This is a genomic window from Actinomadura geliboluensis (genome assembly GCF_043197915.1).
Lineage (GTDB): Bacteria > Actinomycetota > Actinomycetes > Streptosporangiales > Streptosporangiaceae > Spirillospora > Spirillospora geliboluensis.
Map to the genome: position 1 here is coordinate 326,709 of NZ_JBICUA010000007.1, position 54,265 is coordinate 380,973.

60 protein-coding genes (1 of these 60 running past the window's edge) are annotated in these 54,265 nt (G+C 71.6%); 30 read left to right on the forward strand and 30 right to left on the reverse strand.

Translation table 11 applies throughout. The annotated features are described in order from the left end of the window. Positions 1 to 116: 116 nt before the first annotated feature. The 5 genes from ACGFI1_RS23855 to ACGFI1_RS23875 all read right to left on the reverse strand — a co-directional run bounded on the left by ACGFI1_RS23855 (position 117) and on the right by ACGFI1_RS23875 (position 1,902). The gene (locus tag ACGFI1_RS23855; protein WP_138640305.1) at positions 117 to 506 is read right to left on the reverse strand and encodes a VOC family protein; all 390 of its coding nucleotides are present in this window, start codon (positions 504 to 506) and stop codon (positions 117 to 119) included. Then, entirely contained in the window at positions 503 to 856 is a 354-nt protein-coding gene (locus tag ACGFI1_RS23860; RefSeq protein ID WP_364554416.1) for an ArsR/SmtB family transcription factor, read from the reverse strand. Before ACGFI1_RS23860 ends, ACGFI1_RS23855 begins: the two co-directional genes overlap by 4 nt. Further along, positions 843 to 1,277, reverse strand: coding sequence for an SRPBCC domain-containing protein (locus ACGFI1_RS23865; protein ID WP_364554415.1), 435 nt, complete (start codon positions 1,275 to 1,277; stop codon positions 843 to 845). The genes ACGFI1_RS23860 and ACGFI1_RS23865 overlap by 14 nt, the downstream gene beginning before the upstream one ends. Positions 1,278 to 1,405: 128 nt before the next feature. After that, complete coding sequence (locus ACGFI1_RS23870) at positions 1,406 to 1,690, reverse strand: MGMT family protein (protein ID WP_387078729.1); 285 nt, start codon at positions 1,688 to 1,690, stop codon at positions 1,406 to 1,408. Between the two features lie 5 nt (positions 1,691 to 1,695). Further along, a complete protein-coding gene (locus ACGFI1_RS23875; protein ID WP_138640309.1) occupies positions 1,696 to 1,902 on the reverse strand; it encodes a hypervirulence associated TUDOR domain-containing protein in 207 nt (68 codons plus the stop codon). 228 nt (positions 1,903 to 2,130) lie between these two features. Between ACGFI1_RS23875 and ACGFI1_RS23880 the strand changes: the two genes are divergently transcribed. The 3 genes from ACGFI1_RS23880 to ACGFI1_RS23890 all read left to right on the forward strand — a co-directional run bounded on the left by ACGFI1_RS23880 (position 2,131) and on the right by ACGFI1_RS23890 (position 4,511). Beyond that, entirely contained in the window at positions 2,131 to 2,481 is a 351-nt protein-coding gene (locus ACGFI1_RS23880) for an STAS domain-containing protein (RefSeq protein ID WP_392787952.1), read from the forward strand. Positions 2,482 to 2,659: 178 nt separating this feature from the next. After that, the gene (locus tag ACGFI1_RS23885) at positions 2,660 to 4,024 is read left to right on the forward strand and encodes a wax ester/triacylglycerol synthase family O-acyltransferase (protein ID WP_392787955.1); all 1,365 of its coding nucleotides are present in this window, start codon (positions 2,660 to 2,662) and stop codon (positions 4,022 to 4,024) included. Positions 4,025 to 4,040: 16 nt separating this feature from the next. After that, positions 4,041 to 4,511: a proteasome activator gene (locus ACGFI1_RS23890; RefSeq protein WP_386873289.1), complete on the forward strand. Its 471-nt coding sequence runs from the start codon at positions 4,041 to 4,043 to the stop codon at positions 4,509 to 4,511. Positions 4,512 to 4,543: 32 nt separating this feature from the next. On the opposite strand, the gene ACGFI1_RS23895 is transcribed toward ACGFI1_RS23890, so the two are convergent. The 4 genes from ACGFI1_RS23895 to ACGFI1_RS23910 form a co-directional block, all read right to left on the reverse strand. After that, positions 4,544 to 7,186 carry a bifunctional acetate--CoA ligase family protein/GNAT family N-acetyltransferase gene (locus ACGFI1_RS23895; RefSeq protein ID WP_392787957.1) on the reverse strand — a complete coding sequence of 881 codons (2,643 nt, stop codon included), beginning with the start codon at positions 7,184 to 7,186 and terminating at the stop codon, positions 4,544 to 4,546. Positions 7,187 to 7,273: 87 nt separating this feature from the next. Continuing rightward, positions 7,274 to 8,314, reverse strand: coding sequence for an Acg family FMN-binding oxidoreductase (locus ACGFI1_RS23900; RefSeq protein ID WP_392787960.1), 1,041 nt, complete (start codon positions 8,312 to 8,314; stop codon positions 7,274 to 7,276). Positions 8,315 to 8,416: 102 nt separating this feature from the next. Further along, on the reverse strand, positions 8,417 to 9,220 hold the full coding sequence (gene ppk2, locus ACGFI1_RS23905; protein ID WP_386873283.1) for a polyphosphate kinase 2: 804 nt from the start codon (positions 9,218 to 9,220) through the stop codon (positions 8,417 to 8,419). A gap of 128 nt (positions 9,221 to 9,348) precedes the next feature. Next, positions 9,349 to 10,212: a universal stress protein gene (locus ACGFI1_RS23910; protein WP_392787962.1), complete on the reverse strand. Its 864-nt coding sequence runs from the start codon at positions 10,210 to 10,212 to the stop codon at positions 9,349 to 9,351. A gap of 233 nt (positions 10,213 to 10,445) precedes the next feature. Here ACGFI1_RS23910 and ACGFI1_RS23915 point away from each other — a divergent pair, with 233 nt between their 5' ends. Further along, on the forward strand, positions 10,446 to 10,817 hold the full coding sequence (locus ACGFI1_RS23915) for a hypothetical protein (protein WP_387078715.1): 372 nt from the start codon (positions 10,446 to 10,448) through the stop codon (positions 10,815 to 10,817). 64 nt (positions 10,818 to 10,881) lie between these two features. Here ACGFI1_RS23915 and ACGFI1_RS23920 read toward each other — a convergent pair whose 3' ends face one another. After that, complete coding sequence (locus ACGFI1_RS23920) at positions 10,882 to 11,406, reverse strand: Crp/Fnr family transcriptional regulator (protein WP_392787966.1); 525 nt, start codon at positions 11,404 to 11,406, stop codon at positions 10,882 to 10,884. A 48-nt stretch (positions 11,407 to 11,454) separates the two neighbouring features. Then, positions 11,455 to 12,321 carry a universal stress protein gene (locus ACGFI1_RS23925; protein ID WP_392787969.1) on the reverse strand — a complete coding sequence of 289 codons (867 nt, stop codon included), beginning with the start codon at positions 12,319 to 12,321 and terminating at the stop codon, positions 11,455 to 11,457. Between the two features lie 203 nt (positions 12,322 to 12,524). Between ACGFI1_RS23925 and ACGFI1_RS23930 the strand changes: the two genes are divergently transcribed. Together ACGFI1_RS23930 and ACGFI1_RS23935 are read left to right on the forward strand one after the other, a co-directional pair. Then, entirely contained in the window at positions 12,525 to 12,965 is a 441-nt protein-coding gene (locus ACGFI1_RS23930; protein ID WP_392787971.1) for a universal stress protein, read from the forward strand. 16 nt (positions 12,966 to 12,981) lie between these two features. Continuing rightward, positions 12,982 to 13,668 carry a CBS domain-containing protein gene (locus ACGFI1_RS23935; protein ID WP_392787973.1) on the forward strand — a complete coding sequence of 229 codons (687 nt, stop codon included), beginning with the start codon at positions 12,982 to 12,984 and terminating at the stop codon, positions 13,666 to 13,668. 275 nt (positions 13,669 to 13,943) lie between these two features. Here the strand turns inward: ACGFI1_RS23935 and ACGFI1_RS23940 are convergent, their stop codons facing one another. Continuing rightward, positions 13,944 to 14,507: a hypothetical protein gene (locus ACGFI1_RS23940; protein WP_392787975.1), complete on the reverse strand. Its 564-nt coding sequence runs from the start codon at positions 14,505 to 14,507 to the stop codon at positions 13,944 to 13,946. Positions 14,508 to 14,732: 225 nt separating this feature from the next. Here ACGFI1_RS23940 and ACGFI1_RS23945 point away from each other — a divergent pair, with 225 nt between their 5' ends. Next, entirely contained in the window at positions 14,733 to 15,311 is a 579-nt protein-coding gene (locus ACGFI1_RS23945) for an Rv1733c family protein (RefSeq protein WP_392787977.1), read from the forward strand. 175 nt (positions 15,312 to 15,486) lie between these two features. Beyond that, positions 15,487 to 16,167, forward strand: a complete 681-nt coding sequence (locus tag ACGFI1_RS23950) for a response regulator transcription factor (RefSeq protein ID WP_301177570.1) — start codon at positions 15,487 to 15,489, stop codon at positions 16,165 to 16,167. A 5-nt stretch (positions 16,168 to 16,172) separates the two neighbouring features. Here ACGFI1_RS23950 and ACGFI1_RS23955 read toward each other — a convergent pair whose 3' ends face one another. From ACGFI1_RS23955 to ACGFI1_RS23965, 3 genes are read right to left on the reverse strand one after another with little or no spacing between them, the layout of a single operon-like run. After that, positions 16,173 to 17,039, reverse strand: a complete 867-nt coding sequence (locus ACGFI1_RS23955; RefSeq protein ID WP_392787981.1) for a universal stress protein — start codon at positions 17,037 to 17,039, stop codon at positions 16,173 to 16,175. Further along, positions 17,036 to 17,533 (reverse strand): flavodoxin domain-containing protein, encoded by a 498-nt coding sequence (locus ACGFI1_RS23960; protein ID WP_392736242.1) that lies wholly within the window; start codon positions 17,531 to 17,533, stop codon positions 17,036 to 17,038. Before ACGFI1_RS23960 ends, ACGFI1_RS23955 begins: the two co-directional genes overlap by 4 nt. Further along, the gene (locus ACGFI1_RS23965; RefSeq protein WP_392787985.1) at positions 17,530 to 18,411 is read right to left on the reverse strand and encodes a universal stress protein; all 882 of its coding nucleotides are present in this window, start codon (positions 18,409 to 18,411) and stop codon (positions 17,530 to 17,532) included. Before ACGFI1_RS23965 ends, ACGFI1_RS23960 begins: the two co-directional genes overlap by 4 nt. Before the next feature lie 140 nt (positions 18,412 to 18,551). On the opposite strand from ACGFI1_RS23965, the gene ACGFI1_RS23970 reads away from it, so the two are divergent. Together ACGFI1_RS23970 and ACGFI1_RS23975 are read left to right on the forward strand one after the other, a co-directional pair. Then, positions 18,552 to 18,866 carry an SHOCT domain-containing protein gene (locus ACGFI1_RS23970; RefSeq protein ID WP_387078701.1) on the forward strand — a complete coding sequence of 105 codons (315 nt, stop codon included), beginning with the start codon at positions 18,552 to 18,554 and terminating at the stop codon, positions 18,864 to 18,866. 33 nt (positions 18,867 to 18,899) lie between these two features. After that, complete coding sequence (locus tag ACGFI1_RS23975) at positions 18,900 to 19,421, forward strand: CBS domain-containing protein (protein WP_392787988.1); 522 nt, start codon at positions 18,900 to 18,902, stop codon at positions 19,419 to 19,421. A gap of 44 nt (positions 19,422 to 19,465) precedes the next feature. Here ACGFI1_RS23975 and ACGFI1_RS23980 read toward each other — a convergent pair whose 3' ends face one another. Further along, positions 19,466 to 20,341 carry a universal stress protein gene (locus tag ACGFI1_RS23980; RefSeq protein ID WP_387078699.1) on the reverse strand — a complete coding sequence of 292 codons (876 nt, stop codon included), beginning with the start codon at positions 20,339 to 20,341 and terminating at the stop codon, positions 19,466 to 19,468. Between the two features lie 188 nt (positions 20,342 to 20,529). Between ACGFI1_RS23980 and ACGFI1_RS23985 the strand changes: the two genes are divergently transcribed. Beyond that, positions 20,530 to 22,962, forward strand: coding sequence for a glycoside hydrolase family 65 protein (locus ACGFI1_RS23985; RefSeq protein WP_392787992.1), 2,433 nt, complete (start codon positions 20,530 to 20,532; stop codon positions 22,960 to 22,962). Between the two features lie 70 nt (positions 22,963 to 23,032). Here the strand turns inward: ACGFI1_RS23985 and ACGFI1_RS23990 are convergent, their stop codons facing one another. From ACGFI1_RS23990 to ACGFI1_RS24025, 8 genes are all read right to left on the reverse strand, one after another. After that, a complete protein-coding gene (locus tag ACGFI1_RS23990; protein WP_392787995.1) occupies positions 23,033 to 24,634 on the reverse strand; it encodes a serine/threonine-protein kinase in 1,602 nt (533 codons plus the stop codon). A 106-nt stretch (positions 24,635 to 24,740) separates the two neighbouring features. Then, entirely contained in the window at positions 24,741 to 25,127 is a 387-nt protein-coding gene (locus tag ACGFI1_RS23995) for a VOC family protein (RefSeq protein WP_392736251.1), read from the reverse strand. 141 nt (positions 25,128 to 25,268) lie between these two features. Further along, positions 25,269 to 26,450, reverse strand: coding sequence for an SMI1/KNR4 family protein (locus ACGFI1_RS24000; RefSeq protein ID WP_392787998.1), 1,182 nt, complete (start codon positions 26,448 to 26,450; stop codon positions 25,269 to 25,271). Positions 26,451 to 26,662: 212 nt separating this feature from the next. Continuing rightward, positions 26,663 to 27,826: a hypothetical protein gene (locus ACGFI1_RS24005; RefSeq protein WP_392788001.1), complete on the reverse strand. Its 1,164-nt coding sequence runs from the start codon at positions 27,824 to 27,826 to the stop codon at positions 26,663 to 26,665. Between the two features lie 41 nt (positions 27,827 to 27,867). Then, positions 27,868 to 28,890: an LLM class flavin-dependent oxidoreductase gene (locus tag ACGFI1_RS24010; protein WP_392788004.1), complete on the reverse strand. Its 1,023-nt coding sequence runs from the start codon at positions 28,888 to 28,890 to the stop codon at positions 27,868 to 27,870. Between the two features lie 119 nt (positions 28,891 to 29,009). Further along, positions 29,010 to 29,432 carry a DUF4307 domain-containing protein gene (locus ACGFI1_RS24015; RefSeq protein ID WP_392788007.1) on the reverse strand — a complete coding sequence of 141 codons (423 nt, stop codon included), beginning with the start codon at positions 29,430 to 29,432 and terminating at the stop codon, positions 29,010 to 29,012. Between the two features lie 134 nt (positions 29,433 to 29,566). Next, positions 29,567 to 30,466: a crotonase/enoyl-CoA hydratase family protein gene (locus ACGFI1_RS24020; protein WP_392788008.1), complete on the reverse strand. Its 900-nt coding sequence runs from the start codon at positions 30,464 to 30,466 to the stop codon at positions 29,567 to 29,569. Continuing rightward, entirely contained in the window at positions 30,463 to 31,077 is a 615-nt protein-coding gene (locus tag ACGFI1_RS24025) for a TetR/AcrR family transcriptional regulator (RefSeq protein WP_392788011.1), read from the reverse strand. Before ACGFI1_RS24025 ends, ACGFI1_RS24020 begins: the two co-directional genes overlap by 4 nt. Before the next feature lie 296 nt (positions 31,078 to 31,373). On the opposite strand from ACGFI1_RS24025, the gene ACGFI1_RS24030 reads away from it, so the two are divergent. After that, complete coding sequence (locus ACGFI1_RS24030; RefSeq protein WP_386873237.1) at positions 31,374 to 32,252, forward strand: hypothetical protein; 879 nt, start codon at positions 31,374 to 31,376, stop codon at positions 32,250 to 32,252. Between the two features lie 461 nt (positions 32,253 to 32,713). Here ACGFI1_RS24030 and ACGFI1_RS24035 read toward each other — a convergent pair whose 3' ends face one another. The 4 genes from ACGFI1_RS24035 to ACGFI1_RS24050 form a co-directional block, all read right to left on the reverse strand. After that, positions 32,714 to 33,547, reverse strand: coding sequence for a tyrosine-protein phosphatase (locus ACGFI1_RS24035; protein WP_392788013.1), 834 nt, complete (start codon positions 33,545 to 33,547; stop codon positions 32,714 to 32,716). A gap of 395 nt (positions 33,548 to 33,942) precedes the next feature. Further along, positions 33,943 to 34,386, reverse strand: coding sequence for a DUF5360 family protein (locus ACGFI1_RS24040; RefSeq protein ID WP_392788016.1), 444 nt, complete (start codon positions 34,384 to 34,386; stop codon positions 33,943 to 33,945). A gap of 80 nt (positions 34,387 to 34,466) precedes the next feature. After that, positions 34,467 to 34,997, reverse strand: a complete 531-nt coding sequence (locus ACGFI1_RS24045) for a TetR/AcrR family transcriptional regulator (protein ID WP_392788018.1) — start codon at positions 34,995 to 34,997, stop codon at positions 34,467 to 34,469. Between the two features lie 351 nt (positions 34,998 to 35,348). Next, the gene (locus ACGFI1_RS24050; RefSeq protein WP_386873230.1) at positions 35,349 to 35,540 is read right to left on the reverse strand and encodes a winged helix-turn-helix transcriptional regulator; all 192 of its coding nucleotides are present in this window, start codon (positions 35,538 to 35,540) and stop codon (positions 35,349 to 35,351) included. A gap of 24 nt (positions 35,541 to 35,564) precedes the next feature. Here ACGFI1_RS24050 and ACGFI1_RS24055 point away from each other — a divergent pair, with 24 nt between their 5' ends. From ACGFI1_RS24055 to ACGFI1_RS24065, 3 genes are read left to right on the forward strand one after another with little or no spacing between them, the layout of a single operon-like run. Beyond that, a complete protein-coding gene (locus ACGFI1_RS24055; protein WP_386873228.1) occupies positions 35,565 to 36,008 on the forward strand; it encodes a hypothetical protein in 444 nt (147 codons plus the stop codon). Further along, the gene (locus ACGFI1_RS24060) at positions 36,008 to 37,276 is read left to right on the forward strand and encodes a quinone oxidoreductase family protein (protein WP_392788021.1); all 1,269 of its coding nucleotides are present in this window, start codon (positions 36,008 to 36,010) and stop codon (positions 37,274 to 37,276) included. Before ACGFI1_RS24055 ends, ACGFI1_RS24060 begins: the two co-directional genes overlap by 1 nt. 16 nt (positions 37,277 to 37,292) lie before the next feature. Continuing rightward, on the forward strand, positions 37,293 to 37,895 hold the full coding sequence (locus ACGFI1_RS24065; protein ID WP_392788023.1) for a restriction endonuclease: 603 nt from the start codon (positions 37,293 to 37,295) through the stop codon (positions 37,893 to 37,895). 125 nt (positions 37,896 to 38,020) lie between these two features. On the opposite strand, the gene ACGFI1_RS24070 is transcribed toward ACGFI1_RS24065, so the two are convergent. Further along, a complete protein-coding gene (locus ACGFI1_RS24070; protein ID WP_392788025.1) occupies positions 38,021 to 38,473 on the reverse strand; it encodes a hypothetical protein in 453 nt (150 codons plus the stop codon). A 227-nt stretch (positions 38,474 to 38,700) separates the two neighbouring features. Here ACGFI1_RS24070 and ACGFI1_RS24075 point away from each other — a divergent pair, with 227 nt between their 5' ends. Next, a complete protein-coding gene (locus ACGFI1_RS24075; RefSeq protein ID WP_386873218.1) occupies positions 38,701 to 39,027 on the forward strand; it encodes a hypothetical protein in 327 nt (108 codons plus the stop codon). Positions 39,028 to 39,083: 56 nt separating this feature from the next. Here the strand turns inward: ACGFI1_RS24075 and ACGFI1_RS24080 are convergent, their stop codons facing one another. Beyond that, the gene (locus ACGFI1_RS24080; protein ID WP_392788028.1) at positions 39,084 to 40,418 is read right to left on the reverse strand and encodes an aspartate aminotransferase family protein; all 1,335 of its coding nucleotides are present in this window, start codon (positions 40,416 to 40,418) and stop codon (positions 39,084 to 39,086) included. 177 nt (positions 40,419 to 40,595) lie between these two features. Here ACGFI1_RS24080 and ACGFI1_RS24085 point away from each other — a divergent pair, with 177 nt between their 5' ends. From ACGFI1_RS24085 to ACGFI1_RS24150, 14 genes are all read left to right on the forward strand, one after another. Next, positions 40,596 to 41,618: a Gfo/Idh/MocA family protein gene (locus ACGFI1_RS24085; RefSeq protein WP_387077641.1), complete on the forward strand. Its 1,023-nt coding sequence runs from the start codon at positions 40,596 to 40,598 to the stop codon at positions 41,616 to 41,618. Then, a complete protein-coding gene (locus ACGFI1_RS24090; protein WP_364553292.1) occupies positions 41,618 to 42,541 on the forward strand; it encodes a Gfo/Idh/MocA family protein in 924 nt (307 codons plus the stop codon). Before ACGFI1_RS24085 ends, ACGFI1_RS24090 begins: the two co-directional genes overlap by 1 nt. 3 nt (positions 42,542 to 42,544) lie before the next feature. Beyond that, on the forward strand, positions 42,545 to 43,396 hold the full coding sequence (locus ACGFI1_RS24095) for a fumarylacetoacetate hydrolase family protein (protein ID WP_138631943.1): 852 nt from the start codon (positions 42,545 to 42,547) through the stop codon (positions 43,394 to 43,396). A gap of 51 nt (positions 43,397 to 43,447) precedes the next feature. Continuing rightward, complete coding sequence (locus ACGFI1_RS24100; protein ID WP_392788033.1) at positions 43,448 to 45,088, forward strand: ABC transporter substrate-binding protein; 1,641 nt, start codon at positions 43,448 to 43,450, stop codon at positions 45,086 to 45,088. Between the two features lie 62 nt (positions 45,089 to 45,150). Next, the gene (locus tag ACGFI1_RS24105; RefSeq protein WP_138631949.1) at positions 45,151 to 46,110 is read left to right on the forward strand and encodes an ABC transporter permease; all 960 of its coding nucleotides are present in this window, start codon (positions 45,151 to 45,153) and stop codon (positions 46,108 to 46,110) included. After that, a complete protein-coding gene (locus ACGFI1_RS24110; RefSeq protein ID WP_138631952.1) occupies positions 46,107 to 47,021 on the forward strand; it encodes an ABC transporter permease in 915 nt (304 codons plus the stop codon). Before ACGFI1_RS24105 ends, ACGFI1_RS24110 begins: the two co-directional genes overlap by 4 nt. Then, positions 47,018 to 48,040 (forward strand): ABC transporter ATP-binding protein, encoded by a 1,023-nt coding sequence (locus ACGFI1_RS24115; RefSeq protein WP_386873206.1) that lies wholly within the window; start codon positions 47,018 to 47,020, stop codon positions 48,038 to 48,040. Before ACGFI1_RS24110 ends, ACGFI1_RS24115 begins: the two co-directional genes overlap by 4 nt. Beyond that, entirely contained in the window at positions 48,027 to 49,061 is a 1,035-nt protein-coding gene (locus ACGFI1_RS24120) for an ABC transporter ATP-binding protein (RefSeq protein ID WP_364549786.1), read from the forward strand. The genes ACGFI1_RS24115 and ACGFI1_RS24120 overlap by 14 nt, the downstream gene beginning before the upstream one ends. Before the next feature lie 15 nt (positions 49,062 to 49,076). Next, positions 49,077 to 49,544, forward strand: a complete 468-nt coding sequence (locus ACGFI1_RS24125; RefSeq protein WP_392788036.1) for a RidA family protein — start codon at positions 49,077 to 49,079, stop codon at positions 49,542 to 49,544. Further along, a complete protein-coding gene (locus ACGFI1_RS24130) occupies positions 49,541 to 51,085 on the forward strand; it encodes an N-acyl-D-amino-acid deacylase family protein (protein ID WP_392788038.1) in 1,545 nt (514 codons plus the stop codon). The genes ACGFI1_RS24125 and ACGFI1_RS24130 overlap by 4 nt, the downstream gene beginning before the upstream one ends. 48 nt (positions 51,086 to 51,133) lie before the next feature. Further along, a complete protein-coding gene (locus tag ACGFI1_RS24135; protein WP_392736296.1) occupies positions 51,134 to 52,033 on the forward strand; it encodes an IclR family transcriptional regulator in 900 nt (299 codons plus the stop codon). Next, complete coding sequence (locus tag ACGFI1_RS24140) at positions 52,030 to 52,857, forward strand: amidohydrolase family protein (RefSeq protein ID WP_386873198.1); 828 nt, start codon at positions 52,030 to 52,032, stop codon at positions 52,855 to 52,857. The genes ACGFI1_RS24135 and ACGFI1_RS24140 overlap by 4 nt, the downstream gene beginning before the upstream one ends. Then, positions 52,854 to 53,957 carry an alanine racemase gene (locus tag ACGFI1_RS24145; protein WP_392788041.1) on the forward strand — a complete coding sequence of 368 codons (1,104 nt, stop codon included), beginning with the start codon at positions 52,854 to 52,856 and terminating at the stop codon, positions 53,955 to 53,957. Before ACGFI1_RS24140 ends, ACGFI1_RS24145 begins: the two co-directional genes overlap by 4 nt. Before the next feature lie 118 nt (positions 53,958 to 54,075). Next, on the forward strand, positions 54,076 to 54,265 hold the beginning of the coding sequence (locus ACGFI1_RS24150; protein WP_392788043.1) for a sialidase family protein. 1,340 nt of this gene lie beyond the right edge of the window; only the first 190 of its 1,530 coding nucleotides appear in the window; its start codon is at positions 54,076 to 54,078; its stop codon lies beyond the right edge, outside the window.

The following is a 54,265-nucleotide window of genomic DNA, read 5'->3' on the forward strand; positions in this document are numbered from 1 at the left end:
TTTTGGGGGCGGGCGCCGGCCCCCCCGCCCCCCCGGGGGGGCCCCCGCCCCCCGGGGGGCGCGCCCCACGGCCGCCGTTCACGTCGACGTGCCGATGACGTCGCCGGGCCCGCCGGTCAGGAGGGACTCTGGTCCTCGTCGGCGAGGCGGACGATGTGCGGGATGCCGACCGGGTTGCTGATCCAGTGGGCGTCCAAGCCGGCGGGGAACGGCTCCAGCTCGTCCTGGACGGGGACACCGTGCGCGGCCAGATGCCTGGTCGCGGCGTCGACGTCATCGGTGAACAGCTCAAGCCACAGGTCGGCCCGCGCGTAGTTGTCGACGCGGTCGAACCACAGCTTCACCGGGCCGAGCTGCACCGAGGCGCACTGGTCCACGGCGCTCTGCCCGCTCTCGTCGGTGACCTCCATGCCCAGCACGTCGCGGTAGAAGGCGACGGTGCGGTCGAACTGCGCCTTGGGCAGCTTCATGGCGATGTTGTGGCCGCCGCGGAATGTCGGACTCATGGTTCGCTCCCCGTGTTGTGTTCGAGATGGTCGCGCAGTGCGCTCAGGTGGCCGTCCCAGTCGCGCGCCAGCGCGGCGAGGAACGACTGGGCCACGGCCACCGGTCCCGTCTGGAGCCGGTAGCGGATCCGGCGCCGCTCTCCGGCCTCCGCCCGGACCAGCCCGGCTTCGGACAGCAGGCCGAGGTGCTTGGCGATCGCCTGGCGGGAGATGGGGAGCCGGGCGGCCAGGTCGGTCGCGGTCGCGGGGCCGCGCGCGGCGAGCTCGGCGAGGATGCCGCGCCGGGTCGGGTCGGCCAGTGCGGTGAAGACCGCCTGGGCGACGGACTCGGCCTGGTCAGGCTGCGGCATCGAGGTACCCGGCCAGCTCGGCCAGCTCCGTCCGCCACCCGTGGACGTTGCTCTCGTAGGCGCCGCCCAGGTGGTCCGGCAGCTGGGCGAAGCCGCTCTCCACGACCGTCACCCGGGTGCCCGTGCCGGACGGCTCCAACGTGAACTCCACGTAGGTGCGCCGCGGATCGTCCGCCGGAAGCCCTTCGATCGCCCACGTGTAGGCGAACCGGCGGGGCGGCTCCACGACCTGGATCCAGAGGGTGAACTCGCCCTGCCCGTCCCACCGCACCCGGGCCTCACCGCCGGGACGCAGGTCGTCGACCTCCGCATGGGAGCCGAACCAGCCGCCGAGCCCTTCGGCGGTGGTCAGCGCCGCCCACACCCGCGCGGGCGGGTGGGCGAGGTCGAGCGTCCGCTCGATGCGATCCGGAACGGGCACGGCTACCCCCATGGCAACTCATCGGTTGCCATGGACGCTATCACAACCAACCGGTTGCGATACTTTCCCGCTCCCCGCCGTGGCGGTGACCATCGATCTCGGCCGCGGCGCCGGCCAATGAGCAATGCCTAAGAGGTCCACCGGTGGCGGGCGCGGTCCAGGTCCACGCGGGTGCCGAGCATCGGCGTTCCTTCGTCGTGGAGCATTCCTCGGGCCGACCCGCCGTGGCACGTGGCGGGTCTTCCGTCGGCATACACGACACGCCACCACGGGACGTCGTCGCCCAGCAGGCTCATGGCCCGCCCCACCTGCCGCGGCCCCGCGCCGATCCTTTTGCCGATGTCGCCGTAGGAGGCGACGGTACCGGCAGGGATCGCGATGACCGCCTCACGCACTTCCTCGACGATGCTCATGGCGGCTACAGCTTCGTCAGTGCCTGCCCTTTGTGCATGGCAATATGGTCGGTCTTGTCGCTCTGAATCTCGTACTGCGGATCGTCCTTGCTGCAGCGGCGCATGTGGCCTTTATATTCCACGTCCTCCGTGTGCTTTTTGATGATCACTCCTTCCACGTATCCCGCTTCGGAGTTCCATCGCACGTGATCACCCACCGAGAACTGCTGCATCGTTCCCCCTTCTTCTCGCGCTGGCGGCTCGCCCTGGCCTCTGAGGCTACCCACGCATACGTCCCTGCATTCGTTTCCACATTCGCTTCACACCGGAGGACACCCGCCCTGGGGCCGTCGGGACGTTGGTCCCTTGCAGCGCGGTGGACGGCAACGGAGCCTGGAGTGACGACAGGGATCCACGGAAGGATCAGCATGGATGTGAACGCCATCTCGCGGAGAGCGTCCGTGCAACTCACGAGGTTGGCCGACTACGAAACCGGTGTGGCGCGGGTGGCGGCCGCCGGTGAATTGGACATCGCCACCGCCGGCCGCTTCGGGACCGAACTGGCCCGAGTGATCGACGAGCACGGCCCGGACGTCCTGATCGACGCGTCCGCCCTGACCTTCTGCGACGCCCGGGGACTGGCGGCGATCGTGTCCGCCGACCGACTGGCGAGGCGCCGCGGCGGCGCCGTCACGCTCACCGGTGTCCGACCGCAGATGGCGCGGATTCTGCGCATCACCCGGCTCGACAAGAAGTTCATGCGTCCCCGCACGGCCGCCTTCGGCTGGGAGAACACGGTCACGTTCGTCTGACAGCGGATCGGTGCGGTCCCGGCCGAGGCGACCGGCGAGTCGATGTGCCGCAGATCAGTACCAGCACAGGCGGCAGGGACCTTCGGCCCGTCCGCGGGGGACGAACGCCGGATGGGGCGGGGGCTCGCCCGGAGGTTGGCTCGAAGGAGACCTCACAGGGCGGTGAACGATGCAACGGATGAACGCGCTGGACGCCGGAATGTTCTTCGCCGAGAACGACACGAGCCCGCTGCAGATAGGGACCGTGACCGTGTTCGAAGGTCCGGCGCCCGACTACCCGGACCTCGTGCGGCAGGTGTTCGCGAGGCTGCGGCTCGCGCCGCGCTGCCTGCAGCGGGTCCGGACCGTCCCGTTCAACCTGGCCCACCCGGTCTGGGTGGACGACGAGCGCTTCTCGATCGGCGACCACATCCTGCGCGCGACCGCGTCCGAACCCGGCGGCCCGGAGGAACTGCACGAGCTGGCCGGCCGCCTCCTGGCGCCGCCGCTGGACCTCACCCGATCACCGTGGCAGGTGTGGCTGGTCGACGGGCTCGCGGACGGCCGCTGGGCGCTGATCTGCAAGGTGCACCACTGCATGGTGGACGGGATAGCCGGCATCGACCTGCTGGCGGTGCTGCTGGACACCGACCCGAACTGGACGCCCGCGACACCCCGAGCCTGGACACCCAAGCCGGAGCCGTCCGCCATGGCCGTGCTGCGCGACGGAGTCATGGACGGGCTGAAGGACTTCGGACGGCAGGCCGGACGGCTGTTCCTGCCTGTCCTGCGCGACGCGTTCGCGGTCGCGGGCTCGGTGCCCGGTTACGCGACGCGGCTCATGGGGTCCGGCGCGTCGGCGCTCAACGGGCCGACCGGGCCGCGCCGGCGCTGGACTCGGACCCACGCGGGGATGGACGAGGTCGACCGGATCCGGCGCACGTTCGGCGGGTCGGTCAACGACGTGGCCCTGGCCGCGACCGCCCGCGGTTTCCGCGACCTCCTGGAGGCGCGGGGCCTCCTCACCGGGGAGTCGATCGTCCGGGCCATGGTGCCGGTGTCGGTCCGTTCGGCGGACGAGCGCGGCGTCCCGTCGAACCGGGTGTCCGCGGTGCCGGTGGACCTGCCGTGCGGGGAGCCCGACCCGCTGCGGCGCCTGCACCTCGTCAGGGAGCAGATGGACGGGCTGAAGAGCCGCGACCAGGCCGCCGGCCTCGACGCCTTCGTCCAGCTCTTCGGCAACGCCCCGAGCCTGCTGGCCGCGGCCGCCCACACGGCGCTGCGGCTGCGCCAGCCGCTGATCCACACGATCGTGACCAACGTCCCGGGCCCGGCCGTCCCGCTGTACGCGATGGGCCGGCGGATGCTGGAGATCGACCCCTACATCCCGATCACGGCCGGTCTGCGCACCGCCGTCGGCATCGTCTCCTACGACGGCGCCCTGTCGTTCGGGATCACCGGGGACCATGACGCCGTCCCCGACCTGGAGACCCTGAGCGCGGGCATCCGCGAGGGCATCGACGAACTCCTCAAGGAGGCGGCACAGACCGCGCCCACCACCTGAACCGGCTGGAGGCGACATGAACACTCGACGGAAGCCGCACCGCACCGGGAGCACCGCACCGGTGTCCCGTCCGACACGGATGACCGTCCTGATCGGTGATGCCCGTGAGGCGCGCAGAGGCTACGAGGTGACCGCCCCCACCCGGCTGATGCGCACCTGGCGGCTGCTCACCGCCGTGAACGAGGAGCTCCACTCCGGCGGCGTCGATGACGCGGCCGCCCATCGGGCCGCCATGGTGTTCAACGCCCTCCGGAACGAAGTGGTCCGGTCGGTCTCGCCGCAGCTCGCCGAGGAAGTGCGCGAGCTGCTGCCGCCGCTCGACGAGAACTCCGGCGTCGCCGGGACGCGCGCCGCGTGCTCGGGTGCGCTCGGCTGGCTCGACAGCCTGATGACCTCGATGCTCATGCAACTCGCCCGGCAGGGCGGGCCCGCAGGCCGGCCGGACGATGCCGCGATCACCGGCAGGCGTCCGCCCCGCCACCCGTGATCGTCCTGGTCTGTGCTCAGCGGAGTCTGTGCTCAGCGGAGGCGGCGCAGGTAGGGGTCCCAGGAGCGGCGGGGCGCGAGCCGGACGCGGGCGTCCACGATCACCGCTCCGTCCGGGCGGACGATGGTCGGGTTGAGGTCGAGCTCGGTGATCTCCGGATGGTCGGACACCAGCCGGGACAGCCGGATCAGCACCTCCCGCAGCCGCTCCAGATCGCCGGCCGGGCGCGCCGAGTGGCCGCGGAGCAGGGCCGACAGGCGCGGGGCTCGGATCAGCTCATCGGCGTCGCGGGTCGTGAGCGGCGCCAGGCGGGCGGCGCGGTCGGCCAAGGCGTCGGTGTCGACGCCGCCGGCCCCGAAGATCACCACGGCTCCGAAGACCTCGTCCTGGACGGCGCCGCACAGCACCTCGACGCCCTGTTCCGCCATGGCCTGGACGAGCGTGCCCTCCAGATCCCCGCCGAACCGCTCGGACAGGCGGCCGAACGCGGCGCGGACGGCGTCCTCCCCGTCCAGGCCGAGTTCGAGCGCGCCCGCCGCGGTCTTGTGCACGACATCGGCGGCGTGCGCCTTGAGCGCCACCGGACGGCCCAGGTCGCGGGCGGCGGTGGCGGCCTCGTCCTCGGTGCGGGCCCACCGCCACGGCGCCACGGGCAGCCCGTAGGACTCCAGCAGGCGGTACGTCTCGGCGGGCGGCAGCCACCCGCCGTCGGGGGCGCCGGTCAGGAAGCCGCCGATGATGCCGGACGCCTCGTCCGGGCGCAAGCCGGGCAGCACGGGCGCCGGCTCCTTCGGGATGTCCCGGCGCCGCGCGTACGTCCAGGCGTGGGCGAGCGCGCGGGCGGCGTTCTCCGGGTAGGCGTAGCACGGCAACCCGTCGTCGTTGACCATGACCGTCTCGGCCTGCCCGAGCACCACCGCCGCCATCGGCTTGCGGCAGGCGCGCAGCGCGTCCCGCAGGTCGCCGAGCGCGGTCGGGGCCACCAGTGCCAGCACGGCGTCCACGGAGTCGTCCGCGGCGAGCAGGTCGAGGGCGTCCCCGAACACGTCGGCGGAGACGGCGGCGGTGGTGTCGACGGGGTTGGCGACGGCCGCGCAGGACGGGAGGATGTCCGCCAGGTGGCGCCGCGTGGCCTCGTCCAGGACGGGGACGGTGAGTCCGGCGTCGGCGCAGGCGTCGGCGGCCAGCACCCCGGCGCCGCCCGCGTTGGACAGCACCGCGACCCGCGGCCCGGCTGGCGGCGGCTGGGTCGCCAGCAGCGCGGCGGCGTCGACCAGCTCGCCCAGGTCGTCGGTGGCCACGACGCCGGCCTGCTCGAACAGCGCGCGGCGGGTCAGCTCCGGGGTCGCGGCGGCGGCGGTGTGGGAGGCCGCCGCCCGGGTGCCGGGCGCGGACCGTCCGGCCAGGACGGTCAGCAGCGGCATCGTCGCGGCGACCCGGCGCGCCGTCCGGGCGAACTTGCGGGGGTTGCCGAACGACTCCACGTGCAGGATGCCGAGGCGGGTCGTGTCGTCCGACTCCCACCACATCAGCATGTCGTTGGCGCTGACGTCGTACTTGTCGCCCACGGAGGCGAACGTCGAGACGCCGATGCCCAGCCGGGACAGCTCTTCGAGGAGGGAGATCCCGACACCGCCCGACTGCACCGCCACACCGGCGGTCCCGGGGACGGGCCTGCGGGCGCCGAACGTCGCGTCCAGCCAGATGCCGGTGTTGGCGATGCCCAGGCAGTTCGGTCCGACGAGCCGCATGCCGTGCTCCCGGCAGGTCGCCAGCAGCGCGCGCCCCTGGCCGGCGGTGAACCCCGAACTGATCACCACGAGCGCGGGGATCCCGAACCGCCCGCACGCCGCCGCCACACCGGGCACCGAGGGCGCGGGCACCGTGATCACGGCGAGGTCGGGCGCCTCGGGCAGGTCGGCGAGCGTCGCCACGCACGGCGCGCCGTGCAGGTCACTCCCCGCGCAATGCGGATTCACCGCGTACACGGCGCCTTTGAAACCGCCCGCGACGATGTTGCGCAGCAGCTCGGCACCGACCGTCCCGCGCCGGCGCGACGCCCCGATCACCGCCACCGACCGGGGCCGCAGCAGCGGTTCCAGGCTCGCCACGTCCGCGCGCCGCTCGCGCTCCGCGACCGCGTCCAGGTACTCGTCGCCGCAGCCGAGCGGGATCGTCACCTCGACGACACCGCCGGACGTCCGCTGCCGCGCCGGCATCCCCGCGTCCGCGAACACGCGCAGCATCGCGCTGTTCTCCGGCAGCGTGTCCGCGCGGAAGGCCACGAGCCCGCTGTCGCGGGCCAGCGACCCGAGGTGCTCCAGCAGCAGGGTCCCGACGCCGCGGTGGTGCATCCGGTCGGCGACCGCCATCGCGACCTCCGCCTCCCCCGGCACCCCGGTCGGCTCGTACTCCGCGACACCGACCAGGTCGCCGTGCAGCCAGGCGCCGAGGGCCGCGTGATCACTGCCGTCCGTCCGGCAGACCCGCCTGGCCACCTCGCCCGCCATGGCCCGGTTGAGGCCGAAGAACCGCAGGTACAGGCTCTCCTCGCACAACCCCTCATGCAGCTCGCGCACCGCGTCCAGGTCCGCCGCGCCGAGCCGCCTGATCTCGATCTGCACGCCGTCGGTCAGCAGCGCGAACGCCCGCGCACCGGAATGCCGCTCCGTCATGTCTCCAGCGTCTGACGGGACACCCCCGCAGATCATCGTCCCAAGGTCACCGGCGATCGGGACCATGGTCCCTTGCCGTGACGGACGTCAGTCGCCGCTGAGGACGTCCGCGACCGGACGCCGCCGGCTCGGCGGGCGACGCGCCGCGCGGCCGAGGCGCAGCACCATCTGGGGATGCCCGCAGGCCAGGTCGCGGCGGACCGCCGCCCGCAGATAGGGCAGTTCCAGCGGCTGCGTGTGGAAGGCCGCGCTCACGTCCAGTGTCGCCGCGTGCAGGAGGACATGCTGGAGCGCCTGGCCGGCGAGCAGCCAGTCCACACGCCTGTCCTCACGGGTGGTCAGCACCGCCACCGTCCCCAGGGCGGCGGACGCGGTTTCGCAGTCGCCCGCCTGGCGCTGGAACCCCCATGGCGCTCCGGCGGTGAGGTCCCGCGAGGGGAACTCCAGACCGTCCGCCGGGGCCGGGGAGGAGGCGGGCGCGACACCGTCGAGGCGCCCGGTGCCCGCCGGCGCCGTCCAGGTCAGCCGCTCGCCGAGGATGCGGGGATCGCGGAGCTGGACCACCTCGGCGGCCTGGACGTGCTCGGCGAGCTGCCCGCGCTGCCCCTCGTCCTTGACGACGCGGAGGCCGGCGCCCTCGTACCGGGCGATGCCGGCCAGCACGGTCGGCAGCATGGGCGGCAACGGGACCGCCAGAAACCGCCCGCGATGCGTGTGACGGAGCCGAATCGTCCGGTACAGCAGTTCCTCGTACGGCCGTGGGACCGTCCTCGTCCCCCAGACGATCCGGGCCAGCAGGTCGGGATACGCCGGATTCGGCAGCAACCGCACCCGCGGCGTGAAGCCGAGGCGCCGGACGGCCAGCCGCGCGTTGAACAGGGCCGCGCCGCAGCTGATGAGCATCTCCCGCCCGGCCGGGTCGGCGACCGGCAACTGGCGCGCGCGGTCGGCCCACAGCTCCAGCCCGTCGGGGCGCTCGACGATCCGCCACGGCTGGGTGTTGTTGATGGACGGCGCCAGGACCGCCGCGCGGGCGACGAAGCGCGCCGCCAGATCAGTGCGTTCGCTTCCGAGAGGCTTCGCGGGCGCGTCCCAACGCTCCGCCGGAATTCGTGCGGTGCTGACCATCTCGATGACCTCCAGCCGTGAGTGCCCGGCACTCACAGCCTGCGGGACCGGCGTCGAGACGGCATCGTGTCCAAAGTCCCCTCCGCACGGACCTTCGGCCCCTCAGCTCCTCAAGGTCGCCGCGTGATCCGGGACGTAGGTCTGCTCGTCTCGCGGCGGCCGCTCGTACCCCTTCGACGGGGGACGTTCCGGCAGCTGGAGCGGCGGGCGCTCCACTTCCCGGTAGGGAATGCTCGACAGCAGGTGCGAGATCATGTTGATGCGCGCACGGCGCTTGTCATCGCTCTCGACCACGAACCAGGGCGCCTCGGGAATGTCGGTGTGGACGAACATCTCGTCCTTGGCACGCGAGTACTCCTCCCAGCGCGAGATCGACTCCACGTCGATGGCGGACAGCTTCCACCTGCGCATCGGGTCGTCGAGCCGGCTGCGGAAGCGGCGCTCCTGCTCGGCGTCGCTGACCGAGAACCAGTACTTGCGCAGCAGGATGCCGTCCTCGACCAGCATCCGCTCGAAGATCGGGCACTGGTGCAAGAAGCGCCGGTACTCCTGGGGCGTGCAGAAGCCCATGACCCGCTCGACTCCCGCGCGGTTGTACCACGACCGGTCGAACAGGACGATCTCACCGGCCGCGGGCAGGTGCTCGACGTACCGCTGGAAATACCACTGGGTCCGTTCCCGGTCGCTCGGCGCCGGCAGCGCCACGATCCGCACGACGCGCGGGTTGAGGTACTCGGTGACGCGCTTGATGGTGCTCCCCTTGCCGGCGGCGTCGCGTCCTTCGAACACCACGGCGACGCGCGCGCCCTCCGCGCGCACCCACTCCTGCAGCATCATCAATTGCTCTTGCAGCCGGAGCAGCTCACGTTCGTAGACCTGCCGGGGCAACCGCCGGGGACCACCCATACCGCCTCCAAGCCTCGGGTATACGCCCTCCAGTCTGGCCGACCCGCGCTTCGGGAGGCAGTCCGCCCCGGATCCCCGGCTCGCCTGCGAACGGCGGCGCCACCCCGGCCAAGGCGCCGCCGAACGCGCTAGGCCCCCGTGTTCTGGGGCGCGTGGACGACCATTACCGGACAATGCGCGTGCTGCACCAGAGCCTGGCTGACCGATCCGAGCAGGAGGCCGCGGAAGCCGCCCAGCCCTCGCGAGCCGACGACGAGCAGACGCGCGTCCTGCGAGGCGTCCAGCAGCACCTCTCGCGGTGCCCCGACCACGACTTCCGCGCGCACGTTCACTCCGGGGTGGAGGACGCGGAAGGGGGTCGTCAGCCGGTCCAGGCGTGCCGTGGCGGCCTTCCGCATACCGGCCTCGTCCGCCAGGGGCGGGAGACCCTCCACCGGGACCGACTCCCACGCCACCACCGCGTGCACGGAGGACCCGTGCAGTTCGGCCTCGGCGAACGCGATCGCCAGCGCGGCCGACGACTCCGAGGAACCGTCCACGCCGACCACGACCGCTCCCGCCTCCCTCACGTCGCCCCGGGCGATCACCACGGGGCAGGAGGCGTGCGCGACCACCTGGGCGCCGACCGATCCGAGCACCAGCCCGGCGAACCCGCCGAGGCCCCGCGGCCCCAGGACGATCAAAGTGGCGCTCTTGCCCGCCTCGATCAGCTTGGCGGCCGGCTGCCCGCATTCGAGGACGCCCTGCACCGGCACGTCGGGCGCCTGCTCGCGGACGTGCTCGATGCCGCCGTCCAGGGTCTTCTGCGCCAGGGCCTGGAGGTCCAGCATCGGCATGGCCATCGAGCCGCCGATGTAGTACTGCCAGGCGTGGATCACGGTCATCGGGAGGTCGCGGATCCGGGCCTCTTCGGCGGCCCAGTCCAGGGCGCGGATCCCGTTCTCCGAACCGTCGTACCCGACGACGACACCGGTGGCCGCCTGCTCGCTCATGCTCTTCTCCCCGCTCTCGCCGACCCGTTGATCTCCCACATGAGCAGCCTTGCCCGCGATGGCCTCGTCCAAGAGGGGCCTCAGTCCGGAACAACAGGGACCTTCGGCCCGCAATCGCGCCGGGGTGTCGAGGCGGGCCGAACGGCTCTGCGGGGTGATGACGAAGGTCCCTAGGGCGGACGCCGGCTGTGGATCAACGTTGGTGGTGATCCCTTCGCATGAGGAGGCCGACGTTGTCCAACACAGTCGCCGACCAGTTCGACATTGAGATCACCACCCTGCGGGACGTCCCGCAGTCGGATGTGCAGCACATCCGCGAGGTCGTGGCGCGGGTCCTGGCGCACGCCCCGCGTCCGGTGCTGTACGCCAAGGCCACGCTCAACGTCCTTCCCGACCCCGCCGTGCCGCGTCCCTACCTGGTCTCGCTCCGGGTCGACCTGAACGGGCTGCCCGTCAACGCCTACGCCTCGGCCACCTCGATGTCGGAAGCCGGCAGCCTGGCCGCCGCCCGTCTGCGCGCCCGGATGCAGCACGTCACCCGGTACTGGACGACCCGCCGGAAGGCCGACCGAACAGCCGCGGCCAACAGCCGAGCCCGGCACTGAACACCATCGCGATCCCCTGGCCGGGCGCCACCCCGGCCAGGGGATCGTGGTCCGCGAGAACGGCCTAGTGCCTCTCGTACCAGGACGCCGCCACACCGCCGACTCCATGCGGGAGGCGGGACGAGGCATCGCCATCGGCGACGGCCTCAGGGAGTTCCGTCAGCCGCGCCTGTGCCGTCTCCAGGCGCTCCACGACGAGCTCGGCGAAGCGGCGCGTCAGTTCGTAGCCCATGGAAGGGTCGACGGCGCAGAGCGTCCGGACGAGCCGTCCGTCGAACTCGATGGCCCGCACCGGGGTGGTCGCCACCCCGCCGAAACGCCACTGGTGCGGACGGAAGAGCCACGACCAGCCGAGCACCGAGCCCGGGCCGAAGGTGTCGATGATGACGGCGCCGCGCCGGGGCGCGTGCAGGTCGACGATCACGGTCCCCTCCAGCAGGAGCCAGAACCGCTCCGCCGGATCGGACTCGCTGAAGATGCGCCTCCCCGCCGCGAACTCGGTGAACCGGGCCGCCGTCGCCAGCCTGCGCAGGTCGGCGCTCCTCATGCCGTCCAGGAACGGCTCATGCGCGAGATCCGCACCGGTCACGGTACGCATCCGACTCACCCCCTCCTACCTCTCAGTCCGCCGGCATCGTCACCGGGTGCGGTTCGGGACGACGGCGACCGTGCACGGGGCGTGCTTGAGCAGCGCGTCGCTCGTGGCACCGAGGGTCAGCGGCTCCACGACCCCGGTCCCCCGCGCGCCCACCACCATCAGCGTCGCGTCCTCGGCCGCCTGGAACAGCGCCTCGCGCGGCGACTGCAGCACCAGCGACGTCATGGCCTGCACCTGCGGGTACTTCACCCGCCAGGGCGCCACGGCGCGTTCGAGCACGGCACCGGCCGCGCGGCGCAGCCTGTCCTCGTCGCCGAACAGCGAGAGGTCTCCGTCGGGGGCCGCGCCCGGCTCCCAGCATCCGTACACCGCGCGCAGCCGCCAGCCGCGCAGCGCCGCCTCCTCGAACCCGAAGGCCAGCGCGACGTCCGCGCCCGCGGAGCCGTCCACGCCGACGACCACCAGGCCGTCGCGCGGCGCCGCCGACCGGACGACCAGCACGGGGCGGTCGGCCTTGGCCGGCACCCGCAGCGCCGTCGAGCCCACGGGCATCTGGTCCGGCTCGTGCGAGCCGACCACGATCAGTTCGGCGTCCCCGGCCTCGTTCAGCAGGGCCGGAGCCGCGCTGCCGTCCTTCAGCCGCTTGTTCACCTTCAGGCCCGGCGCCAGCTCCCGCGCGAGCGCCACACCGTGGTCGAGGAGATGCTCTCCCATCCGGCGGATGGTGGCCTCGCCCTCGTAGTCGATGTAGCTGATCGGGTACGGCCAGCGCCAGGCGTGGCACACCGTCAGCGGCAGCCGCCGCAGCTGTGCCTCCCGCACCGCCCACCGCACGGCCCGCTCGCTCTCACTGGTTCCGTCGTAGCCCACGACCACATGGCTCATGACGTCCTCCTCGTTCGACATCTCCATCCCACCTCCGGGCCGGCCGCCTTCACAGGGCCGAAGGACCCCCGCTCACCGGGACCTCCGCCGCCGCGTCGGACGGCCCCGACCTCGGCTCCAGCGAGACGCGGTGGAGGTCGAAGGTCCCCTACCCGCCAGGACGGACGGCTCTGACCTACGGCCATCCGGCGAGGGAGGGTGGAAGCGACTCAAGGAGGTCGGCGATGTGGGTCATGCCCGAACACCGCTCCGTTGTCGTCGGAGTGGACGGTTCCCCCAACTCCATGGCCGCGCTGCGGCGCGCCGCCCGCGAGGCCCTCGAACGGCACGCGCGGCTGGACGTCGTCCGCGTCGTCGAGACCGACGGGGCCACGGCGCCCCGCCCATTGCGGACCGCGCGGGAGTGGCTGCGGCTGCGGCGCCTGGTCGCGCACGCGATCCCGCGCGCCCAGCACCTCAACACCCGGCTCCGGATCGTGAACGGCGCGCCCGGCGAGGCGCTCGCCCACGCCGCCGCGCATGCCGAACTGCTGGTCATCGGCGCCCGAGTGCACTCCGAGCACGGCAACCCGCTCGGCGGCGACACCGTGCCGGTCGTCCGCGAACGCGCACGCTGCCCGCTGGTGATCTGCGCCGACCACACCACCGAGTCAACGGCACTGTGAAACCCGGGAGGGCATCATGCAACGCCGCACCGTCCAGGACGTCATGACCAAGAGGGTCGTCACGGTCACCGAGGAGACCCCGTTCACCGAGATCGCCGACGCCATGGCCGAGCACCGCATCAGCGCTGTGCCCGTCCTGGACGTGACGGGCCGGGTGACCGGCATCGTCACCGAGGCCGACCTGCTCCGCAAGCAGGAGTACAAGGACGACGGCGCCGGCCACCGGCCGCTGCGGGCCCGGCTGCGGCGCCACGCCGACGCGGAGGCCAAGGCCGCCGCCGTGGACGCCCGAGGGCTGATGAGCACGCCCGCCGTCTCCGTCGCCCCGCACACCTCGATCCCCCAGGCCGCGCGGCTGCTGAACGCCCACGGGTTCAAGGCGATGCCCGTCATCGACGGGGACGGCCGGCTCGCCGGCATCGTGGCCCGACGCGACCTGCTGAGCGTCTTCCAGCGGTCCGACGCCGACATCCGCGACGAGGTCATCCAGGACGTCCTGATCCACAAGCTCTGGCAGGATCCCGCCGAGCTGCACGTCCGCGTCCAGGAGGGCGTCGTCCACCTGACCGGGCGGGTGGAGCAGAAGAGCCTCATCCCGATCGTCGTCCGCCTGACCGCCGCGACCGAAGGCGTCGTGGACGTCGTCCACACCCTCGGATACGACCACGACGACACCCGTCGCACCACGTACCCGAGAGCGTGACTTCAGCGGCCCGCGAGCGGCGCGAGAGCGCCTGCCCTTAGGAAGTCTGGATCAACCACTGGTTCGCCCCGGGCGTCTACCTCGGCCATCGCCGACGCAGACGCCCGGGGCGGCGGCGTTTGCGAGCACCTGGTCGTGATGCGCCGGATGCCCACCGACCGACGCCTGACCACCCTCGTCCAACGCTGCGGTGCGTTGGACTGGCGCGAGGGTGACGCAACAGCAGGACGCCCGCCGGGTGGGCGGGCGTCCTTGAGGGGTGTTGCTGTTGTCGGCTACTTGAGGATGGGGAAGCGCTTGGCCAGGGCGGTGCCGCTCCACCAGCGGCCCAGGCCCAGGGTGTCGCCGGCGCTGACCAGGGCGAGCCCGATGATCAGGATCGCGTAGATGATGTGGTCGTCCATGAACAGGTTGTTCTCCGGGGGCAGGACCGCCGTCCACATCATGACCAGCAGTGCCGCGCCGCCGGCGGCGGCGATCCGCATCCCGATGCCCAGCATCAGCGCGGCGCCGACCCCGGCCAGGCCGATCATGAACAGCCAGTCCGCCCACGCGGCGCCGGCGAGGTCGTTGTAGAACCCGGCGAACGGGCCCTTGGGGGCGTGCGCCAGGAACCCCTCGGTCGGGCTGCCGCCGTCGAGCCAGCCCTTCCCGGCCGGGGTCGCGTGGCCCAGACCGAAGACCTTGTCCACGAACGCCCACACGAAGATCCAGCCCAGCGCCAGCCGGGCCGCGGCCCAGGCGTAGCGGGCGGCGGGCGTCTCGGTCAGCGGCTTCGGCGCCACCACCTGGATCAGGGTGCCGCGCCCCGCGTGCGTCTTGTGCTCGGAGACTGCCATCGCCGTCTCACCTTCCATCACATCGCCGGTTCCATCACCTATGACTCAACCCCCACCGCCCGGCGCGCTGTAGGTCCCTTCGGCGCAAGATCGAAGGGACCAACGGCCCGGTGTCCGGCCGCACGCAAGGCCCAAAGACCCACCGGTCACGGGCCCTCGGTCCCTGTAGGCCGCCGTTGCCTCGCGTTTAGCGTCGCTTCAGGCTGGTCGGAAGGGGGCGGCGTCATGAAACGGGCGAGGATGCGGGCGCGAGCGAATCGATGGCGCCGTAGCCTCGGCCTGGACGGCAATGACCTGCGACGGGACGTCGACCGCGCCCAGCGAAGGCTCGGCGTCATCCTGCTGATGATCTTCTCCGGCATCACCCCGTCACTGGCCGTCTACACCGCCTGGATCGTCCACGACTCGGGCGTGCGGGCCGAGCGGTACGAGGCCGCCACATGGCACCGGGTCGACGCGACCGTGGTGAAGATCAAGCAGGTGAAGGGTCGGCATCAGGTCACCGTCGCTTGGACCGAGCCGGGCGGAACCCGCCGGACGGGCGACTACACGACCTTGCGCGGACCCGACATCGGGACTCGCGTCAGGGTCTGGGCCGGCCCCGGCACCGTGTCGCTTCTTCCACCACGAGATCATTCGCGGACCCTCGCCCAGACCGGACTGGCCGTGGCCGGCGTCGCACTGGCCACAGGAGCGCCGCTACTCGGCCTCTACCAGCTGGCCCGCCGCAGGTACGACCGACGACGCGACCAACTCTGGGACGCCGCCTGGGCGCGCCTCGACAACCACCACATCGGCCCCTGACCGCCGTCCCACCGCCTGGGTTTGCCAGAATCTCCGGCCTCCCGCTCATCCCCTAGCGCCCAGACGACCTGCAGGGACTCACCTCCGCTGCCGGAACAGGCCCTCCAGCGTCCGACCGAGATCGTCTCCGACCGGGTAACGTCCGTACATCACCGCTAAAGCAGGGAATGGTGCGATGACAAGCCCGAACCGCGAGGCCGGCGAGACGATCCGGGTGTTCCTGCTGGACGACCACGAGGTCGTCCGCCGCGGGGTCGCGGCGCTGCTGTCGGCCGAGGACGACATCGAGATCGTCGGCGAGGCCGGCACCGCCGACCACGCGCTCGCCCGCATCCCCGCCGCCCGCCCCGACGTCGCCGTCCTGGACGTGCGGCTCCCCGACGGCGACGGCGTCTCGGTCTGCCGCGAGATCCGCTCCCAGCTGCCCGACCTCGCCTGCCTCATGCTCACCTCGTTCGACGACGAGGACGCCCTGTTCGAAGCCGTCATGGCGGGCGCCGCCGGGTACGTCCTCAAGCAGATCCACGGCTCCGACCTCGTCGGCGCCGTCCGCACCGTCGCCACCGGCCAGTCCCTCCTGGACCCCCGCTCCACCGCCCGCATGCTTCACCGCCTGCGCAACCGGCAGGACAAGCAGGACCCCCTACAGCACCTCACCGACCAGGAACGCCAGATCTTCGACCTGATCGGCGAGGGCCTCACCAACCGGCAGATAGGCGAGCGCCTCTACCTCGCCGAGAAGACCGTCAAGAACCACATCTCCAGCATCTTCGCCAAACTCGGCATGAGCCGCCGCACCCAGGCCGCCGCGCTCGCCGCCCAACTCAAAGCCGACTCACGGAAACGGCACGAATAGGGCCCTCAAGACCGTCCACTGACGACGGCCACCGGGCAGCGCGCACGCATCAGCATCGCATGACCGACCGACCCCAGCAGCAGCCCGGCGAACCCTCCGCGCCCGCGCGAACCCACGACCAGCAGGTCGGCGTGCCCGGACGCCTCGGCCAGGACGCGGGCGGCCCTCCCGCGGACGGTCTCGGCCACGACCTCCACATCGGGGTACTCCGCCCGCCGGCCGGCGAGCGCCTCGGACAGAAGGCGCTGCTCGTCGGCGGCGAGGATCCCGAGGTCGTGGACCAGCGGGACCATGTCGCCGGGGCCGCTGGAGACGGGGTGCGTCCAGGCGAGCAGCGCCCGCAGCCGGGCCCCGCGCACGGACGCCTCCTCGAAGGCGAACCCGATCGCGTCGGCTCCGGCCTGTGACCCGTCGACGCCGACCACGATCTCGCCCCGCTCGGACGGCTCGGAGGGGCGGACGACCACCACCGGGCAGGGCGCGTGCGCGGCGACCTGGTTCGCCACCGACCCGAGGACGAGGCCGGTGAGGCCGCCCGTGCCGCGCGGGCCGGTCACGAGCATGAGCGCGTCCCGGGCCCGGTCGATGAGCACCTCGGCGGGCTGCCCACCGGTCTGCTCCCCCGTCACCTCCAGGCCCGGCGCCCCCTCGCGGGCGCGGGCCGCGCCGATGTCGACGACGCGCCGGCCGTCGTCCAGCATCTGCTTGCGGACCTGCGCCGCCCGCCGATCGTCCGGGACGTCGAACAGCCACGGCGTGACGACGTACACCAGATGCAGCGACGCTTCTCTGCGGACGGCCTCGGCGGCGGCCCAGTCGACCGCCCGCAGGCTCGCCTCCGAGCCGTCCACACCGACGACGATCTTGCTCATACGGTGGCCTTCCGCAGCTCGCGGGCGATGCCGGCGGCCCACTCCGCGACCTGGTCGCGGTCCCGGTGGTCGCCGCTCATCCGCTTGGCGATCCTGGACGCCAGGAAGCCCTTCGCGTCCGGGGCCAGGCGGCCGCCGAAGGTGGCGTGGCCGCGGGCGTGCAGCCGCCCGGCGATCTTGGCGACGCCGGGGACGGGGTCGATGACGTGTTCCCGGGCGGTGTCGTCCAGCGGACCGCTGCTGAACAGCCACACCGGCCGGTGCTCCAGCTCGTCGGCGTGGTGCCGGGCGAAGTGGCGCGCATCCCGATGCCACCGCCCCTCGTACAGCGCGCCGCCGAGGACGACGGCGTCGTACTCGTCCAGGTCCGTGACCTCGCCGGCGGGACGCACATCGGCGTCCGCACCCGCCTGTCGCAGCGCATCGCCGACCCAGTCGGCGATCTCGGCGGTTCCTCCGCGCTCGGAGGCGTACGCCACCAGCACTCGGATCATGACGGCTCCTCGATGTTCGGGTCGCGCTCGTGGACGACCGCGACGGGGCTCGGCGCCTCGTGCAGCAGGGTGCGGGTGACAGCGCCGAGCAGGGTTCGGGGGGACGAGCCGATCCCGCGGTCACCGACCACGAGCAGCATCGCGTCCCGTGCGTTGTCGGCCAGGACGCGCTGGGCCCGCTCCAGGACGAACCTGCGCTCCACGGCGACATCGGGATAGTCGGCCAGGTGCGGCTCCACCGCATTGGCGAACCGCGCCTTGGCCTGCTTCTTGATGCCCTCGGGGTCGGTGAACGGCAGCCGGTCGGGCCCGGGCAGCGCGGCGGGATCCCACCACGCGCACACCAACGTCACCGCGGCATCGCGGAGCCTGGCCTCCCGCAGAGCGAACCGCACCGCGGCCTCGCTCGCCGGCGAACCGTCGACGCCCACCACGATCCGGGCGCTCTGCCGCCGCTCATGGGCGGGCACCACGACCACGGGACGATCGGCATGCGCCGGGACATGCACGGCCGTGGAGCCGACCGGCAGCTTGTCGAAGCCGCCCGCCCCGCGCGCGCCGATCACGATCAGCGCCGCTTCCGTCGAGGCCTCCAGGAGCGCCCCGGGCGGCGTGCCCTTCGCCAGCAGCGGCCGGACGTCCAGGCCCGGCGCGGTCTGCCGGGCGAGCCGGACACCGTCGTCGAGGGCCAGCGCCCCCATGCCCCGGACGATCTCCAGCGCGTCCTCGTCCCGCGGAGTCAGCGGATAGGGCCAGGTCCAGGCGTGGCAGACCAGCAGCGGCACCCCGCGAAGGGACGCCTCGGCGGCCGCCCAGCGCACCGCCCGTTCGGCCGCCGGTGAGGCGTCGAACCCCACCAGAACAGCTCGTCCGTCCATTGAGGTCACCTCCTGGCTTCTGAGCCTCACCGATTAGAAGCGCCGCATTCAGGGGCATGGGTCTCCCAATGCGCGGGACCTTCGGCCCTGGGTGCGCCCGGCCCGGGGAGCGCAGGCTGGCAGTAGAAGGAGGTGCGGTCATGAACATCGGATATGCCCTCGCGGCTCACGTTCCCGGCGACGGCTGGGGGCACATGGGGAACGGCGGCTGGTCCGGCTGGATGTGGCTGTGGGGGACGGCGATGGTCCTGTTCTGGGTCGTCGTGATCGCTGCGGTGGCCTGGCTCGTGGCCCGTGCCGCGGCACCGCGCCGTACAGGCACGCCGGACCTTGAGAGGCCCGGGCTGGAGCACGCGCGCGAGATCCTCGCCGAGCGCTACGCCCGCGGCGAGATCAGCACCGAGGAGTACGACGAACGGCTGGCCAAGCTGGACGGACGGAACATCCGCGCTTGACCGCGGCGCGTTCCACGACCATCGGGAGGGATCATGACCGAGCAGCCGCCCCTGGAGCAGCGTCCCGCCGCCGAGCTGATGACCCGGGACCTGCTCACCATCGCCGCGAGCGAGTCCGTGCTGATGGCCTGGGAGCTGATGTGCAAGGCCCAGGTGCACCACCTCCCCGTCGCCGATGACGAGGGCGGCTTCCTGGGCGTCGTGGACGCCCAGACCCTCACCTCGACGTGGGACGCCTCCGCCCCGCAGCAGGCCCGCCGACCCGTGACGACCCTCCTGCCGTCCGGGCCGCCCATGACGGTCCGGCCGGCGGCCACCATCCGCCGGGCCGCCCGCGCCATGCTCGAATCCGGGAAGGACTTCGTCCCGGTGACCGACGACCACGGCGCCCTGGTCGGCCTGATCACCGCACGGGACCTGATCGGCGCGCTCGCCGGCGAGGAACGCGACATCCCCCCGCAAACCGGAGGAATGCCCTCCCTCTATCGGATCGAACCGGTGCTGCCGAGCACACCGCCCGTGCACCCGGGCTCCAGCAGCATCACGCCCGACTGAGCGGACTCCGCGAGTGACCTCCGGCTCGTCAGGCGGCGGGCTCGTCAGGCGGCGGGCCGGGGCTGCGGCACGATCGCCACCGCGCACGGGGCATGGTGCAGCATCGCCGAACTCGTCGCGCCCAGCAGCAGCGGATCCAGGCCCCCCGCGCCGCGGTCCCCCACCACCAGCAGATCGGCGTCAGCCGCCGCCGCCAGCAGGGCCTCGCGGGGACGCTCCAGCAGCAGCGACACCCGCACGGCGACCTCCGGATAGCGGCGCCTCCACGGCCGGACGGCCTCGTCCAGCATCGCGGTGCGCACCTCGAACAGCCTGTCCTTGTCGGTGAACAGGGGCAGCTCGAAGTCGGGCACGGCGCCGGGTTCCCAGGCCCCGTAGACCACGCGCAGGTCGGAGCCGCGGAGGGCGGCCTCCTCGATCGCGAAGCCGAGCGCCGCGTCCCCGCCCGCCGACCCGTCGACGCCGGCCACGATGAGGCCGCGCGGCGCTCCGCCGCCGCGGACGGCGATCACCGGCCGGTGCGTCCGCGCCGGCAACTGCACCGCCGTGGACGCGTTGAGCAGCCGGTACCGCTCGTGGGAGCCCACGACGATCAGCTCCGCGTCGTCGGATTCGTCGACGAGCGTCTCGGTGACGGGCTCGCGCCTGAGCAGCGTGGAGACCTTCCCGCCCGGTCCCAGGTCCCGGGCCTTGCGGGCGCCCTCGCGCAGCAGGTTCTCGCCCGCCCGCTGGACGATCGCCTCGACGGCGGCGTCCACATGCCCCGGCGGATAGGGCCAATGCCAGCAGTGGCACATGACCAGGTCGAGTTCCCGCAGCCGGGACTCCTCGACCGCCCAGCGCAGCGCCGACTCGTTCTCCTCGGTCCCGTCATAGCCGAACAGGATGTTCGGCCGCTGGGCCCGTGACAGTGCGACCATCCGTCCTCCCCCTTCGCCCCCGCTAGGGACTCAATTTCAGGTTCGGCGGACCGCAAACACCTCGCAGGGGCCGAAGGTCCCAGGTAGGGGCGGCCGTCCGGCACTGCCCGCCCCGGCCGGCCGGTGAGAACGTGTCAGGGCCGGGAATGCCCTGCGGACGATCCGGGACGACAGCGGGAGGAGACACCATGGACCGGTGGATCCTGTCCTACGACGGCTACGACCCCGGCGCCGAAGGGCTTCGCGAAGCCCTGTGCACGCTGGGCAACGGTTACTTCGCCACCCGGGGAGCCGCCCCCGAGTCGTCCGCCGACGGCGTCCACTATCCGGGGACATACATCGCGGGCTGCTACGACCGGCTGCCGGTGGAGATGGACGGGCTGCAGGCCGACAACGCCGATCTGGTCAACATGCCGAACTGGCTGCCCCTGGCCTTCCGCCCGGCCGGCGGCGACTGGTTCGACCCGGACCGCGCCCAGCGCGAAGGCCGACTGCTGTCATACCGCCAGGAACTCGACCTGCGGCGCGGCGTCCTGACCCGGCTGATCCGCGTGCGCGACGCACGGGGCCGCACGTCGCGGGTGGCGCAGCGCCGGATCGTGTCCATGGACGACCCCCACCTGGCCGCGCTGGAGACCACCATCGTGGCCGAGGACTGGAGCGGCCCGATCGAGATCCTGTCGGCGGTGGACGGACGCGTCGTCAACGCCGGCGTCGAGCGCTACCGGAACCTGCCCCAGAAACACCTGGATCACGAGAAGAGCCCGCGTCCGAGCGACCCGGAGCTGCTTCTGCTGCGGTCGACGACGACGTCCTCGCGCATCGGCGTCGCGGTGGCGGCCCGCACCCGCGTCTCCCTCCCCGCCGAGCGCACCCACCACGCCGAGGCCGGCTGGACGGGCCAGAACCTGACCACGGACATCCGCGCGGGAGAACCGGTCACGATCGAGAAGATCGCCGCCGTGTTCACCTCGCGCGACCGCGCCATCGAGGAGCCCGCCCAGGCGGCGCTGGCGGCCGCCGCATGCGCCGGCGGCTTCGACGCCCTGCTGGAAAGGCACACGCTGGCGTGGTCCCGGCTCTGGCGGCGCTGCCAGCTCAGCGTCGACCACGTCGACGTGCAGCGCGTCCTCAACCTCCACATCTTCCACCTGCTGCAGACGGTCTCGGAGCACAGCGTCGACCTGGACGTCGGCGTCCCCGCCCGCGGCCTGCACGGGGAGGCCTACCGCGGCCACGTCTTCTGGGACGAACTGTTCATCCTCCCGTTCCTGACCATGCGGTTCCCCGAGATCGCCCGCGCGCTGCTGATGTACCGGTGGCGGCGCCTGCCCGAGGCCCGCCGCGCGGCGTCCCTCGCCGGGCACCGCGGCGCGATGTACCCGTGGCAGAGCGCGGCCGACGGCCGCGAGGAGACCCAGCGCGTCCGCCTCAACCCGCGGTCCGGCCGGTGGCTGCCCGACCACTCGCACCTGCAGCGCCATGTCGGGCTGACCATCGCCCACAACGTCTGGCGGTACTACGAGGCGACCGGCGACACCGGGTTCCTCGCCGAGTACGGCACCGAGATCATGCTGGAGATCGCCCGCTTCTTCGCCGATCTCGCCGCCTACGACCGCTCCACCGACCGCTACGGGATCCACGGCGTCATGGGCCCCGACGAATACCACGACGCCTACCCGGAACGGGACACCCCGGGCCTGGACGACAACGCCTACACCAACGTCCTCACCGTCTGGGTCCTGCGCCGGGCACTGGACGCGCTCACCGCCCTCCCCGAGGACCGCCGCGCGGAACTACGGGAACGGCTCGCCCTGACCCGCGAGGAGATCACCCGCTTCGAGGACGTCGCGCGCAAGATGTACGTCCCGTTCCACGATGGCGTGATCAGCCAGTTCGACGGCTACGCCGACCTGGCCGAACTCGACTGGAACCGCTACCGGGAACGATACGGCGACATCCGCCGGCTGGACCGCATCCTCGAGGCCGAGGGCGACTCCACCAACCGCTACAAGGCCTCCAAGCAGGCCGACGTGCTGATGCTCTTCTACGTCCTGTCCCCCGGCGAACTCGACGACATCCTCCGGGAACTCGGCTATGAGCACGGCCCGGCCCTGGCCGCCAGAACCATCGACTACTACCTGCCGCGCACCTGCGACGGCTCCACGCTCAGCTCCCTGGTCCACGCCTGGATCCTCGCCCACACCGACGGCGAAACGGCCTGGCGCATCTTCCTGGAGTCGCTGTTCAGCGACATCACCGACGCCCAGCAAGGCACGACCCCCGAAGGCGTCCACCTCGGCGCGATGGCCGGCACCGTCGACCTCGTCCAGCGCTGCCACGCCGGAATCACCACCCGCGGCGGCACCCTGAACGTGGCCCCCCGCCTGCCCTCGGCGATCGGCGAACTCCGCCTCGGCCTCCGCTACCGCGGCCACTGGGGCATCGACCTGACCTGCCGCCAGGACCTGATCCGCGTCGCGCTCCGCCCCGGCACCACCTCCCCCATCCGCATCCGCTACGGCGACGAAGACGTCGAAATCCACCCCGGCACATCCTGGGAAAGCCCGCTCCACCACGGCAGAAGCCCCCAAACCCTGCCGAGCCCTGACACAACCTGAGTCAGTCACGAATGCAGCGCCCACCAGGAGCGACCGCGAGCACGGCGGAGATCCTTCGCCGGAGGATCCGTCAGTGCGTCGCCACCCGCCCTTCCCTGCCCCTGCGGGACCAGAGGAACGACTGGACGCCGATCCAGATGACCGCGAGGAACAGGAATGAGCGGAAGAGGGAGTCGTCCAAGAGGGAGTCGTCCAGGACGTCCAGGCCCGATCCTGCGAGTTCGTAGACGGGTCCGGGCCAGAGTAGGGCCACCATGCCTTCGATGAGCACGGCCACGATGATCAGGGCGTGGCGGGTCGGCGGGGACGTCACCTTTTCGGTGAGCGATGGGTTCACCGCGGTGAAGGCGAGCATCAATGCGAGCGTGCCCAGCATCCAGGAGAGCTCGAATGCGTCGTTGGGGTCGATGGCCTCGGCGGTCCTGTTGTTCTGGTAGCTGTACACGACGAGGGCTTCCAGATGAAGGCCGTTCAGGATCGCGAAGACGACGCCGGCGACGAGCGTCGGCCGGCGCGGCAGAAACCACATGACACATAGGAGGATGAACGCCACGATCCAAGGCAGCGGCAGGATTATCAGCGTCTCTGGCGAATAGAACGTCAGGGTGCGCGAATTGCCGGGTCCGGGCCACGGCCCGACCAGGTAGGTCAGCATGGACAGCGCCGTGCACACAAGGGCGGCTCTGACGAGAAGAAGCTGGCTGCGCCGGAGTGGGACGTCGCCGAGGGACGCGCGGAGGAGCGCGGTGCGGAGCGGCCCGTGAGGGCTGCGCGGTCCGAGGTCGTTCGCGCTCTCGCCGGTGCCGATGCCGCCGGCGGGATCCACGACGGTACTGGGGTTCGAGCCATTGGTGGGGACGAGGGCGGCGTTGAGCAGGTCGCGGACCTGGGCGGGGTGGAGCCGTTCGTCGGGGTTCTTGCGCAGTAGGCCATCGAGGGCTTGGGCGAGCGGGCCGCCGCACCGGGGTGCGGGTGGTTGCCGGGTGGCGATCGCGACGAAGACGGCGCCGTGGCTGGGACCGTCGAACGGTCGGCGGCCCTCGACCGCCGCGTACAGGGTGGCGGCCAGGGACCACAGGTCCGAGGCCGGGGTGACCGGCTCGCCCTCCACCTGTTCGGGCGACATGTAGGCGGGCGTGCCCAGCAGCATGCCCGAACGGGTGATGGTGGCATCGCCCTCCAGCGCGGCGATGCCGAAGTCGGTCAGCAGGACCCGGTCGCCCTCCAGGAGCACGTTGGCGGGCTTGACGTCGCGGTGGACCACGCCCTGGGCGTGCGCGGCCGACAAAGCGTCCAGCATCGCCAGCCCGATCATCGCGACCTCACGTGGCGGCAGCGCCCCCTGCTCGGCCAGCACGTCCCCCAGGGACCGGCCCTCGATGAGTTCCATCACGATCCAGGGACGGCCGTCCTCGCCCGTCACCCTGTCATGGACGGTGACGATGCCAGGGTGCCGCAGCCGCGCGGCGGCGCGGGCCTCACGCTCCATCCGCGCGTACCAGTCAAGCCGTTCTTGGTCGGTGACCTGGTCGGGTACCAGAAGCTCCTTGACGGCGACCTCACGGTCCAGATCGAGGTCATGCGCCCGCCACACCGACCCCATCCCGCCCCGGCCGATCCGGTCGAGCCGCCGGTACCGGCCCGCCAGCACCCCGTCACCGTCCCAGCTCATGATCAGAACTTACCGATGCGAAGCTTTGGGAAGAAGACGAACCAGGCAACTGCCGGCGGGATGCGCCACACCTTCGACGAGCACGGCCGCGATGGCCGCAGCCTCATCAGTTCGAACCGGACGGTGCCCGGCTCAGGTCCACGACGCAGAACCGGTTTCCGTCCGGGTCGGCGAGAACGACGAAGTCCGGATCCGGCGGGTAGAGGTCCCAGTCGACTCTTGTCGCTCCGAGGCCGATCAGACGCTCGACCTCGGACTCCTGCTCATCTGTGGTGTCCACGAACAGGTCGAGGTGCAAACGGGGATGGGGCTCCACAGGCGACTCGCTGCGCATGAGACCCAACGCCCGGCCCGATCCGTCCGCGTGGTTCAGCGTCCTCCAGCCCGGGTTCTCCCACTCCGATACGGCGACAAGGTCCAACGCCGACGTCCAGAAGGCCACGGCGCGGGGAATGTCGGTCACGCCGATCACCGGAAATCCGAGTCTGAGCACGGAACCGAGTCTAGAAGAACCGAGCGCCGTCCCATCGGGCCCGTCACCGAACACGCGCTCTGCCGCAGATTGGGGACGCCCCTCCAATGGGGTGAGCGAACCGACCATCAGATGTCATAGAAGCCGACGCCGGAATCGGCGTCAGTAGCGGTTGTTCCCGCGTGGCGTGGTCACGATGGTTCGGGCGCGTTCGGGGGTGACCAGGTCTCGCAGTATCGGGTCGGTGAGCAGTACGACCGGCGCGATGCGCCACGGGGAGTCGGAGTGCCAGCGCGGCAGCGCGGCCTCAATGAAGCTCCAGGCACGGTCGGTGGCTCCGGCTTGGACGAGCGTCCGGGCTCGGTGCAGCGCCTCCTGGAAGTCGGGCGGTTCTGGTAGCGGTGTTGGCACGAATGTGTCGATCCGCTCGATCTCCTCCTTGGTCAGGATCCCGGCGAAGAGCTGAAGGTGTGGGGCGACCGACAATCCCGCGCGGGCCGAGCGGTACAAGAACAGCGGCACGGCCTCGGCGCGCACCTGTTCCAGACCGATCTCCCCGACGACGTGTGGGTGAGCGAAGATGCCGTTGCGGATCTCGTGGTGCGCATGGGGCAGATCAAGAAAGGCATTCAGGATGACGGCGAGATAGGCGCCGGAGCCCGAGCCCTTGGCGGCGGCGTGCGCGAAAGCGTCCGCAGCGGCGCGGACCTCACCCTGCAAGGCCCGTTCGCGGCCCTCGGCCACCAACTCGTCGGCACCATCGGGGTGAACCGGGCGGCCATCGCGCCCAGTGAGCTCTTCGAAGGATGCGCGTTCGGCATCCACCAACGCGGCGAACGAGTCGTGTCGCTTACCAAAACCGGGATACCAACTGGCCCAGACGTAAGCCGCCCATTCGCCGGCCGCCGACACATCATCGGGGTCGAGCAGCCAGTACTGGGCGTCGCCGTCACCAGAGACCAGCAACGCGCGGTCGGCGAGCGCGGTCTCCTCAGGCGTACCGTTCTCGCGAAGGATCTCCCACAATTCGGCATCGGCATCACGGAGCCAGCCGACCTCGCCGCTGGTGCGCATCGTCCACATGAACGGGCTGATGTGGAGCCACCCGTCAGACACTGCGAGGAACGACCGATAGCTCTGCGGCAGGCGAACACCCAGACGCTCCTCCAGCGCAGCGAGTCGGTCTTCGCCGGCGCCGTCGAAGCCCAGCCAGCCAGCGGACCGCTGCAGGTCGCCGACCTCGTGCAGTTCGTCCTCGGGAACGACCCGCAACACCTCGGCGCTGTACTCGGCGAGGTACCGGCGCCACTGCTCGACAGTACGAGCGCCATCAGTAAATGCCATGCCGTATCCACTCCAGGTCGAGGGCCGAGGTCCCTCGTCCGAGGCCCAACACCACCATTCGGGCATCAGTTATATCCCCGACACGTTCAGGCGTGCCCAGAAACCGAACAGACCGGACGCCTCCAGCCACGTCCTCTCACGCCGCCAGCGGTGCGCTCGACGTCGAGCCTGAATCATCAGCCGGACGTGTCGGAGAGTCTGGCGTGGTGCGCTCAAAATCTGCGATCGTCGTCGAACCACTGACTGGCCTGCTGTGCAGGAACGTGAGCGCGTTCGGCCAGGCCGCGGAACACATCCCAAACTTGTTCGCGATAGTCCGTGTCGATCAAACCGTACTCGGACTCGATCGCATTGAGGTCGGCACCGAAACGACGCAAAATCCGTTCGGCGGCGTCTCCACCTTCGGTTGTCTCCGACTCGATCGCCTCAATCGCTCGCACCGCATCGGCGTAGGCCTCACACGCGGCCGCTGCGAATGACTCGGAGTCCTCCACCCAGTCCCGGAACGGGTTGTCCCTATGGGCTGCCAGCCACGCCTCTGACTTGGCGCCGCTGACCGTCACTTCGACCCCACCGCCGGTGAACCGCGCCTTGGTCGCGGCGGCGATCGTCCGGCTGGTCCCTTCAAGGTGAATCCGGCGCAGCGACGGCAGTTCAGGCAACCTGCTCGGATCGAGGCCGTAAGCACTGTCGAACTGCAGTGACCGGAGGCGGGCGAGGGCGATGAACTCGTGCAGGTCGGTAATGACACCGGGTGGATCGCCGAAGGTGATCGTCAGTTCCTCCAAACCGGTCAGCTTGGCGAGCGCTCCGGCGGATATCGTTCCCCCGACCCAAAGCCACAGCTTGGGCACACTTCGCAAACCGTCCGGGACCACGACGTCCGGTCCGTACTGAAAGAGCCGCAGGTCGAGCCGCCGCCCGGAATCGGGCGCGTCAACCCGTAGCGTCGCCGGCGGTCTCCGCAGGAACAACGAGGTCACCGACTCTGGAAGGCGGACGCTGCGTAGCCGAGCGCCGTCCAGCCTGACCGTGTCCAGGCGGGTCGCGGTGAGGTCAATGTCGCCGGAAGCATCGTCCCAGTACAGGAACTGGATACCGGGACGTCTGGCGAGCGCGTCGACGATGCCGCGTGCGGCGCCGGACCACTCAACGGTGACACACGCCGGGAACTTGTCCAACTGCGACCAGTCGACGGAGCCCTCGGCGGACACAGGACCGCCGTCGCCCGGGCCGAGGTTAAGCACACGCGTTGAACGTGCGAACCGTCTTGGTCCAGCTCCGAAATCCACTTCGACCTCTGGCACGCAACTCACCGTATACAGCGGCTCTGTCAATTGAGCGCAATCGAGGTAGAAGTCGAAGTACCTGGACAACGGCCCGCTCCTGCCGCGATGTGCGGGGGTTGGCTTTGGTTTCAGCGCCAGCCGAGTTCGGGCGCCACGTGAGTCAGGATGTTCTCCAGGACGTGGGCGTTGTAGTCCACGCCGAGCTGGTTGGGGACCGTGAGCAGCAGCGTGTCGGCGGCCCGAATGGCCTCGTCGTTGGCGAGTTGCTTGACCAGCACGTCCGGCTCGGCCGCGTACGAGCGTCCGAAGATCGCCCTGGTCTTCTCGTCGATCATTCCGATGTGGTCGCCCGAGTCGGCGTTCCGGCCGAAGTAGGCGCGATCCAGGTCGCTGGTCAGCGCGAAGATGCTGCGGCTGACCGACACGCGCGGCCGGCGTCGGTGTCCGGCGTCCTTCCACGCCTGCCGGTAGGCCTCGATCTGCTTGCGCTGCTGGACGTGCAGCGGCTCGCCGGTCTCGTCGTCCTTGAGCGTGGAGCTTTGCAGGTTCATGCCCAGCTTGGCCGCCCACACGCTGGTGGCGTTGGAGCCCGAGCCCCACCAGATGCGGTCGCGCAGGCCCTCGGAATGCGGCTCGACCCGCAGCAGCCCGGGCGGATTGGGGAACATCGGCCGCGGATTCGGCTCGGCGAAGCCTCTGCCCTGCAGCACCGTGAGCAGTACCTCCGTGTGCTTGCGCGCCATGTCGGCATCGGAGTCACCCTCGGACGGCTCGTACCCGAAGTACCGCCACCCGTCGATGACCTGTTCCGGTGATCCCCGGCTGATGCCCAGTTGGAGCCGCCCACCGGAGATCAGGTCGGCGGCCCCGGCGTCCTCGGCGAAGTACATCGGGTTCTCGTAACGCATGTCGATCACGCCGGTGCCGATCTCGATGCGCGAGGTCTTCGCGCCGATCGCGGACAGCAGCGGGAAGGGCGATGCCAGCTGCCTGGCGAAATGGTGCACCCGGAAATAGGCGCCGTCGGCGCCGAGTTCCTCCGCGGCCACGGCGAGATCGACCGATTGCAGGAGAGCGTCCGCCGCCGACCGTGTCCGCGAGCCCGCGCTGTCACTCCAGTGACCGAACGAGAGAAAACCGATCTTCTTCACACCGACCTCAACCACCTCAGCGCCGACGAGATTCCAGCAACGGCCGACCACATGGCCATACCACGGTCACGGACCGTCACACATCGACGATCTTGGTTGTCGTTTCCTCTTGCGTGGGATTACAGCCCACGGCGCTCCTCATTCGTGGGCTCGCTGCGGTTGAGCGAGCGGCAGGAGCGGATGCGGGCGCCGGTCGCGCGGTGCGGGGTCGGCAGCGTTTCAGTCCGGCGCAGGCTCGTGGTTCCCGCAGGAACGATGATCGAGCGCTGGTAGATCACCGCGAAGTCGGTGTCGAAGGCGTCCACCACGCAGCGGACGGTGTCGTCCTTGAGCTTGCCCACCGCATAGGTGATCTGGACGGCGTCGTCGCCGTGCACCCGCCACGCGACGGTCTCCGACTGGATCCCTGGCCGCGAACTGTAGTTGGCCGGGAACAACGACCACAGCAGCGCGAGCGGAACCACGAACGCGGCGACGACGATCGCGCCGACCGGACCGAGACCACGCCGTCGGCGGCCGGAATGCGGCAGCTCGGAACTCATGGGCATGACGACGCTTCTCCTGGATGGTGGGGCCGTTTTGATCATTCTCCGGGCGCTCTCCCGGACAGCCGCACCGGGGTCCTCCACCGAGGCGCGCCGCAGGTGGCGGCTCGGACATCAGCGCCAGCTCCGCCTCACGGCGCTTCACCCCGTAGTTCCTCTTCGGTGGGAACGGGCCCGCCGCCCTCGGGGATCCAGCGGCCCGAGTCACGCCACTTGACCGCTTCGTGGAAGCCGTGGGCGGCGGCGAACTCCTGGAACCAGCGGCCTTCGGGCGAATGCCGGGTGATGCCGTCGAAGAGCGTCGCCAGGATCTGGGTGCCGTGCAGGCCCATGTTGTCGTAAGCCTGGTTGATCATCAGCTTCTGCATGGCGAGCTGGTTGACCGGGACGCCCGCCATCCGGTCGGCGAGCTCCTCCACGCGGGCCCGCAGGCCGTCCGCTGGCACCGCCTCCAGCACCAGCCCCCACTCGGCGGCGGTGCGGCCGTCGATCGTGTCGCCGGTCAGCAACATGCGCTTGGCGCGCTCGGCCCCGAGCCGGTAGACCCACATGGCGGTGGTGGGGCAGCCCCAGACCCGGGCCGGCATGTAGCCGATGCGGGCGTCCTCGGCCATCACCACCAGATCGCACGACAGCGCGATGTCGCTGCCGCCCGCGACGGCGAAGCCGTGCACCTGGGCGATGGTGGGCTTGAGGGAGCGCCACAGGGAGAAGTAGTCGTCGGTGAACTCCTTCATCACCGCGTAGTCCTTGATCGGGTCCCAAACGGGGTCGCCGTCGCCCGAGCCCTGCGTGCCCTGGCCGTCCTCGGCGGAGATCTTCAGGTCGTAGCCGCTGCAGAACGCCCGTCCCGCGCCGCGCAGCACGATCACGTGGACCCGCGGGTCGGCGTTGGCGCGCTTCACCGCCGCGGCCAGATCGCCGGGCATGTGGAAGTCGATCGCGTTCAGCCGGTCGGGCCGGTTGAGCGTCAGGTACGCCTTGCGGTCCGCGACCTCGTACAAGACCGTCGACGGCCGTTCTTCGTTCATCGTTCCTCCTCCTGGGGGCCGGGGGCCGCAAGCAGCGGCCGGACGACCTCGACCCACTGCTCCAGCAGCGCGTCGCGGTCGGCGTCCTCGCGGTAGAGGACGTCGGAGATGGCCATGCCGCGCAGCAGTTGCACGGTCAGCTCGGCGACCAGCGGATATCCGTGCATCCCGGTGACCTCCGGGCCGAGGATCTCGCCGACCACCCGGAACAGGTCCCGGCGCGCCGCGCCCTCGGCCCGCCGCAGTACCTGCCGCAGGCGTGGATTTGTCCGGGCCACCGCCCACAGTTCCAGCTCCGCGCCGAACGACGGCCGCCGCAGCACCGCCCGCAGGACCCGCGCTCCTCGCAGCAGCGCGTCTCCCGACTCCGGCGCCGCGGCGAGTTCCTCCCGCACTGCGTCCTCGTTGCGCTGGACCAGACGGCCGACCGCCGCCCCGAACAGCTCCTCATGAGTGGCGAAATGATGGAGCAGCGCGCCTCGGCTCACTCCCGCCCGCCGCTGCACCTCGACGGTCGTGGTCGCCGCGGCGCCCGCCTCGACCAGCGACTCGACCGCCGCTTCCACGATCCGAGCCCGCGTCGCGGCCCGCTGCTCCTCGCGCTTGGACATCCCTCTCCAATTCACAGTCACCTCCGACTGCGAAGGGCACGGTCTCACAGTCAACGCTGACTGTAAAGAGGGTCGGCGCGTCGCCTCGCATGACCTCGACCCCGGAGGCGTCGTGCGGGGTCACGGGTGTCGCTCGGTCAGCAGGGCGAGTTATGGCGACGGCGGAAGCAAGGCGAGCCGATTCGAGCGCTTACGAAGGTCAGGGGATCCAACCACTCTGTTCTGTGCTTGTGGCCGTGTTGTCGGGAACCTGTCGCCGCTATGGTCTTGCCATCTGTTGAACCCTTTGGGGAAGCATGGCTCATGAGTTGAACGCCGTCCTCGGGAAGCGCGAAGTCCTGGACAGGCTGGCGAGCGAGCACGGTGTGCCGGTGGTGGCGCTCAGCCATGGCTTCGCCTTGATACCCCTGACCTCAGAGGTCATCGCTCTAATCCTCGGGGACGGCGGGCCGGACGCCCCGGAGAACGGTCTCTCCCTCCAGCGCCGCCTCGACGAGGTGTTCCACGATTGGTCGGCGCACGGTTCAGTCGTGCACGCCACCAACGACACCCACGGCGGTAGTCCGGGAGAACAGACCGCGCGGATCTGGCAGGGCGGCACGGTGGTCTTCGCCCAACGCGGTCACGCTTACAGCGGCCCGATCTCCATGGCGTTGCAGCGCCTGGGCGTCACCGGCGGACGGATCGGTCATGACGAGTTCGACATCGTGGGGTTGGGCCGTCATCGCAAGACAGAAGCGTGGCTCGAAACCCCGATACAGCGCGCATCCGGTCATGAGCTGGGCCGGTCAAATGCAACACGAGAAGGAGGCGGGACCGGTTCGATGACGAACACGGCCGACAGACAGATACCCCAGTACCTCGACCTTGTCGGAGCCGGATGGCACGACATCCTGATGCGGGCCCACGCCGAACTCCTCCAGGTGCTGCCGAATTACCAGGTCGCCCAGGTCAAGGAGAAGTGGGGCATGCTGGACATCAACCTGGGCGTCTACATCGACCCCGCCACCGGCGAACTCGGCATCAACCGCGAACTCGGCGCCCGGGTCAGCGACATCCTGCAGGCTGCTCGCGACGAGTCCCGCCGCACCTGCGAAGTCTGCGGCGAGCCGGGTAGCGAGACCGACCGCGGATGGATCAAAACGCTCTGCCCCGACCACGGCGGGCAGGGCTAGAACGCCACACGTACGGTTCATCAAACGCCGCCTTCTTCCCTATGTGCCCTCAAGGCCAAGGCAGCGTCGCGTGACCGGCGAGTAGACATAGCGCCTGAACCCCACAATGCCAGCGATTCGATTTTCCGGTTGATTGCCGCCACCGCCCGCGAGAGCCGCCGATCGGACAGTTCCGTTCGGCGGCTTTCGCGATATGTGCCGACGCCCCACGGGTAGCCAGCGGAACCTACAAATGACGATGCGTCCACCCACACGAACGCATGCGACACCCCCTCCAAAGGGAGATTCCGAATGCGGCCGCCTGCGCGTCCAAGATGTTGGACATCTCGCTGACCTGAGTCTTGGGAATGCCCATCTGCTCCACGGCTCCGCGACGGCCCCGGACGTACTTCTCAGCAAGCGCAAACGGTGGCACCTGATCGTTCGTGGAACCGGAGCCGACGGCCGTAGGTCCGGGCGGATCAGGAGGTAAGCAGCCGGGAGCGCAGCGCTGCGACGGTGGCGTCGCTCAGCTTCAGGCCGTTGCGGACGTAGTTGTCGAAGCTCCCGTAGGCCTGGTCGACCTCATGGAACGCCTCGTCCAGCCAAGCGGACTCCACGGCGTCCGACCGGCCGAGGTAGGTGTTGCTGGCCATGTAGTCCTGGTTCACCGTCGCCTTCGGGACACCCAGGATGGTCAGCAGCACCGCCGCACCCCAGCCGGTCCGGTCCTTGCCCGCGGTGCAGTGGAACACCGTCGCGCCGGGGTTGGCCGCGATGGAGGTGAGCAGGTCGTGGTAGGCGCGGCTCGCGCCGCTGAAGTCCACCATGAACGGGTAGGCGATGGACTGGCCGAGGTTGGACGACCCGGTCACCAGCCCGATCAGCAGCCCGTACAGCAGGCTGCCCAGCGCCGGATTGGCGAAGGAGATCCCGTGCGTGAGGTCCTCGACGTCGGCGACCTGGTAGGCGATCCCGGCGGGAAGCAGGTCGGGGTCCTCCGAACGTTCCTTGTAATTGCGCAGGTCCACGTCCAGGGTGATTCCGAGGCCGAGCAGCGTCTGCTGGTCGGCGGTCGACAGGTGGGCCAGGGAGTTGGAGCGGTAGACGACGCCGGTGCGGACGTGGTGGCCGTCGGCGGTCGCGTAGCCGCCGAGGTCGCGGAAGTTGGCGGCCGTGGCCAGCCGGGGCGCGGCGGCCAGGGTCGCCGTGGTCGGCGCCCGGTTCGGGGCCTCGGCGAGGGCGGGCGGTGCGGTCAGCGCGCCGGCCAGCAGGGCGGCGCCGAGCAGGGCTGCGGACGTACGGGGGGTGCGCATGACGATCCTTCTCGGATGGCCCCGGCGGGGGGATGGACGTGACGCCCGTCATGATGCTGTCCGAGCGGACGCGGATGAACTGGCAGGCTCTCAAATCTTCCCGGCGATCATTGTGCGGGGCGACAACGGCCGCGCCCGACCGCCCCGCGCCATTGAGGAAATGACCACATCGCCAACTCGTCACCTGCCCCCCCACAGCACCACGGTGCCTTGAGGTGTGCCGGATTCACTGAAGCCCGATATACCTGGCACTAGTTGTCACTGGTTTGTTGGTTGGACGGTAGTGGGGTGCCTCGCATTCGGCAGTCGGCGTGTTACCGGTGACCGAGCGCAAACGGCGGTCGTCGTACGAACGGCACCGACGCCATCGGGCCTCGGGAACCCGCAGGCAGGACTCATCGCTGGTCGTCGCGTTCGGCCAGCGGGTCAGCCGTCGGCGTCGTCGCGCCGGAGACCGCCCGGATCAGGACGGCCAGGGCGGGCAGCGGGAAGAGCAGCAGGAACAGGTTCGGCACCCACCACGTCATCGAGTAGTCGCCGCGCAAGGCCCAGAACGTGATGGCCTGGAGGCCCGCAGTGCTGGTGAGGGTGAGGGACACCGCCATGAACGTGCGCCACCCGCGTGGCCTGCACAGGCTCAGCAGCCCCGTCACGCTCGCGGCCAGATCGAGGGGCAGGAATGAGGTGTTCCAGTCGCTCATCACCGGATCGGCGTAGTCCTTGTAGGCCATCGAGGCAGGGATCAGGCCGCCGCAGGCGATCGCCCAGTAGAGCAGGAATCCGATGTCGGTGAGCAACATGGCGACCTTGGTCGCCGCGAGCAGCCGGTCCGGCCTCATCCGTGGCTCACCCCGCCGCCGAGGTTCATGACGGTCACGCCGGCGACGACGATGCCCGCGCCGAGCAGCACGTACGGCATTCAGTCCTCCTCGGCGATCAGCGCGGTGAGCCGCGCGCGCACCTCGGTGTGCAGGCCATCGCGCGGTGGGGCGAGGCCGAGCAGCCGGGCCATCCACCAGCCGTCCACGGCGAGCCGCACCAGGGTGGCGGTCGCCGGGTCGAGCCCGTCCTCGCAGATCCGCTGCTGCCAGCGCTCGTAGCACTGGCGCAGCACGGCCTGCACCTCGGGCCCGCCCGATATCCCGGCGAGCAGGGCCACCGCGACCTGATCGAAGCGATCGACCGGTGGTCCGTCCTTCTCCGGAATGGTCGCGTCGAGCCAGGCGCGGGTGAACGATCCGGGTTGCGAGCCCGGCGGCGGCAGTTCGGCCTCGAACCGCTCGACCAGACGGCCGAGCACCCCCTCGATCAGCGCGCGCTTGGACCGGAAATGGTGCAGCAGCCCGCCCTTGCTGACCCCGGCCTCGGCGGCGACGGCGTCCAGCCGGATCGCGTCGGCGCCGCCCGCGATCAGTATGCGCTCGACCGCGTCCAGGATTCTGTCGCGCATGGCACTCCTTCTCCAGACCGTCCAGACGGTCGGTAGCCTAGCCCGATCGAAGCCGATGATCCGGGCGATCCGGCGAAACGGTCAGGCGGAGGCTCCGTGAGCGGCGGGCTGAAGATCCAGCGCTATCTGCACGACCACGGTCTCCCCGCCGGTCTACTGTCTGGCCCCCATGCTCGCGAACCCGCTGATGAAGTACATGTTCTGCTCCCGGAGGACAGCCCGCATCCCCTCGAAGGCGTCACGGAGTCGCGGGTGAACGGCGGCCGCCGAGAACCACCGCCGACGGGGCCATGGCAGAGGTGAACGGGTCGGCGAGCGCCGTGTCGACCGGCCACCATGAGGGTGGCGGCGTCAGGGCTCGGCGGGAAGTTCGACCCACTCCAGCGCCCAGCGGTTGAGGTCGAGCAGGACCTTGCCGAGCGCGGCGCCCTTCTCGGTCAGCCGGTAGTCGATCCGCACCGGTGTGGTGGGCTGCACGCCGCGTTCGATGAGCCCGTCGGCCTCAAGGTCCTTCAGTCGCTGCGACAGCAACTTGTGCGTCATGCAGGGCAGCTCCCAGATTTGCGCGTGTCCGCCCAGGCGCTTCCGGCCGACGGCCTCACCCTGGAGGGGCACCCGCTGCACGCGATCGAGGTCGGGCACAGCGACTGCGACGATTCCACGGTGCTGCACGTGCCGGCGCTCGGACTGGTCGTCGCCGGCGACGTCGCCTACAACAACGTGCACCAGTACCTCGCCGACGGCGGACTCGACGGCGGCATCGACGCCTGGTTGCTCGCCATCGACACGGTCCGGGACCTGCGACCGGCCGCCGTGGTCGCCGGCCACAAGGACGCCACCCGCCCCGACCATCCACGCATCCTCGACGAGACCGCCGAATACCTGCGCACCGCCCGCCAAGTGCTCGCCGACAAGCCCACGGCGCAGACGTTCTTCGACGAGATGACGCGCCGCTACCCGGACCGGCTCAACCCCGGCACCGTCTGGCTGAACGCGCAGAGGCTGGCCTGATGCGCGCCGTTCGGTTTCACGAGTTCGGCGGACGGGACGTCCTGCGGATCGACCAGCTGCCGCAGCCGGAACCGGACGCCGACAGCGTGGTGATCCGGATCGCCCGCGCCGGCGTCAGTCCCCTCGACGACAAGGTCCGCACCGGTGTCCTGCCCTCCTCGATGCGCAAGCCGCTGCCGCTGGTGCCCGGGGCCAGCGCCGTGGGCCGCGTGGAAGATCCCGGCACGTCCGGGCATGCGCCCGGCGCCCGCGTCCTGCTGTGCGGTTGGGGCTACGGCACGACGCGCGACGGCACCTGGCGGGAACTGGCGGCCGTCCCGCCGAGTCACCTCGTCCCCGTTCCCGACGACGTCAGCGACGACGACGCCGCCGGCCTCGTGACCGGATCGGGGTACCTGACCGCCTGGCTGGCACTCACCAAGACCGCACGAATGCGGCCGGGTCAGGTCGTCCTCGCCCCCGGAATCTACGGCGCGGTCGCCAACGCCGCCGCGCAGGTGGCTCCGATCCTCGGCGCCTCGCGGGTCATCTCCACCGCCCGCGGCGCGGACCGCCTCGCCGCCGTCCCACGCGCCGACGACCTCGCCATCATCGACCTGGAGCAGGAGACGCTGAGCGCCGGAGTCGCGCGATTGACCGAAGGCGCAGGAGTGGACGTCGTCCTCGACGGCCTCGGCGGCGACCTCACCGGCCAGGCACTCGGCACCCTCCGGCGCGGAGGAGTCCTCGTCAGCATCGGCTACACCGCCGGCACGAAGGCCGCCATCGACGTCACCGACCTCATCTGGAAAACCGCGCGCATGGAAGGCTTCCTGTTCACCGCATTCACCCAGCAGGAAGTCGCCGACACCTACCGCACCCTGCTCGGGCATCTTTCCGCCCACGCCATCAAACCCGCGATAGACGGGGTCCATCCACTGGACCAGGCTGCCGAGGCCCAGAGACGCGTCGTCGAGGACCGTCCTCTCGGGAGAGTGTTCCTCGATCCCGTGCCTGAGCCCGCCTCGTGGCCCGCGGCTTTGAGGGGCCGTCTCCGGGCGCGGAGGGCAGGTTGGCCTGCCCTCCGGTGGACAAGTTTCTCACTGTCTCGGCTTTGCGGCGGATCCTGTCGGACCGGTGTGTTTCGATCCTGGCCACGGCCTCGTCGGCACGGGGAACTGGCAGGAGGAACACATGGGTCACGACTGGTCCAGCGAGGAGTACGGGGCTTTACGGCCCTGGTGGCTGCCGGACTGGGTGGCATTCCCCCGAAGGCCGCGCAGCGTTGAGGGATGGGCCGTATGCGTGCTCCTGCTGCTGGCCCTGATCGCGCTTCTCGCATACCTGTGGCATCTCTCGATCACCTACTGGTACCTGTCGCTCCCCGCCCTCGCACTGCTCGCGTTCGCGTCCGACCGCTACTGGCGGTCCTTGTGGACCGCCGAACAGGAACGCCGGGAAAGGGTCAGCTCCTACAGCCTGACATTCGCCCAGATGCGGGACATGCACTGGCGCGACTTCGAGATCGCGATCACGCGCCTCATGCGCCGCGACGGGGTCGACGCGGAGCACACCGGCAGAACGGGCGACTTCTCCGGCGACGTGATCGGCTACGACGCCGCGCTCGGCGAACGCTGGCTCGTCCAGGTCAAGCACTACAACCCGAATAACAAGGTCAAGTCCGACGACGTCCAGAAGGTCGCGGGCGCCGCCTGGCCCATCTACCAGGCCCGGATGATGCTCGTCGTCACCACCAGCGGATACACCCGTGATGCGCTGGCCTTCTCCGCCAAGGCCGGGATCCACCTCATCGACAAGGCCGCCCTCATCCGCTGGGCCACCGACGGCGTCCACCTGCACGACGTCCTCGGCATCACCGCGGACGCCCGCTACGGCAACGCCAGTTGAGCCTCGCCGCACCAGGGCCTCTCCAGGCTGGACGGCTTGGTCACGTAATCGTCCAGGCGGAACCGGTACCGCTCGACCAGCACAACATCAGCGTGCACGTCGAAGGTGACCCTTAGATCACCGCGTCACCAGTGCCGCTCGACGGTCCCCTTGGTGGCGACCTGCGCCTGCCTGAGGGAGCGGAGTTTCGCTCGTCGGCCGCGGCGCCGCTCAACTCTGGCAAGGCGGCGCTCGTCAGCGGAGCCTTCGCCTTCCTGGTGAATGCGCCGTTGCAGCCTGCTCTCGACCCAGTCCCCGAGCGGTAGACCGGGCTCCTTCCGCCACGTCTTCGGCCGCCGACGCGCCAGCACCTCCTCGACTTCCCCGGCCTTATCGACGTCAACGGTGCCTGTGGCGTCTCGAAGGATCCGCTGGAGACGATGGCGGTTGGCGCGATTGGGGAACCGCTTGTTCAGCCGTACCGCGTTCCTCGACGACTTGTCGTTCTCCGCGTAGGCGTTGCGGCGATCCTTGGCATAGCTGAGCCGCTTCTTCTCCCGAGGGTTCCTACTCTCCACCACTCCACTCCCCACCTCCACGTCCGACCGCCTCGGAGGCGAGCCCGGGCGGGGCCCAACGTCGACCAGGCCGACCCCAGTACGGCGGTCGTCCGCGGGCACCACTTCATCACCGTGCCCTACGACGAGGCTCGCGGCAGCATCATCGGCACCTTCAGCAAGCTGTCCGACTTTGTCCAGGCCAAGCCGCCGGAGGCCACCGAGCCCGGCGCGGCCCCACCGCCCGGCCGGCCGGTGCCGTCGACGGCGTGGCGGAGTACTGGTATTCGGCGCTCGGGCCCGTCGCGACGCCCGAGGCGCCGCGGCAGTTCACGCTCAGCTTCGCCGAAGCGCAGCGGGTGTCGTGGATCGGGCTGAACCTCAAACCCGGATACGCCGAGACGGCGTCGGTCCACCTCTCGGCGGACGGCCGGGATTGGGGTGAACCCGTCGATGTGCGCACCGGCCACATCTCCGTCGCCGGGCAGATCGCCTGGGCGGAACTCGACCGGGCCACCACGGCCAAGCACGTCAAGGTGGTCATCTCGCAATCCGATGGCGCGTCCATGCTCGCCGAGTTGATGCTCGCGCGCTGAGCCATTCCGAAATGGAACGGTGGCCGCTCTGGAAAGCGGCCACCGTTTCCCTTCGTCTACTCGGCAAGGGTGAGGATGCCGTCGTCGCGGATCGAGCGGAGGACGTCGCGGGCCGCGTCCAGAGTGCGGTCGATGTCCTCCTCGGTGTGCGCGGCGGAGATGTGGTTGCGCTTGAGGGTGAGCGGCAGCATCAGGAAGCCGCGGTCGGTCATACGGCGATGGAAGGCCACGTAGGCGGCATGGTCGTTGCGCAGGAGGTCGCGGTAGCCGCGGATCGGCCCCTCGATGAAGTAGAGGCTGAACACCCCGCCGAAGCCCGCGGCGGTGGCCGCGATGCCGAGGTCGGCGCAGATGCCGGTGAGGCCGGAGCGCATGCGGTCGCCGAGGGCGTGGGTGCGCTCGTAGAAGTCGGGGTGCTCGCGCAGGTAGGTGATGGTGGCGATGGCGGCGGTGGACGAGACCGGGTTGCCGTTGAAGGTCCCGGCGAGGAGCACCTCCCCGCCCGCCGAGCTGAAGTGCTCCATCAGGCGGCGCGGGCCGGCGAGCCCGGCGATCGGGTAGCCGTTGCCCATCGCCTTGCCGAAGGTGGTGAGGTCGGGCAGGACGCCGCAGACCTGCTGGTAGCCGCCGGGCGCGTGCCGGAACCCGGTGATCACCTCGTCGAAGATGAGCAGCGAGCCCTGCTCGGCGGTGAGGGCGCGCAGCCCGGTCACGAACTCCCGCGTCGGGACGAGGGCGCCGACGTTGTGCGGGATCGGCTCCATGATCACGGCCGCGATCCGGTCCGGGTGCGCCTCGTACAGGGCGCGGACGGAGTCCAGGTCGTTGAACTCGGCGATCAGCGTGGCGTCCAGCGCCTCCGGCAGGATGCCGCCCGACAGCGGGTCGCTGCCGTAGGCGCGGTCCGGCGCGGAGATGACGTTGCGGGCGACGGCGTCGTGCCAGCCGTGGAAGCCGCCCTGGAACTTGACGATCAGCGGCCGGCCGGTGACCGCGCGGGACAGCCGGACCGCCTGCGCGGTGGCCTCGCTGCCCGACATCGCCGAGATCATCTGCTCGGCGGACGGAATGGTCTCGGTGACCAGCCGGGCCAGCTCGATCTCCGGCTCGGTGACCCCCCAGCCGACCAGGTCGACTCCCCCGATGGCGGCGCGCACCGCGTCGTCGACCTCGGGCGCGGCGTGGCCGAGCAGGATCGCGCCGAACGCCGCGTGGTAGTCGAGGTAGCGGCGTCCGTCGGCGTCGGTGACGTACGCGCCGGACGCGGCGGTGATCGCGTGCGGCACGCCGACCAGGCGGGTGGCGGAGTTGACGCCGCCGGGGATCACGGCCTGCGCGGCGGCGAGCAGTTCCGCGCCGGACCTGCGCCCGGCCAGCTCGGCGGTGGTCATTCTGGGAGCCCCCAAGAGATTGGCGAGTGATGGGTGACGCTGTCGGCGAATAGTTCATGGAAAGGCGTTCCATGTCAACCCTTCGATTGCGGAGCCTCCGGTTGAGCAGGGAGACCTCAAGTTTTTCTCCCGCGAACCCTTGACACGTGAATGGCCTGGGGATCAGGATCCCTCGACATGGAATCCCATTCCGTGCCGCTTCGGACACTGGTCGTCGGCACCGGTTTCATCGCCGCGCAGCACGCCGCCGCGATCCATGCCGAGCCGCGGCTGGAGCTCGCCGGCGTGGTCGACATCGACCCCGGCCGGGCCGCCGCCGCGGCCCGCGCGAACGGCGGCGTGCCGGCCTTCACCGACCTCGCCGCGGCGCTCGCGGAGACCGGCGCCGGCGGCTGCGTCGTCTGCACCCCGAACGACACGCACGCCGACATCGCCGTGGAGGTCGCGGAGGCGGGCGCGCACCTGCTGATCGAGAAGCCGCTCGCCACCGGGGTGGCCGGCGCGCGCCGGGCGGTCGAGGCGTTCGCGGCGGCCGGGCGGGTGCTGATGCCCGCGCACAGCCACCGCTACTACGACTACGCGCGGACGGTCCGGGACGTGCTGCGCTCCGGTGAGCTGGGCACGGTCGACCTCGTCCGGCTGGCGATCCTCGGCGGCTGGATCTGGCCGGACTGGCGCGGCTGGATGCTCGACCCGGCCCGGTCCGGCGGGCACGCGCTGCACAACGGCGTCCACCTGCTGGACCTCGTCACCTGGTGGACGGACGACACCCCGGAGACCGTGTACGCGCGAGGCCGCCGCCAGACCGCCACGGAACTGGGCATCTACGACTACCTGGAGATGACGGTCGGATTCGCCGGCGGCGCGACCGCCGTGTGCGAGATGAGCCGCGGGCACCGCCCGGCGTCCTTCGCCCGCCGCGACGTCATGGTCGCCGGGAGCGGCGGGATCCTCACGCTCCCCTGGGACGCCGAGTCGGGGACCGCCACCGACGAGACCGGCACCGCGCTGCTCCCGCCCGGCGGCGGCGACGGGTTCGCCCTCCAGATCGCCGCCTGGGCCGACGCCGTCACCGGCGAGCCGCCGCTCGTGACCGGCGAGGACGGGCTGCTGGCCGTGGCGATGGGCGTCGCCGCCGAACGATCGATCGCGACCGGCGAGCCCGTCCGGGTCGCCGACGTCCTCAAGGAGGCGTCCTGATGCGCACGCTCAAGGTGCTGCCCTGGGGGTCGGGCGGGTTCGGGACCCAGGACCACCAGCACGACATGTACCTTCCCGCGTTCCGGGCGCACGCCGGGTTCGAGGTCGTGGAGAGCGACCGGCCGGACATCGGCGGAGCCGTCCGCGCGACGGGCGCCGAGGTCGTCTGCGTGTGCGCGCCACCGGAGGAGCGGGCCGACCGGGTCGTCGAGGCGCTGCGCGCCGGCTGCCACGTCCTCGCCGACAAGCCGCTCGCGCTGGACGCGGCCGGCGTCGAGGCGATCGCCGCGGTCGCGGCCGAGACCGGCCTGGTCTGCATGCCGGCGCACCACCACCGGTTCGGCGCCGCCGTCCAGGCCGCCAAGGGGGCGCTCGCCTCCGGACGCGTCGGGCTGCCCTGGAACGTCCAGGCCGACTTCCTCGTCGACGGCGGCGACCCGTGCCCGGACGGCGAACTCGTCAACTTCGGCCTCTACCCCGTGGACGTGGTGCGGGCCCTCACCGGGCAGGCGGTCCGCCGCGTGCACGCCGTGCCGGGCCGCGAGCGGAGCCGGTTCACCGTCCTGCTGCTCGACCACGAGCACGGCATGACCAGCACCATCACCGTCGGCCGGCTGCGCGGCACCGTCGACGCCCCCGGCATGGCGCTGCACCGGTACCGCATCAGCGGCTCCGGCGGGGTCATGGACGTCGACGCCGCCAAGCCGGGCGCGTCCGTCCGGACGGTGACGGGCAGCCGCACCGCCTGGCACGGCCCCGGCACCGTCGACCGGATGCTCACCGCGCTGCACACCGCCGTCGTCACCGGCCGGCCGCCCGAGGCCGGCCCGGCCGACGCCCTCGCCGCGCTGCGCGTCACCGACGCCGCGGCCCGTTCCCTCGCCCTCGGCACACCCGTGCCGATCGACTCCCCGGAGGTCTGATCCATGAAGCTCGCGACGTACCGCCTGCCGGACGGCGGAGTCCGCCACGGCGAGATCGTCGAAGGCGGCCGCGTCACCGACCTCGGCCCCGGCGACCTCTCGGCGCTGGTCGGCGGGCTCGGCTCGGTGCCGTCCGGCGGCACGGAGCACGCGCTGGACGAGGTGACGCTGCTCGCGCCGCTGCTGCGTCCCGGCAAGGTCCTCGCGGTGGCCGCGAACTACCAGGAGCACGTGACCGAGACGGGCGGGGACGCGCTCGACAAGTCGCGGATCTCGCCGCGGCTGTTCATCAAGCCCGGCACCGCCGTCAGCGGCCCCGGCGAGGACATCGCGCTGCCGTCGGTCAGCCCCAGCATCGACTGGGAGGCCGAACTGGTCGCGGTGATCGGGCGCGGCGGCAAGGACATCCCGGTCGAGGACGCCCTCGGCCACGTCGGCGCCTACACGATCGGCAACGACGTGTCGGCCCGGAAGATGGACTACGGCCACGACCGCGACACCGAGGACTCCGCGGTCGCGTTCTTCGACTGGCTGAACGGCAAGTGGCTCGACGGGTTCGCCGCGCTCGGCCCGTACCTCGTCACCGCCGACGAGGTGCCCGACCCGCAGAAGCTCGAGGTGATCCTGGAGGTCAACGGGCGGGTCCGGCAGCACGGCGACACCGGTCAGATGATCTTCAGCGTCGCGGAGCTGGTGGCGTTCGCGTCCCGGCTGATGACGCTGGAGCCCGGCGACGTGCTGTACACCGGCACGCCGTCCGGGGTGGGGATGGCATCGGGGGAGTTCCTGTCCGCAGGCGACGAGATGACGGTCCGCGTGACCGGGCTCGGAAGCCTGGTGAACCGCGTCCGCTGAGCGGACCAGTGGCCGGGCGGGTGCCCGGCCACCGCCGAGAAGAGGCAGTCAATGACCATTCGTTCCGGGAGAACGAGGGCCCGCGGCCCCGGGCGGCGAGCCGCCGCGGCCGCGCTGGGCGGCGTGCTCGCGGCGGGCGCGCTCGCCGCCTGCAGCTCCGACCCCACCCAGAAGTCCGCCGGCGGGGACGCGGGCGTCCTGAACATGTACCTGTACCAGAAGCCGAAGACGTTCAGCCCGCTCGCGCCCAACAACGGGCCCGACCAGCTCGTCATGTCGTTCATCTTCGACTCGCTGTACGGCTCGGACGGGTCCTACGGGCTGAAGCCGCACCTGGCCGCCGCCGCGCCCGAGGTGTCGGACGACGCCAAGACGATCACGGTGAAGCTGAAGCCGGGCCTGAAGTGGAGCGACGGCAAGCCGCTCACCGCCGAGGACGTGGTATTCACCTTCACCGTGCTCGCCGACCCGGAGACGGGCAGCGCGCAGGCGGGCAAGTTCGCGGCGGTGGCGGGCGCCAAGGAGCTCGCCGACGGCAAGGCCGACTCCCTCACGGGCGTGACCGCGCCCGACGCGACCACCGTGAAGATCACCACGACGCGGCCGGCGGCGGGGCTGCCGGGACTGATCGGCAACACCCCGATCCTGCCCCGGCACGTCCTCGGCGAGGGCCCGGCGAAGGGGCTCGGCGACAACGGCTTCTTCACCCGGCCGACCGTCGGCTCGGGGGCGTTCACGTTCGCCGACTACAAGACCGACCAGTACGTGGAGCTGAAGGCGAACCCGAACTTCCGCGAGCCGGTATCGGTCAAGAAGGTGTTCCTGAAGCCGGTCACCTCCGACGTGGCGACCGCGCAGCTGCGCACCGGCGAGATGGACCTCGCCCAGGTCTCGCCGACCGACCTGCCGACCGTGAAGAAGATGGACGGCGTCAAGGTCGTGTCCGCCAAGAGCCCCGGCTTCACCCGGATCGCCCTCAACCAGTCGCAGAAGCGGTTCAAGGACGCGCGCGTCCGGCAGGCGCTGCTCACCGCGATCGACCGCAAGGGACTGGTCGAGAAGGTGCTCGGCGGCGCCGGGACGGTCGTGAACTCCAGCTTCTACGGGGAGCTCGCGACGTCCGCGGCGAACGACTACGCCTACGACCCCGCGAAGGCCAAGAGCCTGCTCGCCGAGGCCGGCTGGGACGGGTCCAAGCCCGTCACGCTGTCGTGGATCCCCGGGCAGCGCGACCGCGACACCGCCGTGACGGTGATCCAGAGCCAGCTCAAGGCCGTCGGCGTGAACGTGGAGCTCAAGCAGGTGCAGGCGGACGAGCTGCTGTCGTCCTACGAGAAGAAGTCGTACGACATGGCGCTGTTCGGCGGCGGCAACTACGCGACCGAGCCGTCCACCGTCGCGACCATCGACGCCTGCGACCAGTCCTACCCGGCGGGCGGCAACGTCGCGCACTTCTGCGACCCGAAGCTCGACGGGCTGCTGTCCAAGGCCGACTCTGTCGCGGCACCGGCGGAGCGCACAAGCCTGTTCCAGGAGGCCGCCAAGGTCGAGAACGCGCAGGTCCCCTACCTGTGGCTCTACAACCCGGACGCTGTCTGGGCGTACCGGACCCGGCTGTCCGGCTTCGAGCCGACGGGGCTCCCGACGAACGAGGTCGGGACCTGGGACTTCGCGAACTGGAAGCTGAGCTGATCCCGGCCGGGCCGGGGGCGGGCGCCCCCGGCTCGGCCGCCGTGCAAGGAAGGAGGTGAGGCGTGGCGGCCTACGTCATCCGGCGCCTGCTGGTGAACGCGTTCGTGTTCCTGCTGATCAGCGTCGGGATCTTCGTGCTGGTGCGGGTCGCGCCCGGCGACCCGGTGCGCATGATGGTCGACCCCGAGCAGATGCGCGGCGGCGGCCAGGCGTTCATCGAGGCCAAGCGGCACGAGCTGGGGCTCGACCGGTCGATCGTCGTCCAGTACGGGAACTGGCTGTCGGGGGCGCTGCACGGCGACTTCGGCTACTCCTACGTCGGGCACCGGCCCGTGTCGGCGGTGCTCGGCGAGCGGGTCGGCCCGACGCTGCAGCTGATGGGCGCCGCCCTCGCGGTCGCGCTGGTGGTGTCGGTGGCGCTCGGCGTGGCCGCCGCGGTGCGCCGCAACACGTCCGTCGACTACGGCGCCACCGTCCTCGGCCTGGCCGCGGTCTCGGTGCCGCCGTTCTTCCTCGGCATCGTCGGGATCTACCTGTTCTCCCTGAAGTGGGGGGTGCTGCCGTCGGCGGGGATGACCACGCCGGGCGGCGGCGGCCCCGCCGACCAGCTCCGGCACCTGGTCCTGCCGGGGCTGATCCTGGCGTTCGTCACCGCCGGGCCGTTCACCCGCTACGTGCGCGGCGGCCTGGTGGACGAGCTCGGCGCCGACTACGTCCGGACGGCCGAGGCCAAGGGCGCGTCGCGGGCCCGGGTCGTGCTGCGGCACGCGCTGCGCAACTCGCTGATCCCGCTGATCACGGTGGTGATGTACCAGATCCCGCAGATGCTGGCGGGCGCGGTGGTGATCGAGCAGGTCTTCGCCTGGCCGGGCATGGGCCAGCTCGCGGTCAGCTCGATCGGCCAGCACGACTACCCGGTCATCGTCGGGTTCGCGTTGTACGTGGCGGTGCTGGTGCTGCTGTGCAACCTGATCGCGGACGTCCTGTACGCCGTCGTCGACCCGAGAGTGAGCCTGCGATGACCACGGCGCAGAAGCGGACGAAGGTCCCCCTGGAGAAGAGGCCCGCGGCCGAGAAGGCCGCCGCGTCGGCGTCGCCCCGGGCGCGGGCGGTGCGGCGGTTCCGCCGCAACCGGCTCGCCGTCGCCGGGAGCGTCGTGCTCGGCGCGGTGGTGCTGGCGTCGCTGCTGGCGCCGTGGATCGCCGGGCACCCGAACGCGGTCGACCTGGACGCGGTGCGGCAGGGGCCGTCCGGCGCGCACTGGTTCGGCACCGACCCCTCCGGCCGCGACGTGTTCGCCCGCACCCTGCACGCGGGCCGGGTGTCGCTGCTGGTCGGGCTCGCCGCGGCGCTCGGCGCCGTCCTCGTCGGCACGCTGTTCGGCTCGGTCGCCGGGCTGTTCGGCGGCATCGTGGACAGCGTGATCATGCGGATCGCCGACATCGTGATGTCGTTCCCGACCGTGGTGGTCATCCTGGTGCTCGCCGGGATCGTCGGGCCGAGCGTGACCGTGCTGATCGTCGCGATCGGGCTGACGCAGTGGCCGGTCGCCGGCCGGGTGGTGCGCGGCGTGACGCTGTCGCTGCGCGACCGCGAGTACATCCAGGCCGCCGAGGCGTCCGGGGCGAACGCGTGGTGGCTGATCCGCAAGCACATCGTGCCCGCGGCGCTGGCGCCGGTCACGGTGACCGGCACCCTCGCCGTCGCGCAGGCGATCATGCTGGAGACGACCGCGTCCTTCCTCGGGCTCGGCGTCCGGCCGCCCCAGGCCAGCTGGGGGAACATGCTGAACGACGCGCAGAACCTGACGCTGATCCAGACGATGCCGTGGCTGTGGATCCCGCCGGGCATCGCGATCGCGGTGACGGTGCTCGCCGTCAACTTCGTCGGGGACGGCCTCCGCGACGCCGTCACGCCGGGAGGACGCACATGACCGCGCGCACCGGGCCCGGGGGCGGGCCGCTGCTGGAGATCGAGGACCTGGTCGTCGAGTTCGCCGGCGACGAGGAGACCGTCCGGGCGGTGGACGGCGCCGGGTACACGGTCGCGCCCGGCGAGACGCTCGGCGTGGTCGGCGAGTCGGGGTCGGGCAAGAGCGTCACCGCGATGTCCGCGCTCGGGCTGATCAGGCCGCCGGGCCGGGTCGTGTCGGGGCGGGTCGTGTTCGACGGGTCCGACCTGCGCGCGATGCGCCCCCGCGAGCTGCGCAGACTGCGCGGCGGCCGGATCGCGATGATCTTCCAGGATCCGATGACCGCGCTGAACCCGGTCGTCACCGTCGGCGCGCAGATCCGCGAGGCGCTGCGGCTGCACCAGCCGGGCATGTCCCGGGCCGCGGCCCGCACGAGGGCCGCCGAACTGCTGACGCTGGTCGGGGTGCCGGGCGCGGAGCGGCGGCTGAAGCAGTACCCGCACGAGTTCTCCGGCGGCATGCGGCAGCGCGCGATGATCGCGATGGCCATCGCCAACGACCCCGACCTGCTGATCGCGGACGAGCCGACGACCGCGCTGGACGTGACCGTCCAGGCCCAGGTGCTCGACCTGCTGCGGCTGACGCGGCGGGAGACCGGCGCCGCCACCGTGCTCATCACCCACGACCTCGGCGTGGTCGCCGAGCTGGCCGACCGGGTCGTGGTGATGTACGCGGGGCGGGTCGTCGAGCACGGCACCGTCGCGGCGATCTTCGACTCGCCCCGGCACCCGTACACGCGGGGGCTACTGGACAGCCTCCCCGCGCTGGACGGCGACGCCGGCGAGCTGACCCCGATCCCCGGGTCCCCGCCGCTGCCGGGCGAGGTCGCGGAGGGCTGCGCGTTCGCGCCCCGCTGCCCGATGGCGCGGGACAGGTGCCGCGCCGAGCGCCCGGAGCTGACCCCGTCCGGGCCGGGACGGGCGAGCGCCTGCCACTTCCACGACGAGATGGCCGAGGAGGAGACCGATGACCGAGCTTGACGCGGCGCGGCCGGACCGGGCGCGGCCGGACGAGGTCCTCGCCGTCACCGGCCTCGCCAAGCACTTCCCCGTCCGGTCGGGGCCGCTGCGCCTGCGGACCGGCAGCGTCCACGCGGTCGACGGCGTCGACTTCTCGCTGCGGGCGGGGCGGACACTGGGCCTGGTCGGCGAGTCCGGCTGCGGCAAGACGACCGCGGGGCGGATGGTGGTGCGGCTCCTGGAGCCCACCGCCGGGCGGATCGTCGTGGCCGGGCGGGACGTCACCCGCGTGCGCGGCGCCGAGCTGCGCGCGCTGCGCCGCGACCTGCAGCTGGTGTTCCAGGACCCGTACGCGTCGCTGTCGCCGCGGATGACCGTCCACGACATCATCGCCGAGCCGCTGCGCGTGCAGGGCCGCTACGACGACGGCGGCCCCGAGCGCGTCGCCGAGCTGCTCGACATGGTGCGGCTCGCGCCCGCGCACGCCCGCCGGTACGCGCACGAGTTCTCCGGCGGGCAGCGGCAGCGCATCGGCATCGCCCGCGCGCTCGCCCTCGGCCCGAAGGTCCTCGTGCTGGACGAGCCGGTCAGCGCGCTGGACGTGTCGATCCAGGCGCAGGTCGTCAACACGCTCCGGGAGCTGCAGCGCGAGCTCGGGGTGGCGTACCTGTTCATCTCGCACGACCTGTCGGTGGTGCGGCACGTCTCGCACGAGATCGCGGTGATGTACCTCGGGACGATCGTGGAGCGCGGCACCCGGGACGAGATCTTCCGCAGCCCGGCGCACCCGTACACGCAGGCGCTGCTGTCGGCCGTGCCGCGCACGCGGCCCGGCGCCCGCGCGGGCCGGGAGCGGATCATGCTCACCGGGGACGTGCCGAGCCCGATCGACCCGCCCTCCGGCTGCCGGTTCCGGACCCGCTGCTGGAAGGCGCAGGACATCTGCGCCACCGAGACCCCCGCGCTCACCGACCGCGACGGCGTCGGCCACCCGGCCGCCTGCCATTTCGCCGAGCCCGCCGACGTGCTGGCCACCGCCTGACCATAAGGAGCGAAAGTGCACGACGCAGACCAGCGACTGGCCGCCGCAGCCCTGGAGCCGGGACCCGCGGGCGAACGGCCGTCCGTCGCCGCCGCGCGCCGTTCCGGTGCCGTCCTGATCGCCTCCGGGCAGGTCGCCGCCCGGGACGGGAAGCTGATCGCCGAGGGCCGCGTCGGCGGGGACGTGTCGCTCGACGTGGCCCGCGCCTGCGCGCGGCAGTGCGCCCGCAACGTCCTCACCGCCGTCCGGGACGAGCTGTCCGGGCTCGGCGCCGTGGAGCACGTCGAGACCGTGTCGGTGTGGGTGGCGTCCGCGCCCGGATTCACCGACCAGCACCTGGTCGCGGACGCGGCGACGGCCCTGTTCACCGAGGTGTTCGGCGACGACGCCGGACGGCACGCGCGGGTCGCGCTCGGCGTCGCCGCGCTGCCGACCGGCAGCCCGGTCGAGGTGCAGGCCACCTTCCGGCTGCGCACGCCATGACGGAACTGCTCATCACCGGCGGGACGCTCGTCGACGGCACCGGGGCGGCGCCGCGCCGCGCCGACGTCGCCGTCGAGGGCGGCCGGGTCGAGGCGATCGGCGACCTGGCGGGGCGTCCGGCCGCGCGGACGATCGACGCGTCCGGGCAGGTCGTGGCGCCCGGGTTCGTGGACGTCCACACCCACTCCGACCTGACGCTGCTGTCGAACCCGGAGGCGCACAGCGCCGTGCGGCAGGGCGTCACGACCGTCGTGGTCGGCAACTGCGGCCTCGGAGTCACGCCCGTCGCCGCCGACCCGGACGCCTTGCGCTCGGCGGCCGGTTACCTGGACCTCGACCCGTCCGTCCGCTGGAACTGGACCGACCTGCCCGGCTACCTCGCCGCGCTCGGCGCCGCCCGCCCGTCGGTGAACGTGGTCGCGCTCGTCGCGCACACGCCGCTGCGCGCGGCGGCCGTCGGGTTCGGCGACCGGCCGGCCGACGCGGCCGCGCTCGACCGGATGCGGGGCCTGCTCGGCGACGCGCTCGCGGCGGGCGCCGCCGGCGTCTCCACCGGCCTGGTCTACGCGCCCGTCTGCTACGCCCGCGAGGACGAACTGGAGGCGCTCGGCCATACCGCCGCCGCGCACGGCAAGCTGTTCGCCTGGCACGTCCGCGACTACGCGGACGGGCTGCTCGACTCGGTCCGGCAGGCGCTGCGGGTCGCGGCGGCGACCGGCTGCCGCACCCAGATCTCGCACCTGGTCGCGGTCGGGCGGCGCAACCACGGCTCGGTCGCGCGGGCACTGGAACTGATCGACGCCGCGCGGGACGGCGGCCTGGACGTCGCCTTCGACATCTACCCCTACCTGGCCGGGAACGCGCCGCTGTCGCAGTTGCTGCCCGCGTGGGCGCAGGAGGGCGGCGAGGGGCCGATGCGGGCCCGGCTCACCGAGCCCGCCGTCCGCGCCCGCGTCCGGGACGAGTGGCGCGGCATGCCGAACGCGTGGGACGACATCGCCGTCGGCGGACGCGCCCTGCCCGATCTCGCCGCCGACGCGGGCACCGACCCGCCGGAGACCGCCCTCGACCTCGTCGCCGAGCACGGCAACGGCGTGCAGATGGTGGCGGGCGGGCGCAGCGAACGCGACCTCGCGGACGCGCTCACGCATCCCGCCGCCGTCATCGGCTCCGACGGCCAGGCCCTCGACCCGGACGGGCCGACCGGGCGGGGCACGCCGCACCCCCGCTCGTTCGGCTGCTTCCCGCGGCTGTTCGCCGAGTACGTCCGGACGGGCCGGATCGGGCTCGCCGAAGCCGTCCGGAAATGCACGTCCGCGGCCGCCGAGCGGGCCGGGCTCGCGGGGCGCGGGGTGCTGCGCGGCGGGGCCGCCGCCGACATCGTCGTTTTCGACCCCGCCCGCATCGCCGATCGGGCTACGTTCGCAGCACCACAGCGGTATCCGGAGGGGATCTCCGCGGTCGTCGTCGGCGGCCGGACCGTGGTCGAGGACGGCGCGCACGGCGGCGCCCGGCCCGGCGAGATCCTCCGCATCCCCTGAACGCGGATCTTCCGCAGCGCGCATTCCCTTAACGGAGACGAGGCACCGATGGACAAAGGCAGAGGGACGGCATCCGGGACGCGTCCCGCGGCCCGCCGCCGCAACGTGGACGACGACCGGCCCGCGGCGGCCAACTACCACGCCAACGCGCTCGCCCGCGGCCTGGCGCTGCTGGAGCGGCTCGCCGCGCGCGGCGGCACGCTGACCCTGAACGACTTCTCGACCGGCACCGGCCTGCCGAAGAGCACGCTCGTCCGGCTCCTCGCCGTCCTGGAGGAGATGGGGTACGTGGTCCGCGCCGACGAGCGCCCCGCCTACCGGCTCGGCCACAAGACCCTCACCCTGTCCACCGCGTACCTGAACGGGCTGGACCTGTCCCAGGTCGCGGGCGGGCACCTGGCGAAGGTCGCCGAGGCGACCGGGCAGACCGCCAACCTCGGCGTGCTGGACGGGCGCGAGGTCCTGCACGTGTGCGTCCGCGAACCCGACCGGCCGATCCGCTTCCACACCACGCCCGGCACGCGGGACGCCGCGTACTGCACCGGGCTCGGCAAGATGCTGCTCGCCGGGCTCGACCCGGCCGTCCTCGCCCCGCACCTGCCGCCCGAGCCGTTCCCCGCCCGCACCGAGCACACGCTGACGACCGTCGCCGCGCTGACCGAGGACCTGCGGGGCACCGCCGAGCGCGGCCACGCCCTGGACGACAACGAGGGCAGCGTCGGCCTGCGCTGCGTCGCCGTGCCGGTCGAGGTGGACGGCGCCTGCGTCGCCGCGCTCAGCGTGTCGGGGCCGTCCGCCGAGTTCGACGGCGACCGCCGCGGCCGCTACCTGGACCTGCTGCGCGCCGCCGCGGCCGACCTCGCGGCCGACGCCGACGTCGTCGCCGCCCTGGAGTTCCTGCGCTCGTCCCTGCGCTCCGACGTACCCCGTCCCCGGGAGGATTCTTGATCGACTTCCACACCCACTGCCAGCGGCCCGAGCACTGGGGCCACGAGTGGGACGACCACTGGAAGCCCGTCTACGGGCGCGGCGCCCACGAGTTCACCGCCGCCGACTACGACCGCGCCATGGCGGACGTGACGGCCGCGTGCGTGTTCGGGATCCGCGCCACCGCCGCCGGGGTCCTCACGCCGAACGCCCACACCGAGGCGTTCTGCGCGGAGACCGCCACCGAGACGATCGGCTTCATGGCGCTCGACCCCACCGACCCCGACGTCCTCGACCAGCTCGCCGACGGCGTCGCGCGCGGCCTGCGCGGCATCAAGCTGTACCCGGTGCTGGCGCTGTTCGACCCGCGCGACACCCGCCACGACCCGTTCTACCGGGCCGCGGCCGACGCGGGGCTCGTCGTCCTGTGGCACATGGGCGCCACCCCGAGCCCGGCCGGGGACCTGTCGGTCAGCAATCCGCTGGTCGTGGACGACGTCGCCCGCCGGCACCCCGACCTGGTGCAGATCATCGCGCACCTCGGGCACCCGTGGCAGCGCGAGACGATCGTGACGCTGCGCAAGAACCGCCGCGTGTACTCCGACGTGTCGGCGTCCTGGGCCCGGCCGATGGACGGCTACCTCGCGCTGGCCCGCGCGCAGGAGTGGGACGTGGTCGACAAGCTCGTCTTCGGCTCCGACTTCCCGCTCTGGACGCCCGCCGAGGCCGTCGCGGGGCTGCGCGAGATGGTCGGGCAGCGCCCGTCCGGCTTCCCCGAGATCAAGAAGGAGACCGTCGAGTGGCTGCTGGACGGCGACCCGCGACCGCGGATGGGCCTCGCATGACGCCGCTGGACGAGCTGCCGACGCCCGCCCTCCTCGTCGACCGCGCCCGCATGGAGGCCAACCTGGCCGCCATGTCCGCCGCGATCGGCGCCGCCGGGGTCGCGCTGCGCCCGCATTTCAAGACGTCCAAATGCCTGGCGGTCGCGCGCCGCCAGCTCGCCCACGGCGCGATCGGCTTCACCTGCGCCACCCCGGCCGAGGTCGAGCTGCTCCAGGACGAAGGCGTGGATGACGTCCTGTGGGCGCACCAGCCGGTCGGCCCCGCCAAGATCGCCTTCGCCGTCCAGGCCCTGGGCCGAGGCGGGCTGACCATCGCGCTGGACTCCCTCGAAGCGGCGGGACCACTCGCGGAGGCGGCCGCCTCCGCCAGCGTCACCGTCCCCTTCGTGCTGGAGGTCGACACGGGACTGCACCGGGCGGGCGTCGACCCCGACCGGGCCGTGGCGACCGCCGCCGCGCTCACCGCCCTGCCCGCACTGGAGCTGCGGGGCGTCCTCACCCACGAAGGCCACCTGGCCGCACACGGCTCGGACCGCGCCGGCCTGGAGGCGGCGGGCGACCTGGCGGGACGCACACTCGTGCAGGTCGCCGAGGCACTGCGCGCCGACGGCCACGCCTGCCCGCTGGTCTCGGTCGGCTCGACGCCCGGCGCCACGTCCGCGCCCTTCGCCGCCGGAGTCACCGAGGCCCGTCCCGGCACGTACGTCTACTTCGACGCCAACCAGGTCGGCCTGGGCAGCGCCCGGATCGAGCAGTGCGCGCAGACCGTGCTAACCCGCGTCACGAGCGCCCAGCGGCCCGGAACCGTCATCATCGACGCGGGCATCAAGGCGATGAGCTCCGACACCATCGCGACCGCCGGGATCCTCGGCATCGTCTGCGACCCGGAGTCCGGCCGTCCGCTGGACGGGGTCGAGTTCACCGCCGGCAACGAGGAGCACGGCTACCTGACCGGCCCGGGAACGTCCGGGCTCCGGGTCGGCGACCTGCTCCGGATCGTTCCCAACCACGCCTGCGGCACCACCAACATGTGGAGCACGCTGCATTTCGTCGAGGGCACCCGGGCCGTCGAACGCCACCCGATCGAGGCCCGCTATTAACATCCGTTCGAGCGTTGACATGGAATGGTATTCCGTGTTGCATCCGGGAAGTATGCGAGTCCGTCGAAGTACCGCCATCGCCCTGACCGCACTGCTCACTCTGGGGTTTTCCGGCGCCGTGGCGCACGCGGCCCCGACCATTCCCTCGTCCCCGGACCGGCCCGACGTGGTCGTGGCCCAGGCCGCCCCGGGCAAGAAACTGCATTTCCCGAACATGGAGCGGCTGAACGACGGCTCCCTCGTCGCGGTGGCCCGCGAGGGCGCCGGCCACACCGGGCAGGACGGCCGGCTGCTGATGCTCACCGGCG

Bases quoted from the DNA above. Each gene is read 5' to 3' on its own strand.
- ACGFI1_RS23855 (WP_138640305.1), bottom strand. From the start codon at position 506: ATGAGTCCGACATTCCGCGGCGGCCACAACATCGCCATGAAGCTGCCC.
- ACGFI1_RS23860 (WP_364554416.1), bottom strand. From the start codon at position 856: ATGCCGCAGCCTGACCAGGCCGAGTCCGTCGCCCAGGCGGTCTTCACC.
- ACGFI1_RS23870 (WP_387078729.1), bottom strand. From the start codon at position 1,690: ATGAGCATCGTCGAGGAAGTGCGTGAGGCGGTCATCGCGATCCCTGCC.
- ACGFI1_RS23875 (WP_138640309.1), bottom strand. From the start codon at position 1,902: ATGCAGCAGTTCTCGGTGGGTGATCACGTGCGATGGAACTCCGAAGCG.
- ACGFI1_RS23885 (WP_392787955.1), top strand. From the start codon at position 2,660: ATGAACGCGCTGGACGCCGGAATGTTCTTCGCCGAGAACGACACGAGC.
- ACGFI1_RS23890 (WP_386873289.1), top strand. From the start codon at position 4,041: ATGAACACTCGACGGAAGCCGCACCGCACCGGGAGCACCGCACCGGTG.
- ACGFI1_RS23895 (WP_392787957.1), bottom strand. From the start codon at position 7,186: ATGACGGAGCGGCATTCCGGTGCGCGGGCGTTCGCGCTGCTGACCGAC.
- ACGFI1_RS23900 (WP_392787960.1), bottom strand. From the start codon at position 8,314: ATGGTCAGCACCGCACGAATTCCGGCGGAGCGTTGGGACGCGCCCGCG.
- ppk2 (WP_386873283.1), bottom strand. From the start codon at position 9,220: ATGGGTGGTCCCCGGCGGTTGCCCCGGCAGGTCTACGAACGTGAGCTG.
- ACGFI1_RS23910 (WP_392787962.1), bottom strand. From the start codon at position 10,212: ATGAGCGAGCAGGCGGCCACCGGTGTCGTCGTCGGGTACGACGGTTCG.
- ACGFI1_RS23925 (WP_392787969.1), bottom strand. From the start codon at position 12,321: ATGTCGAACGAGGAGGACGTCATGAGCCATGTGGTCGTGGGCTACGAC.
- ACGFI1_RS23930 (WP_392787971.1), top strand. From the start codon at position 12,525: ATGTGGGTCATGCCCGAACACCGCTCCGTTGTCGTCGGAGTGGACGGT.
- ACGFI1_RS23935 (WP_392787973.1), top strand. From the start codon at position 12,982: ATGCAACGCCGCACCGTCCAGGACGTCATGACCAAGAGGGTCGTCACG.
- ACGFI1_RS23940 (WP_392787975.1), bottom strand. From the start codon at position 14,507: ATGGCAGTCTCCGAGCACAAGACGCACGCGGGGCGCGGCACCCTGATC.
- ACGFI1_RS23945 (WP_392787977.1), top strand. From the start codon at position 14,733: ATGAAACGGGCGAGGATGCGGGCGCGAGCGAATCGATGGCGCCGTAGC.
- ACGFI1_RS23950 (WP_301177570.1), top strand. From the start codon at position 15,487: ATGACAAGCCCGAACCGCGAGGCCGGCGAGACGATCCGGGTGTTCCTG.
- ACGFI1_RS23955 (WP_392787981.1), bottom strand. From the start codon at position 17,039: ATGAGCAAGATCGTCGTCGGTGTGGACGGCTCGGAGGCGAGCCTGCGG.
- ACGFI1_RS23960 (WP_392736242.1), bottom strand. From the start codon at position 17,533: ATGATCCGAGTGCTGGTGGCGTACGCCTCCGAGCGCGGAGGAACCGCC.
- ACGFI1_RS23965 (WP_392787985.1), bottom strand. From the start codon at position 18,411: ATGGACGGACGAGCTGTTCTGGTGGGGTTCGACGCCTCACCGGCGGCC.
- ACGFI1_RS23970 (WP_387078701.1), top strand. From the start codon at position 18,552: ATGAACATCGGATATGCCCTCGCGGCTCACGTTCCCGGCGACGGCTGG.
- ACGFI1_RS23975 (WP_392787988.1), top strand. From the start codon at position 18,900: ATGACCGAGCAGCCGCCCCTGGAGCAGCGTCCCGCCGCCGAGCTGATG.
- ACGFI1_RS23980 (WP_387078699.1), bottom strand. From the start codon at position 20,341: ATGGTCGCACTGTCACGGGCCCAGCGGCCGAACATCCTGTTCGGCTAT.
- ACGFI1_RS23985 (WP_392787992.1), top strand. From the start codon at position 20,530: ATGGACCGGTGGATCCTGTCCTACGACGGCTACGACCCCGGCGCCGAA.
- ACGFI1_RS23990 (WP_392787995.1), bottom strand. From the start codon at position 24,634: ATGAGCTGGGACGGTGACGGGGTGCTGGCGGGCCGGTACCGGCGGCTC.
- ACGFI1_RS24000 (WP_392787998.1), bottom strand. From the start codon at position 26,450: ATGGCATTTACTGATGGCGCTCGTACTGTCGAGCAGTGGCGCCGGTAC.
- ACGFI1_RS24015 (WP_392788007.1), bottom strand. From the start codon at position 29,432: ATGAGTTCCGAGCTGCCGCATTCCGGCCGCCGACGGCGTGGTCTCGGT.
- ACGFI1_RS24020 (WP_392788008.1), bottom strand. From the start codon at position 30,466: ATGAACGAAGAACGGCCGTCGACGGTCTTGTACGAGGTCGCGGACCGC.
- ACGFI1_RS24025 (WP_392788011.1), bottom strand. From the start codon at position 31,077: ATGTCCAAGCGCGAGGAGCAGCGGGCCGCGACGCGGGCTCGGATCGTG.
- ACGFI1_RS24030 (WP_386873237.1), top strand. From the start codon at position 31,374: ATGGCTCATGAGTTGAACGCCGTCCTCGGGAAGCGCGAAGTCCTGGAC.
- ACGFI1_RS24035 (WP_392788013.1), bottom strand. From the start codon at position 33,547: ATGCGCACCCCCCGTACGTCCGCAGCCCTGCTCGGCGCCGCCCTGCTG.
- ACGFI1_RS24040 (WP_392788016.1), bottom strand. From the start codon at position 34,386: ATGAGGCCGGACCGGCTGCTCGCGGCGACCAAGGTCGCCATGTTGCTC.
- ACGFI1_RS24045 (WP_392788018.1), bottom strand. From the start codon at position 34,997: ATGCGCGACAGAATCCTGGACGCGGTCGAGCGCATACTGATCGCGGGC.
- ACGFI1_RS24050 (WP_386873230.1), bottom strand. From the start codon at position 35,540: ATGACGCACAAGTTGCTGTCGCAGCGACTGAAGGACCTTGAGGCCGAC.
- ACGFI1_RS24060 (WP_392788021.1), top strand. From the start codon at position 36,008: ATGCGCGCCGTTCGGTTTCACGAGTTCGGCGGACGGGACGTCCTGCGG.
- ACGFI1_RS24080 (WP_392788028.1), bottom strand. From the start codon at position 40,418: ATGACCACCGCCGAGCTGGCCGGGCGCAGGTCCGGCGCGGAACTGCTC.
- ACGFI1_RS24085 (WP_387077641.1), top strand. From the start codon at position 40,596: ATGGAATCCCATTCCGTGCCGCTTCGGACACTGGTCGTCGGCACCGGT.
- ACGFI1_RS24090 (WP_364553292.1), top strand. From the start codon at position 41,618: ATGCGCACGCTCAAGGTGCTGCCCTGGGGGTCGGGCGGGTTCGGGACC.
- ACGFI1_RS24095 (WP_138631943.1), top strand. From the start codon at position 42,545: ATGAAGCTCGCGACGTACCGCCTGCCGGACGGCGGAGTCCGCCACGGC.
- ACGFI1_RS24100 (WP_392788033.1), top strand. From the start codon at position 43,448: ATGACCATTCGTTCCGGGAGAACGAGGGCCCGCGGCCCCGGGCGGCGA.
- ACGFI1_RS24110 (WP_138631952.1), top strand. From the start codon at position 46,107: ATGACCACGGCGCAGAAGCGGACGAAGGTCCCCCTGGAGAAGAGGCCC.
- ACGFI1_RS24115 (WP_386873206.1), top strand. From the start codon at position 47,018: ATGACCGCGCGCACCGGGCCCGGGGGCGGGCCGCTGCTGGAGATCGAG.
- ACGFI1_RS24120 (WP_364549786.1), top strand. From the start codon at position 48,027: ATGACCGAGCTTGACGCGGCGCGGCCGGACCGGGCGCGGCCGGACGAG.
- ACGFI1_RS24130 (WP_392788038.1), top strand. From the start codon at position 49,541: ATGACGGAACTGCTCATCACCGGCGGGACGCTCGTCGACGGCACCGGG.
- ACGFI1_RS24135 (WP_392736296.1), top strand. From the start codon at position 51,134: ATGGACAAAGGCAGAGGGACGGCATCCGGGACGCGTCCCGCGGCCCGC.
- ACGFI1_RS24145 (WP_392788041.1), top strand. From the start codon at position 52,854: ATGACGCCGCTGGACGAGCTGCCGACGCCCGCCCTCCTCGTCGACCGC.